Origin of the sequence: Candidatus Arsenophonus lipoptenae, assembly GCF_001534665.1 — a bacterium.
In the GTDB taxonomy this organism is placed as follows: Bacteria; Pseudomonadota; Gammaproteobacteria; order Enterobacterales; family Enterobacteriaceae; genus Arsenophonus; species Arsenophonus lipoptenae.
Window position 1 is genome coordinate 57,672 of the sequence record NZ_CP013920.1, and the last position, 57,671, is coordinate 115,342.

The following is a 57,671-nucleotide window of genomic DNA, read 5'->3' on the forward strand; positions in this document are numbered from 1 at the left end:
CTTTAATTATTAATGCAGTAGAGTATGTAAAAAATGTAATTGCTAATGATCAATTAATACAAGAATATACTGATGAAATAATTGATGGTATTTTAATATTAAAATATATAACAAAACCAAAAAGGATATTAATTGTAATTGCAGACAGTAATATAGCATCAATTTTATCATTAAAAAAAGCAATTTATTCTTATAAATATTATATAAAATTAATAGTAATAAAATCTAAATATCCTGTATTTGAAAATAAGGTATTAATAAAAATCTTAACAGGAAAAAAAATATTAAGTGGCATCAATCATTCTGCATCAAATATCATGATACAGGATATCAGCACAGTAGTTGCTATTAAACAAGCAATTATTGATGGAAAACCATTAATTGAGCGAGTAGTAACATTAATTAGAGGAGATATAGCAAAAAATTCAATTAATTATTTAATTCGTTTTGGTACTCCTATAAATTTTTTTTTAAAATATATTAATTATATACCACAATCAAATCAAATGATTATTATTGGAGGACCATTAATAGGTTTTACTTTATCTAATTTTAATATACCTTTTGTTAAACTAAATAATTATATTACTGTAATTAATTCAACAAAAATAGAACAACATTCTATTGAATATCCTTGTATTAAATGTGATCGCTGCACCCAAGTTTGTCCAGTTAATTTATCCCCGCAACAATTATATCGGTTTATTAAAGGACAAGAATATGAAAAAGCACAAAAAATTAATTTATTACATTGTATAGAATGTGGTGCTTGTGATTATGTATGTCCAAGTAATATTACACTTGTAAAATACTATCGGCAAGCAAAATTTAAAATTCAAATTTTTAATAAAGAAAAGCAAAGTGCTGCTGATGCAAAAAATAGATTTGAAGCTAAAAATTTACGCATTGAACAAAATAAAATTTTGCAACAAAAATATAAACAACAAATTGAAATAACATTAAAAAATGATGAAAAAATAGAAACAACTATATCTACTAATAAAATAAAAAATACTATAAAACAAAAATCTCTGGAATTAAGAAAAGCTATAATAGCAGATGCTGTTGCACGTGTTAAAGAAAAACGCAATAAACTAGATATTTATAATAAATAAAATAATCTTTGATTATTTAAAAGATATATATATTAATATAAAATGATAAAATGAAGATAAATAATTTAAAAATAGCAAGCTTACCATTTATTTATAAAAAACAAAGTATTAGTAATATAATGTTATTAGTAGTCATTGCATCTATTCCAGGTATTTGTTGTCAAATTTATTTTTTTAATAGTGGGACAGTTTACCAAATTTTGGTAGCTATTATAACAGCTTTAATTTGTGAATCTATTGCTTTAAAATTAAGAAAATTTTCGGTTATTAATAATTTAAAAGATAATTCAGCATTAGTAACAGCTATTATATTAGCTATTAGTATACCTCCTTTATCACCATGGTGGTTAATAGTTTTAGGAACTTCTTTTGCAATATTAATTGCGAAGCATGTTTATGGAGGATTAGGACAGAATATATTTAATCCAGCAATGGTAGGTTACGTTGTATTGTTGATCTCATTCCCTATGCATATGAATAATTGGGCATCACAGATAGAATATCAATTCATAAATAAAAATATTATAACTCCATCACAAATAATTTTTAAGGGTAATACTATTACAAAATCAATATCAAATCATTTAACTATAAACGATAAAAATTTAAATCAAAATATGTTATTCAAGAGTTTTAAAAACTCTATATTAAATAACTCAATAAATAAAATATACCAAAAATTAATTTTAAAAGATTCATCAATCAATACCAATATTAATTGGTTATGGATAAATATTGCATATTTATTTGGTGGTATTATAATGATTCATTATAAAATAATTAGTTGGCAAATTCCTTTAGCATTTTTAACCACAGTAGTAATTTGTTCATTATTAAGTTGGTTAATTATGCCATCAGAATACAATTCTCCAATTGTACATCTATTCTTCTCTGGAAGAACTATGCTTAGCTGTTTTTTTATTGCTACAGATCCAGTTACAGCTACAAATACAAAAAATGGACGTATTATTTACGGTTCATTAATTGGTTTATTAGTTTGGATTGCACATATTTTTGGTAGTTATCATGATGCTTTTGCAGTATTACTAGCTAATATTTGCGCTCCTGTAATTGATCATTACAGTAAACATCGTATTTATAGTTATAAATAAGGATAAATAGATGTTAAAATTAATTAAACGTTATGGAATTATATTAGCTATATTCGGGTCTATTACCACTGGAATAACAGAAGTTATTTACATAATAACTAATAATAACATTAATAACAATAAACTCATAATGTCACAAAAAGTATTTGATCAAATCAAAACTTATGATTTATATTATAACAATTTAATAAAAAAATGTTATTTATTTAAGAGAAATAATCTTGAAGATAACTCTTTTAATTTTATACATTTTGGATGTCCTAAAAACATAACGATATATTGTTGTAATCATAAAATATACTAAAAATTGATATTTATTATTATTTTAAATAAATATATTTTTTAATATGTAGTATTTAATATAACTAAGTAAAGTAAACAAAATTATATATTAATATTTTTCTTTATGCTTTACATAAAAAAATTAAAATTTGATTATTATAATTAAACAATAATTATATAGATAAATAGTTCAAATTAAACTAAAATTACTAATAAATTATATAATATTTTTAAAATAATTTACTTTTATTATATCTTTAAATGAATAAAATAAATAAATTTAAAATAATTTTTATCAATAGAGTATGGGAGGATAATTCTCTAATAGTTCAACTATTGGGTTTATGTCCGTTATTAGCTGGTTCTTCAACAATTATTAATTCTTTAATTTTAGGATTAATTACAACATTTATATTATGTTTTAGTAATACTCTAATTTCAATCTTTCATTATTGGATTCCAAGTGAAATACGTATTCCAATTTATATTATAATTATTTCATTTATTGTTTCAACTGTACAAATATTAATTAATACCTATGCTCCTAATTTGTATCAATCTTTAGGCATTTTTATACCTTTAATTGTTACTAACTGTATTATTATTGAGCGAGCTGAAAATTACGCTATTAAAAATAATATATATAAATCAGCAATTGATGGTTTATCCATGGGATTAGGTATTACAATAGCAATGTTTTTTTTAGGAGCAATTAAAGAAATATTAGGCCAAGGAACCCTATTTGATCATGCAGATTTGTTATTAGGAGGATGGGCAAAAATATTACGTATTGAAATATTTAAATTTAATTTTCCTTTTTTATTTGCTGTATTACCTCCTGGATCTTTAATTGGACTAGGTTTAATTTTAGCTATAAATTTTTGTATTGATAAAAGAGTAAAAAAATATTTTAATAAACACTGAACTGCAATAAAAATTTAAATAAATGATAAATTATGGATGCACAAAATAGAATAGCAATTCTAAATCGATTACATGATAAAAACCCCACACCAAAAATAGAATTAATTTTTAATTCATCTTTTGAATTGCTAATTTCTGTATTGCTATCAGCCCAAACGACTGATAAAAGTGTGAATAAGGCAACGGCTAAATTATATCAAGTAGCTAATACAGCTGAAAAAATGTTAAATCTTGGTCTAGATAAAATAAAAAATCATATTAAAACAATAGGATTGTCTAATACTAAAGCTAAAAATATTATAAAAATATGTCAAATATTAATTGATAAATATAATGGTAAAGTACCTGAAAATCGTGAATTCCTAGAATCATTACCTGGAATTGGACGTAAAACTGCAAATGTAGTTTTGAATATTGCTTTTGGTTGGCCAACAATAGCTGTTGATACCCATGTATTTCGTGTATGTAATCGTACAAATTTTGTAACTGGTAAAAATGTTATTGAGGTTGAACAAAAATTAATTGAAATAGTACCAATTAAATTTAAATTTAACTTTAATCTTTGGTTTGTATTACATGGTCGTTATACATGCACTGCTAGAAAACCATTTTGTAATATTTGTATTATTGAAAATTTATGTGAATTTAATAATAAACACAATCACAAAGTCTGTTAATTAATGAATAATATTTAAGTTGTAAACAAATATATTATATTTTTATATGCAATGTTGATTTAAAATTACTTATGTTTTGTGATTCCAATCATTTTTAATTAGAAATGATAATTTTTATTATTATCTTAGTTTGTGTTAACAATTTTTATTGGTTGTAATGTAAATGTAATTATGCGTACTATATAATTGCCATTTAATACAAAACTTTATTATCAACTTTAATAATTTTTTGTATTTTTCATTTATTGTTTGATATTGGTTGATAGATTTATTTAATCCATCCAATTAAACGATTAATATATTCTAAAGTCAACACTGGATTATCACTATAAGTGATAGGACGACCTATAACTATATAATCAACACCAATATTAATAGCTTTTTCAGGAGTCATTATTCTACATTGATCATCTAATTTTGCGCCAATTAAACGAATACCAGGTGTAACTAATAAAAAATCATTATCATTACAAATTGACTTTAATATTAATGCTTCATTAGCTGAACAAACAATTCCATCTAAACCACATTTTTTTACTAATTGTGCTAATTTTAAGACATAATTATTTAATGATTGATTGATACCAATATGATGTAAATCTATTTGTTCTATACTAGTTAATACAGTAATTGCAATTAATAGTGGTGCATTTTTTCCATATTCAGCTAATGCTTTTTTAGCAGCTATCATCATTTTATATCCACCACTAGAATGAAGATTAACCATCCAAACACCCATTTCTGCAGCAGATTTAACAGCTTGGGCAACAATATTTGGAATATCATGAAATTTTAAATCTAAAAAAACTTGAAATCCCCTATCATGTAATATTTTAATAAATTTAGGACCATATAAGGTAAACATATGGATTCCTACCTTTAAACGGCATAATTTAGGACTAATATTATCAACAAATGACAATGCATCTTTCAAATCATGAAAATCTAATGCAACAATAATAGGTGATATAGCAGAAGATAAAAAAGTATTTCGTATATTAACTATCATATTTATAGCCTTTACAAAATTATTTATTGACCATTAAGTCCTTTTATTGGTTTTATTGTATCCCAAGATCGGCATGATGGACAAGACCAATATAAGGAATGTGCGTTAAACCCACATTTACGACAACAATAAGCAGGTTTTAAACGAATTTGTTCACTAACCATATTACGTATTAATTTTAAAATTTCTTTTGTATTACCTTCTTCAATATCAGCTAAATGATAATCAATTAGTTTACAAAACAATCTCATTGTTGGATATATCTCTATTTGTTGTTTAATAAATATTTGTGCTTTTTCTGGACCATTTCTTTTTTCAATTATTTCAGCTAAATAAAGTTGGGCAGTTGCTCCACAATTAGCAGTGACACATTGCCGTATATAAGATTCCCAATCATTCCAAACTGATAAATGATCATAACATTCATATAACATAGATAAAGTATCATTAGCTAAATCTTTATCTTGATTAAAAACTTGTTTAAGTACTGAAATAGCTTTATCATATTCCCCACGAGCTATATGAATACGACCTTTCATTATGGAAACTCTTGCACCATTTTTATCGGATTTAGAAGCCTGATTTAATAAAAAAAATGCTCCATCTAAATCATTAGCGGTAAGTTTTAATAATGCTAGTTCACAATAAAAATGGGCTATTTCTTCTTTTAATTGAGGATTTCCCATTTTAACTAATTTTTTAGCAATATTGATTGCCTTATGCCAATCACTAGTTGCCTGATAAATGGTAAGCAATGATTGTAATGCACTGAAGCGAAAATTTTGTTTATCAACTAATTGCAAAAAAATATTTCTTGCACGATCATAAACCCCTGCAGATAAATAATCTCGCCCTAATTGTTGTGTTGCTAATAGTTTTTGATTAAATGATAATGAATTATTTTCAAACAATGATTGATGGATACGAATAGCTCTCTCAATTTCTCCAATTGAACGAAAAAGATTACCTAATGTTAAATGAGCTTCAAAAACTGAACTATCTTTTTTTAAGATATCTAAAAATAAATTAACTTCTTTATCTTCTTGATTAGATAATATAAAATTTATACCAGCTACATATTCGCGAGACAACCGTTCAATATTTTTCCGTTTATCTTGTTGAACACTTCTACGTCCTTTATACCAACCATAAGCAGCTGAAATGGGTAATAGTATAAACAGCAGCTCTAACATAAAAATTATACCTTTTCATTAAATATTTGTTTACGTGCATGCTTTTTATTAATCTTTTTAACCTAATTCAGCTAATTTGTTTTCTAATCGTTTGATTTTACGTTTTGCATGAGATAATACAATTAATGTTTTAATATAAAATATCCCGCAAATAAGACAACCAAGTATAAATCCTATTGTAAATAGAATTGCAAGTAACGTAGATATTGGATAATCACCTTTAGCAATTAAAAAATTAAATGTTATTATTTGATTATTGCTTGAACCAAATATCATTGAGATAATAAAAACTGCTATGATAAATAATAAAATTAAAAAATATTTCATATTTTCCTACTATGGTTTAAATTTGTTAAATTATTTTTATCAACTTAACATTTGATAACTACATAAAGAAACTGAATTATTTATATCAATAACTCAATCTTTGATTTGCATAAATATTCTAATAATAAATAAGTTATTGAAAATTTCATATCATATTAATGATATGAAATTATTTATGAATAAAAATATATTTATTTAAATTTTAATCTAAAAATAGAATAACAATTCTATTGAATATTTTTTAATAAAAAAATAAAAATATATTTAAATTTATATTATGTACTAAAAGATCAAATAATATTGATTAATAAAATATACTTATAATAAAAAAATTTTTTATGATTATATTGTAATAATATTATGAATATAATCTTATATGCTGAATGATATAATGAACCTAGCAAAAATATGATAAAATAATTTTATTATTATTTTTAATAAATTTTTATTAATTTTAAATCTAGAGTTTTATTTACTATGTATAATACTATGCAATTAAAACGTATAGCTGAAGCTAAGCTTCCTACACTTTTTGGTGATTTTTTATTGGTTGGTTTTGAGGAAATTATTAATGGTAATAATCATATAGCACTTATTTATGGTGATATTAATGATGGAAAAGCTGTTCTTTCTCGTATTCATTCAGAATGTCTTACTGGCGATGCTTTGTTTAGTTTACGTTGTGATTGTGGGTTTCAATTAGAAGCAGCACTTAAACAAATTACCCAAGAAGGTCGTGGAGTGATTCTCTATCATCGCCAAGAAGGACGTAATATAGGATTATTAAATAAAATACGAGCATATTCTTTACAAGATCAAGGTTTAGATACTGTTGAAGCAAACCTAAAACTAGGTTTTAAACCTGATGAAAGAGATTTTGTGGTGTGTGCTGATATGTATAAATTACTTTCTATAAGTAAAGTTAAATTATTAACTAATAACCCAAAAAAATTAGAAATAATGAAAGAAGCTGGCATTAATGTTATAGAAAGAGTTCCACTTATTGTAGGTCGTAACCCCAAAAATGATGACTATCTCAATGTTAAAGCTAATAAATTAGGACATATTTTATATGAAAATAATAAAATTGATTAATTATGATCAAAAGTTATTCATTTTATCATATTTTAATTATATAAAAATATTTTAACATTATACTATATATAATATAGTATAACCAAAATAATAATTAAGATTATAAAATGCTTTAGTTAAATTTAATTTATCAATTTAGATATAAATTGATAATGTAATTATATAAAATTTTTGTTATAAACATTATGGTCAATATTCTAAAACAAAATGCTAAATTAATTGTAAAAATTTAATCTTAAGATTTTTTAGTAATTTATAAATACCATAGATATTATTAATATTTTTAGTTGTTAAAATAAATTTATGAATAATAATATTATTTTTTATTACAAATAATTAACACTAATTATCGTTATTTCAATTATAAAATTAAAAATACTTAAATGATAATTAAACTAGATTTTTTAATATAATTATTTAATTAATAAAATACTATATTAAATATTAGGTCATTTTTTTGTATTTTCTATCCATTTATTATCAATATAAAAAGCACTCCATCCAGTAGATTTGCCATTTTTTGCTGAAGAAATATATTGTTGTTTAGTTTTACGACTAAATCTAACAACTGTTTTATTCCCATAAGGATCTATAGTTGGAGCTAATGTTAAATAGATAAATTTATCTGGAAGACGATCCTTAAATCTCACTAGTTCTTCAACTAGTGGAGCACGAGTTTCTTTTGATTTTGGAAAAGTATTTGCAGCTAAAAAAATTCCTACTGCACCTTCTCTTAAGACAAAATAAGCATCAGATTTTTCACAAACTAGTTCTGATAGATGTATAGGATTTTCTTTAGGAAGCGATAATTCACCATTCTTTAAAATAGTACGAGTACTTTTACATAATTCATTATTGCATACCATATATTTTCCATACCTTCCAATTTTGAAATTCATTTCTGAATCACATTTATCACATTTTATAATAGGTCCATTATAAAATTTAATAGAAAATTTCCTTTCTTCAATTTCATAACCATCGCATATAGGATTATTACCACATACATATATTTTACATTTATTATCTATAAAATAACTATCCATAGCAGTAGCACATTTAGGACATCTATTACGTGATATTAAAGCATGTGTTTCTAAATCATCTTTTGGTCTTACTAAAAAATTAGATAATTCATTCTCAGGAATTAAATTAATTGTTTTTCTGCAATAATTTTCTGCTTGCAAAGAGTAGCCAATACATCCAAGAAAAACACCAGTAGCAGCAGTTTTTATCCCCATCTTTTTATGGCAATTAGGACATTTAATTGATGTTAATACCATAGGATTAGATTGCATACCACCTTTTTCTGGAGATTTATTTGCTATTTCCAGTCTTTTACTAAAATTAACAAAAAATTCATCTAATACATTTTTCCACTCAATACGATTTTCCGCTATTAAATCAAGTTGATTTTCCATACGAGCAGTAAAATCATAATCCATTAATTCACTAAAATTTTCATATAAACGATCATTAACTATTTCACCTATTTTTTCAGCATAAAATCGGTTATCTGCAATTTTAACATAACCACGATTTTGGATCTTAGATAAAATAACAGGATAAGTAGATGGTCTACCTATCCCAAGTTTTTCAAGTTCTCTAACTAAAGATGCTTCACTAAATCTTATAGGTGGCTTAGTAAAATGTCTGCTGGGAAATAATTCATTTAACTGTAATTGACTACCAATTGTAAACATTGAAAAAATTTTATTTTCTTCTGTTTTATTTAACCAAGGTATTACTTTTGTCCAACCATCAAAACAAACAATGCGTTTTTTAGACTGTAGTTTAAACCTACCAGCCATTACAGTTAATGTAATTATATCAAATTCTGCTGATACCATCTGACAAGCGATAAATTGACTCCAAATTAACTCATATAATTTTTTAGTATCAATATCAACATCTTTTAGATCATTTATATTAATTCCAATATCAATATTAGTAGGACGAATAGCTTCATGTGCTTCTTGCGAACTTTTTCGATTAATATAAATATTAGCATCTTTAGGTAAATATTTTTTACCAAATGTATGCTTAATATAATTTCGTACCATATTTAAAGCATCTTGACTTAAATTAGTGGAATCAGTACGCATATAGGTAATATAACCTGTTTCATAAAGTCGTTGTGCTATCATCATAGTTTTTTTAATACTAAAACCAAGATGGGTACTTGCTGCTTGTTGCAAAGTAGAAGTAATAAAAGGTGCATTAGGTTTAGTGATTAAAGATCGATTATTACAATTTGATACAAAATAATTTGTATTTTTTAAAAACATAATAGTCGCATCAATTTCTTGTTTAGTAATAGGTTTAAATAACTTATTATTTTCATGTGTAACTTCCATTTTAATTAATTCCATATCAACTGTTAATAATGATACATGAATTCTCCAATATTCTTGTGGGATAAATTTTTTAATTTTTCTTTCTCGTTCAACAATTAAACGTACAGCTACTGATTGAACACGTCCAACTGAAAGCCCATGAGCAATTTTTTTCCATAATAATGGTGAAATCATATAACCTACAATTCTATCCAAAAAACGTCTCGCCTGTTGGGCATTAACACGATTAATATTTAATTTACTAGGATTATCAAAGGCTTTTTTAATTGAATTTTTTGTTATTTCATTAAAAACAACTCTACTAAAACGTTGAATATCGCCCCCAATTACTTCTTGTAAATGCCAAGCGATGGCTTCTCCTTCACGATCAAGATCAGTTGCTAAATAGATATGGTCAGCATTAGAAGCTAATAATCTTAGTTCAGAAATAATTTTTTCCTTCCCTGGTAAAATTTGATATTTAGCTTTCCAACCATTATATGGATCAATACCCATTCGATTAATAAAAACATCATCAGTATTTGTCTTTATTTTTTTTATTTTTTGTTTTTTTTTATAAAATCCTTTTTTTGGCAAATCACGTATATGACCTATACTACTTTTAACAATATAGTTATCACCAAGATATTTATTTATTGTCTCAGCTTTTGCCGGGGACTCCACAATAACAAGAGTTTTACCCATAATTATATATTTTACCTAAAATATTGATTAAACAAATGTATACTTGACTTTTTATAATTAATTAAAGATAAAATTTTTTTATTTTATCTACCTTAATTACAACATTTTATTTATTAATTAAATAATTTGCTATTAAAAATATAAAACTATTACTAATATAAAATATATTTTTTTTGAAAAAATATATTTTTCAGCACACTTTTTGAAAAATAATTCAAAAATCAAATTATTGAAATAACTTAATTTAACTGATTTAGTTAAAAAAATTTAAAACAAAATATAAAAATTTTTACTTACCTTTTAAGTATAAATAATTAAATATATTATCTACTTAGTTTTTTGTTTTTTATTTAAGAATGCTATTTCAAAATTTGAAACAATCTTTATAAGAATAATTATTTATTTTAAAATACTATAATTAACTTTATATTTAATAATAAAAATGTTTAACTTAATAAATTATATATTAATATTCTATTATTTAATTTAATTAAAATATAAAAATATCAAAAATAATTATTATAATTTTTGCTTATTGTTCTAAATTTTAGATAATTAATTATTAATACAATGTAAGTATATATTTGATACTGTATTTTTTTAATTTTGTAATATATATGCATTAAATATATAATGAGAAACTTAAAATTTCATATAACTATCATCAATAAACTTTAATATTTTAAAATAGGTATATATAATGATCAATTACCAAGCTAAGCCTGATTTATTAAATAAAAAAACTATTTTAATTACAGGTGCTAGTGATGGAATAGGACGTGAAGTTGCGTTAACTTATTCACGTTATTCAGCTAATTTAATTTTGATAGGTAAAACAAAATCAAAGCTAAAAAAAATAAAACAAGAAATTCTTTCTACAAGCAAAAATTGTACTCCATTAATTCATACTTATGCTATAGATTTATTAACTATAAATCAATCTAAATGTTACGAATTAGTAACTAAAATCAACCAATATTGCCCATATCTTGATGGTTTGTTACACAATGCAAGTATATTAGGTAAAATTGCACCAATTCTAGAACAACCAATAAAATTATGGCTTGATGTAATCCAAATTAACGTTAATGCAACTTTTATGCTAACAAAATCATTACTACCTTTACTTTTAAAAGCACCAAATAGTTCATTAATATTTACTACTTCAAGTGTAGGTAAAAAAGGACGTGCTAATTGGGGGGCTTATTCAGTTTCTAAATTTGCAACAGAGGGATTAATGCAAGTATTATTTGATGAATATAAAGATAGTCATTTGCGTATTAACTGCATTAATCCAGGGGCAACGAGAACACAAATGAGAGCTAATGCATTTCCTATGGAAAATCCTAAAAATATAAAAGAACCAAAAGAAATTATGAATATATATCTTTATTTAATGGGTAAAGATAGTATTAAAGAATCAGGAATGTATTTTAATGCACAAGATGGAAGTAATTATAATATATTTATTTAATATTTAATTATAAATTAGTAATTGTAAAATCTTATTTATTTTGTAGAAAATGAATTAGTGATAATTAACATAATAATAATTATTATACATAATATTTATAAATATTATATAAATTTAAAAACTAGTAAGAATATTATATTAAAAATATAGCAATTATGTACTATAATATGATAATTTTTAAATTTAAAAAAGATATATAAATTAAATCTATATCATATTTGTAATCAATTAATAAAAATATTTCAATATTTAAAAAAGTAAGAGAATAAATAAACGTTAAATATCTTTAATAGTTTAATTTTAGTAACTAAAAAATAGGATTTTACTATATAATTTTTAAAATTTATTGTAATAACAATAAATTTAGCAGTGATATAGCTATACAGCAGTGATATAGCTATACTCTATTTTTATTATTAGTTACAACAATATATATTGAATATATAGTTATAAAAAAATAGTTATAGGAGAGAGTAATTTTTATGTCTATTACTACTATATCTCTTTTAAGAGATAGTTTTAATTTTTTTAAAAATCAACTTAGTGATTTTTTTATTTTATCATTAATTTCAGCCACTATAAGTTTAATACTTTATTACATACTAATACCCACTGATACAATAATAACTATTATTAAGTTACTTAATAACCAAAATTACTCAATTTCATTATTATCTTGGATAAATCAATTATCTAATGAAGAAAAAAAGATAATAATAAAAGTATCAATACTTACATTAACTGCTATTTTTATTAGATTAATATTATTAATTTCATCTGTAGTTACTTATTTATCAGAAATAAATAATGGAAATAATATAAGTTCATTACAATCTTTTATACTTTCATTACGCATATTGCCTAATTTATTAATTTTATTAGTTATATGTACTATAACAATATATATAGGTTTTATATTATTTATCTTGCCAGGTATTATTTTAACTATTGGTCTTTCTTTATCACCAATTATTTTAATAACAACTAAGAATATTATGCCATTACTAGCAATTCGTAAAAGTTGGGAAATAGCATTTAAGTATTGGCGATTAATTTTATCAATGTTGTTATTTTGGTCAATATTACAAATAATACTTAATGTATTATTAGGACAATTTCATTTTTTACCTGGTATTGCAAATAATATGATATGTTTTACACTAAATAATTTACTTACATCATTTACTTTAATTTATTTTTTTAGGTTAAATATGTTAACAACATTAATTAAATAATATAAGTGTAATATATATTAGAGTATTTTAATTATTTTTTTTAAAGTAGCATTTTTATTAAAATTAATATATTAAAGATTTTTGCATTTTATAAATAGTTTAATATTTTTATATATCTTTAGACAAGATGTAATTTGCATCGATTATTTTTATTGGTTACTATTTTATATTAATTAATATTTTAAAATATATTAATATGAATTAATATAAAAATTATTTATCACTATATTTTAATTAAAATTAATTTATTTTAATTAAGTTTTAACTAATATATAATTTATACTCAATATTATATTATTTAAAAAATAAAATTTTCTATAAAAACACTCAAAATTTTAATATTAAATTACTATATAAGATATACTGATTTATAAAAAATAATGAATTCTTTTTTAATTTTGATATTTATTAAAAGTAGTAACTAATTGATAAAATAATTACTAATAATACTAGACAATAATTGTTATTTAAATATTAAAGTATATAAAATAAAGGCATATATATTTAAAATACTCTATACATAAGTTATCAAATTATCTACTACTATAAGTATAAGTATAAAATTGTAAATCAAGAATAAATTTAACTAAAATAAAATTAATTTTTTGATACTTTATATTTTAAATTTGAATATTTTAAATAAAACAGTCTTATATAATAATAAGACAATCAAAAATAAATAAATCTTTTTCAACAAATAATAACTTTTCTTATAGAATTATTCTTCTATCAAATATACTTAATATACAACATTTATTAGTTATAAAGAATATATCAATAACTAAAAATAATTAATTTAGTAATATTAATATATTAATTTATATAATTTATAATATAGAATGATCAAATTGTATTTAATTAATATAAAGCATAGTTTTATATATTCATTATAAATAATGTTTATTATATAGTGGATATATAAAATATCAGAAATAATTAAATTAACTTAAAGAGAGATATTTTATCTATGGCAATAGTTTATATTTTATTAAACTTAATTTTATTTCTTATATATTGGCCAATGATTACTATAATTACCATACGTATTTTATTAAAACGAAGACCAGTTACTTCAACATTAACCTGGTTATTAATTATTTATATTATTCCTTTATTAGGTGCTATTGCATATATTGCTTTTGGTGAATTATATTTAGGAAAAAAACGAATTATGAAAGCAAAAAGTGTATGGCCTTCTACTGTAATATGGTTAAAAAAAATAAAATGTTACAAATATATCTTTTGTAAAGATAATAGTAATGTAGCTAGACCTTTATTTAAATTATGTGAAAAAAGACAAGGAATAAGTGGTATCAAGGGGAATAAAATTCAATTATTAACTAATTATCAAGAAGCATTAACTAATATTATACAAGATATTAATTCTGCTAATTATAATATTGAGATGGTATTTTATATTTGGCAAGAAGGAGGATTAGTTGATAAAGTTACGGAAGCATTAATAAATGCTGCAAATCGTGGTATAAAATGTAGAATTATGATTGATTCTGCTGGTAGTTGGGCCTTTTTTCATAGCCGTCAACCTGAAAAAATGCGAAAGGCTGGTATAGAATTAATAGAATCATTAAAAGTAAATTTTTTCCGTTTTTTTTTGCGAAGAATGGATTTGAGACAACATAGAAAAATAATTATTATTGATAATCATATTTCTTATGTAGGTAGCATGAATATGGTTGATCCTAGATTTTTTAAACAAAATGCTGGTGTTGGGCAATGGATAGATATTGTAGTTAGGATGGAAGGACCAGTTTCAACAATACTTGGAGTTATTTATGCTTTTGATTGGGAAATGGAAACAGGACAACTAATTCTTCCTACACATCCAAATAGCAAAATTATTCAATTTGAACAAACTAAGGGGAACACAACTCAAATAATTGCTTCAGGTCCTGGATTTCCAGAAGAATTAATTCAACAATCTTTAATAACAGCTATTTTTTCTGCCCGTAATAAATTAATTTTAACTACACCTTATTTTGTTCCAAGTGATACTTTAATGTATGCTATTTGTACTGCTGCAATGAGGGGGGTAGAAGTATTAATAGTTATTCCTAATAAAAATAACTTTTTTTTAGTTCGTTGGGCAAGTAGGGCTTTTTACTCTCAATTATTAGAATCTGGAGTTAAAATTTATCAATTTAATGATGGACTTTTACATACTAAAAGTTTATCAGTTGATGGTGAATTAAGTTTACTTGGTTCTGTTAATTTAGATATGAGAAGCCTCTGGCTTAATTTCGAAATTACTGTTGTGATTGATGATAAAAATTTTGGTAATGATCTAATATTTGTTCAATACGATTACATTTCTCGTTCTATTCCCTTAACTCAAAAAACTTGGAATAAAAGGCCATTATGGAATCGTATTATTGAACGTATTTGTTATTTCTTTAGTCCGTTTTTATAAATATTATAAAAAATTTTAAAAACTTTAATATCATAATTAATAAATATTATTAATAATAATACTTTTATTATATATAAATTCATAATAAAGTGTATTACTTTTAAATTAAAAATTAATACAAATAAACAAAAATTATATTATTTAATTGCATAAATATTATAGATAAAAATAATATCGCTAATTCATTAAAAATTATTTTTTATTTTCTACAATAGTTTAAGTTTAACATTTAGTTATGCTAAATAATTAATTATTATAAAATTAAAAAAATTCATATAATTATAAATATTTAATAATATAATAATTATTATAATTTAATTTTTTAATTACATTATAATTTAGAATAAAAATAATTTTATTTATATAAAGTTAAAAATTTATTTTAAGTTGAAATAATCATGTAATTATTTTGTTTTTAAATCAATCATAGATTTATAATTAAATATCTAATGATTACATTTGTATTTATATTAAATAAATATCTTATATAAAATTATTCTATCAAAATTTACAGAATTAATATATTTTACACATAAATTAATCATTTATTTTAATTAATAAAAATTATTTATATATAATTTTTATTAATTAAAATAAATGATTAAAAAAATCTAAATATTATTATATATTAATTTATCTCTAATTAAGTTGATAAAATAATATAGCTACGGATATTTTAAGTAATTACTAATTATATACAATAATAATATACTTACATATAGTATTATATGAATTGCAAATATTATTTTTATAAATAATATTATTTAAATAAATAAAACTAAATATATATTAATATAACTTTATATGTTGATCTGTTTTCAACAAAAAATATATAATTGGAATTTTAATTATAATTTTTAAAAGTTTAATTATTAAAAATAATAAATTAATTTTATTTTATCACTTACTATTGCAGAAAATAAAATAGCATTCTATTATTATAAAACATTAGCAATAGTAATAAATTGAGACCATGAAAATGAGTGATTCGTTAAAATATTTTAAATCATTAAATAATATTCGCACTTTACGTGCCATAGCAAGAGAAATGCCATTAGAGTCATTACAAGAAATACATGATAAATTTAATACAGTAGTAGATGAACGTCGAGAAGATGAAAATCAAGCTAGAGCACAATTAGAAGCTCATAGTCAAAAAATTGCAAAATACATTAAATTACTAGAAGGAGAAGGACTTAGTTTAGATGATTTAGTAACGGCAAAAATTCCATCTAAAACACAAAATAGAGTTAAACGAACTATAAAACCTGCTAAATATCACTACCAAGATAAAAACGGGGAAATCAAAACTTGGACTGGACAAGGGCGTATACCAGATGCAATAAAAAAAGCAATGCAACAAAAAGGTAAAAAATTAGATGATTTTTTAATTTAAATTATTTTAAAAATCTAAAATACCCTTTTAAATAAGGGTATTTTAGATTCATATTTGATTCATAGTTATGATGTCAAGTTCATCATTTACTAATATTTTATGTATTCAATTAAATTAAATATGAAGTATTTAAGCTGTATTTTTTATCCAAGCAGAAAATTCATCACCTAAAGATTCATGCTTTTTACTATATTCAACAAATGCTTTCATATAACCTAATTTATCCCCACAATCATAACTTTTACCATATAAATGGTAAGCTTCTACTGGTTCTATATTTATTAATATTTTAATTGCATCAGTTAACTGAATTTCATCACCAATACCTATAGGTGTATTTTCTAATAAAGACCAAATGTTTTCAGATAATACATAACGACCAACGATAGATAAATTAGATGGTGCTTCATTAATTTTGGGTTTTTCAACAACACCCTTAATAATTTTACTTTCACCTGGTTTTAATCTATAACTACCACAATCAACAATACCATAATTACATAAAAAATTTTTTGATATTGGTTTAACCAGAATTTGGCTAGCTGATATTTCATCATATCGTTTTAGCATTGCAATTAAATTATACTGTTTCAAATCAGATGAATACTGATCAATAATTACATCTGGTAAAACGACAGCAAACGGTTGATTGCCTACTAAAGGTTTAGCACATAAAATTGCATGTCCAAGACCTTTTGCAATACCCTGCCTTATGTGCATAATTGTGACATAATGTGGACATATTGATTGTAAATCATTTAATAATTGACGTTTAACCCGGTTTTCTAGAATTGCTTCTAGTTCAAAACTTGTATCAAAGTGGTTTTCTATTGAATTTTTTGAAGAATGAGTAACTAATATAATTTCATGAATGCCAGCAGATATACATTCATTCACTACATACTGAATTAGGGGTTTATCAACTAAAGGTAACATTTCTTTAGGAATTGCTTTTGTAGCAGGTAACATACGAGTACCTAATCCCGCTACAGGAATAACTACCTTGCTAATTTTTTTTTTCACTTTTTTAAATTGCATTATTTAAAATTACCTATATATGTTATACTTTTTAAAAAGTATAACAATAAAGTGCGCTAAAAAATATATAGTAAATAGAGAAAAATTTTGCTTTTCAAATAATTAAAAAAACAAATATTATTAATACTTATTAAGAGTAAACCATAAAATTTATTAAAAATTATATTTTAATATTTAATACATATTTTATATGAAACTTTCATTGGTTATTAATTATTTTATATTTTTATTTGCAAAAATATTTTGTATAAAAACATTTTATTAAACATACATATAATTTAATTCTTCTATATAATTTATAAATCAGTATACTACAAAGTAAAAAATCAAAATGAAATTTATCTCATTTAATATTAATAGCATTAGAGCTCATATACATCAGTTAAAGGCTATTATCAAAAAACACAATCCTGATCTAATTGGATTGCAAGAAACTAAAGTTGATGATAGTGTATTCCCTTTAGATGAAGTAGATCAATTAGGCTATAATATGGTTTATTATGGACAAAAGGCACATTATGGTGTTGCAATTTTTTGCAAACAAAAAATAATTAATATTCAAAAAGGATTTCCTAATGATAATAGAAATGCCAAACGCCGTATTATTACGGTTGACATTGAAACAAAAAAAGGATCTATTACCATAATAAATGGTTACTTTCCACAAGGTGAAACCCGTTATCACCCAACAAAATTTGCTGAAAAAAAAGAATTTTTTCAAAATTTACAGAATTATTTAAAAAAAAATATTTTACCACAATCAAATATAATTATTATGGGAGATATGAATATTAGCCCAACAGATCATGATATAGGAATTGGAGAAATTAATAAAAAACGTTGGTTAAATTCAGGCAAATGTTCATTTTTACCTGAAGAAAGAAAATGGATGAATAAATTACAATCGTTGGGATTAATAGACACATATCGTGAAAAAAATCCAAACACTACAAATAGATTTTCTTGGTTTGATTACAGATCTCATGGTTTTATGAAAAATAGAGGACTGCGAATTGATTTTATATTAGTATCTAATTCATTATTTTACTATTGTACTGAAACTGGTATCGATTATGAAATTAGAAGTATGAAAAAACCATCAGATCATGCTCCAATTTGGGCTAAATTTAATTTTGAATAATAAAATTTCTATAATATATTTTACTGAAAATAAAATTTAATTATATAACTATATGCAATTCTTTTAAAATTTTATATAATATTAATTTAATAAATTTTATAAATTAATTTACACAATATTATCATTAAATAAATATAGATATAAATATAAATAGATAAGTAATGATCATAATTTATAGTAATTAGTAATAAATATACTTCAAAATATTAATATATTTTTAATAAACTGTAATTAGAACTATATAAAAAATTAATATCAACTATGTATAAAGATAAACAATCTACATTGTTTATCTTTATACAAAATAAAAATTATCATTTTAATAAAATATTTTAATTATAAGATTGGAGATAATATGCGAAAACCATGGAATGTATTAGTAATTTTTTTTAAATTTATTTGGCAACTGCTTAATTTTATTAAAAATTTCGTCATAAATTTTGTTTATATTTTTTTTATATTTATTATTTTAAATAGTTATTTTTCATATAAAAATGAAAAAAATTTCACTAATAAATATTATGGAGCATTACTTATTAATCTACAAGGTATAATTGTTGATCAAGTATCTATACCTAAATCAATTTATAAAATAATTAGTGAATTATTGAATTCATCAAATAGACAAACACAAGAAAACTCATTATTTGAAATTGTACAAATGATCAGACAGTCAATTTATGATGATAAAATTACGGGTATTGTTCTACAATTAGATAATTTAGTTAGTTCTAATCAATCATCTTTACAATATATTGGTAAAGCGCTTATTGAATTTAAGCAATCTGGAAAACCTATTTACGCAGTAGGTAATGGATACAACCAATCACAATATTATTTAGCTAGTTTCGCTAATAATATTTATATGTCAAAACAAGGTAACGTTGGAATTTATGGTTTTTCGACTAATAAACTCTATTTTAAAACTTTACTAGATAACTTAAAAATTAATAGAAATATTTTTCGTATTGGTAATTATAAATCAGCAATAGAACCATTCACTCGGGATAATATGTCACCTGAAGCACGTAAAATAGATAAAAAATGGATTAATATCTTATGGCAAAATTATTTATCGACTATTGCTTACAATAGAAATACAACACCAGAAAATATTTTTCCAGGAATTAATAAATATATTGAAAAAATGAAAACTGTTAATGGTGATAGTGCTGAATATGCAATTAAACAAAAACTAATTGATTATATTTTTACTCCAAAAATTATAGAAAAAGTATTAAGAAACCAATTTGGTTGGAATGATAAAACACAAAATTTTAATCATATTAGTATCTATGATTATGCCAATAAAACAACACAACAAAGTTTACTTACTATATTAAAGAAGTCTCATGATTTTTCAAAAAATATTGCCGTAATTGTTGCCCAAGGAGCTATCATTGAAGGACTGCAAGAGCCTGGTATGGTTGGCAGTACAACAACTGTGGAGCAAATACGTAAAGCTAGAATTAATCCTAATATAAAAGCAATTATTTTACGTATCAATAGTCCTGGAGGTAGTGTTACAGCTTCAGAAGCAATACGTAATGAACTTGTTGCTGTTAAAGAACATAATAAACCTATAGTAGTTTCAATGGGAGCAATAGCAGCATCAGGTGGTTATTGGATTTCAACACCTGCTAATTATATATTTGCTAGTCCAACAACTCTAACGGGTTCAATTGGTATTTTTGGTATAATCAATACACTTGAAAAAACATTAGGTAGTATTGGAGTGTATAGTGATGGTATTTCTACAACTCCATTAGCAGATATTTCTATAACAAAAGGTATTAATAAATATTACTCTGATATTATGCAAATTAATATAGAAAATGGTTATAATAATTTTATAAAGTATGTTGCTCAAGGACGTAATAAAACAATAGAAGAGATAGAGAAAATAGCACAAGGGAAAATTTGGATAGGTTTATCTGCAGTACAAAATGGATTAGTTGATGCCTTGGGAGATTTTGATGATGCAGTAAATAAGGCGGCAGAATTAGCTAATATTCAAGTACCAGAACTTGATTGGATGCAACCTGAACCTTCTTTTATTAATCAATTAATATTCACCTTAACTTCAAATTCAAAAGAAATAATGTTGAATATATTAGAATCATTTTTTTTTCAAAAAACAGTTCATTATTTTCAACAACAAAATATGATTGATAATCATATGAATGATCCACAAAATCGTTACGCATTTTGTTTGAATTGTGCTGACGTTTATTAACAATAATTTAATAACATATTTGAAAATATAAAATTATCTATATTAATAAATGATAAAAATATAAATTAGAAAAACTATTGACTTTATAACTAAATTAATATTTAGAATTTTTTGCATTTATTATAATCAATTAGTATTAATACTGTTATTTAGACAGTTTCATCATTATTTAATAGATTAAATAATGATATTGAATTAATTATAAAATGATATATAAAGATCAGTTTGTTAAAAACAAAACATATTTTATGATATATATGTTATAATATATATATGAAATTATTTTATACTATAGCTAAATAGTGTATTATCAATTTTTATTTTTTTAATAAAAAATTCTTTTCAATTTATAATAATACTTTAAAAAAATAAATATTCCAGTGCAAATATATTAATATTATATAGTTAAAAATAGATATTAATTTGATGTTTTTAAAAATATTTTGTATATTTTTATGATAGTTAAATATTATTAATGCTTAATAAATTACAATTAAAAAAACAAAAATTTTTTATATTTTTCAATTAAATAAAGTATAAATGGTGGAGTATTATGACTATAAAAATAGGTATTAATGGATTTGGTCGTATTGGGCGCATTATTTTTCGGGCCGCTCAAAAGCGTAAAAACATTGAAATAGTAGCAATTAATGATTTATTAGATGCTAATTATATGGCCTATATGTTGAAATATGATTCAACACATGGACGGTTTAATGGAACCGTAGAAGTTAAAAATGGAAATCTAATAGTAAATAATAAAATAATTTACTGTACGGCAAAAGAAGATCCTATTTCATTACATTGGAATAAATTTAATGTTGATATAGTTGCTGAAGCTACTGGTCTTTTTTTAACTGATCAAAAAGCTCGTAAGCATATTACAGCTGGGGCTAAAAAAGTAGTTTTAACAGCTCCATCTAAAGATGATACCCCAATGTTTGTAATGGGGGTCAATCATAATAATTATAGTGGCCAAGATATCATTTCTAATACCTCTTGCACTACAAACTGTTTAGCGCCATTAGTTAAAGTGGTTCATGATAAATTTGGCATTATAGAAGGTCTTATGACCACCATTCATGCAACAACAGCTACCCAGAAAACTGTTGATGGACCTTCAATTAAGGATTGGCGTGGTGGTAGAAGTGCGTTACAAAATATTATTCCTTCATCTACTGGGGCCGCTAAAGCTGTTGGTCGGGTCATTCCTGAATTAAATGGTAAATTAACTGGGATGGCTTTTCGTATTCCAACCCCAAATGTTTCAGTAATTGATCTTACTGTTCGTTTAAATACAAAAACTACCTATAAAAAAATCTGTCAAACAATACAAAATGCAGCTAATGAAGAATTAAAAGGAATTCTAGGTTATATAGAAGACGATGTTGTTTCTACTGATTTTAACGGTGAAATATTAACATCAATTTTTGATGCAAAAGCAGGCATTGCCTTGAATGATAATTTCATGAAATTAATTGCTTGGTATGATAATGAAACAGGATATTCAAATAAGGTATTAGATTTAATTGAACATATCTCTAAGTAAAATAACAACAATTTACTAAAAGCCAGGCATTCAAAGCTAGCTTTTAGTAAATTGTTGTTATATAAATGCTTTTAATATTAATATATAAAATTTTAAAAACAAAATTAATAGCTTCTAATTTAAATATATTTAATTTATATTCATTTGTTTTTATTAACTACAAAAAATATTTTATCTTGAAATATTAGTTGATGACTTATATCATAAAAATAACAAGTGTTTTATAATAGATATAAACTTTTTATTTATAAAATCTAAATATTGAGAAGATTCTTTATTTTATAATATTTAATATAATAATATATAAAACTTAATATATTGTTATATTAAAATTTCAAATTTTAATAACATATTTATTAATAATGGTAAATTATAATGAATATAAATATCAAATCAGTAATATTTAAAAATTTTCTAGGAGATACCCCAGAATGGTATAAATTCATAATTATAATATTTTTAATAATTAATCCAATATGCTATTTTTTTATTAACAATTTTATTTCCGGTTGGTTATTAATTATTGAATTTCTTTTTACTCTTACCATGGCTCTAAAATGTTACCCATTACAACCTGGTGGATTACTAGCTATTGAAGCAATAATAATTGGTATGACCTCACCTAAACAAGTAAGCAATGAAATTGCTAATAATATAGAAGTAATATTACTATTGATTTTTATGGTTGCAGGTATTTATTTCATGAAACAATTATTATTAAATTTTTTTACGAAATTAATATTATCTATTCATTCAAAACGATTACTTTCACTAACTTTCTTTTTAGTTAGTACTCTTTTATCTGCTTTTTTAGATGCGTTAACTGTAATAGCTGCAGTTATTAGCGTAGCAGTTGGATTTTATTCCATTTACGATAATTATATGAATCAAAAAAAATACATGCAAAACTACGATAGTAAAATCATCACAGATAAACAACAAACATTAAAACAATTTCAAGGATTTTTACGCAATTTAATGATGCATACCTGCATTGGAAGTGCACTAGGTGGGGTAATGACAATGGTAGGTGAACCACAAAACCTAATTATTGCTAAATATGTTGATTGGAATTTTTGTTCTTTTTTCTTGCATATGATACCAATAACATTACCAGTATATATATGTGGAATTATTATTTGTTATTGTGTCGAATATTTTAAATTATTTGGTTATGGTATTGAACTACCTAAAAATATTTATCATATATTACAAATACACTATAAAAATATCAATAAAAAAATAGAACATACAGAAAAATTAAAACTCATTAGTCAAGCTTTAATAGGAATCTGGCTAATTATTTCGCTAGCTTTCCATGTTGCAGAAGCTGGCTTAATTGGTTTATCTGTAATTATTTTAATAACCACATTTTGCGGTATTACTGATGAGCAAGCAATTGGAAAAGCATTTAAAGAATCATTACCATTTACAGCTTTATTAATAGTATTTTTTTCAATTGTCGCAGTAATTATTGATCAAAATCTTTTTACGCCATTTATCAAAATTATTTTACAATCTTCTAAATCATCACAACTTTTTTTATTTTATTTATTCAATGGACTATTATCTGCCATTTCAGATAACGTTTTTGTTGGTACAGTTTATATAAATGAAGCAATAAACGCTTTTAAAAAAGGATTAATATCTCGAGAACAATATGAATATATCGCAGTAGCTATAAACATAGGTACTAACTTGCCTTCAATAGCAACTCCAAACGGGCAAGCAGCTTTTCTTTTTTTATTAACTTCAGTACTTTCACCACTTATTAAACTTTCCTATGGACGTATGGTTATTATGGCAATACCTTATACTATTATTCTTACGGTTATTGGTTTAATAGCTATAGAATTTTGGTTAATTCCAATTACTGAATTGTTTGCTTTATTTAATTGGATACATATATCTAAATAATACATATTAAACTATTTTTTAATAAGATTAAAATATAGTTTAATATATCACTTAAACTAAATTAATAAAAATAATGTGATAAAATAAAATGAAAATACTAAATTTTTTTTTCTTATACTCTCAAAATAGAAAATTTTGGTTAATATTAACTATTAGTGCGTTTATAATAGAAATTATTACTTTTTATTTTCAGTATATTATAAAACTAAAACCATGTTTATTATGTATTTATGAACAAATAACAATATTTGCTATATTAGTAGCAGGGTCTATTGCATTTATATCTCCTAAAAGTAATTTTCGTTTTTTAGGATTAATATTATGGTTATATAGTAGTTGGATAGGATTAAAATTAACTTGGCAACATAATAAACTAAATTTTTACGAATCTAATATATATTACTGTAATTTTATCCTTAACGTACAACCATGGTCATTAATTAAACGATGGATTCCTTCTATTTTTGAAACTTATAATAACTGTATTAAACAACATTGGTTATTTTTAAATATTGAAATCTCAATATGGTTATTAATTATTTTTATAATTTATTTTCTTATAGCAACTATTGTTCTATTTAGTCAAATTTTATTATTAAAAAAGTAACTAAATTATTTAAATTTTAAATAATTTAGTTAAAAATATAAATTAATCTAAAATAATATTTTTTATTGCTTTTAAATAATTTAAAATAAATAAATTACATATTATAATTTAAATCATATTAAATTTAAAAAATATTTTAGATAATAGGAAACTATTTTGATTAATAATCATAAATCATCATTTATTTTTCACGATTATGAAACATTTGGAAAACATCCAGATATTGATCAACCAGCACAATTTGCTAGCATAAGAACTGATTTAAATTTTAATGTTATTGAAGAACCTCAAAAGTTTTTTTGTTCTCCCACAAATGACTATCTTCCACAACCAGAATCTGTTATGATAACTGGTATTACTCCACAATACGCTATCAATAATGGTATTCATGAGGCTAAATTTGCAAAACGTATTCATGATATATTTAGTGTACCTAATAGTTGTATTTTAGGGTATAATAATATTCAATTTGATGATGAAATCACTCGTAATATTTTTTATCGTAATTTTTACGATCCTTATGATTATAGTTGGAAAAAAGGTAACTCAAGATGGGATTTATTAGATGTATTACGCGCTTGTTATGCATTACGACCTGATGGTATTAATTGGCCATGTAACAATGAAACAGGTTTACCTAGTTTTAAACTAGAACATCTAACAATTAAAAATAATATAAAACATAAAATTAAACATGACGCTATGTCAGATGTTTTAGCTACTATAGAAATAGCAAAATTAATTAAACAAGCACAACCAAAAATATTTAATTATTTTTTTCAATTAAGAAAGAAAAATAATATTAACCAATTAATTGATATTATTTCAATGAAACCATTAGTTCATATTTCTGGAATATTTGGAACAAAAAGATTTAATACTAGTCTAATTGCCCCTTTAGCTAGGCATCCAAAAAACCGAAATGCAATTATTGTTTGTGATCTAGCAATAAATATTAATCCACTATTACTATTAGATAGTAATACATTAAGAAATATTCTATTTGATCCTAAATATAAATGCATTAATAATATAACAATTCCAATTAAATTAATACATACTAACAAATGCCCAATATTAGCACCACCTAATATACTTAGTTCATCAGATGCAGGACGTCTAAAATTAGATATTGATACTTGCTTAAGTAATCTAACAATTTTAAAAAAACATCAAGAAGTACGCGAAAAAGTAGTGCAAATTTTTATGAAATCAAAATATTCACTTACATCTACAGATGTAGAATCTACAGATGTAGATACTATGTTATATCATGGTTTTTTTAATGATAGAGACCGTAAAAAAATAGCTATTATACGTAAAACTTTACCAAAAAATTTACCATCATTAAATTTAAAATTTGAAGATCCACGTATAACGAAATTATTATTCCGTTATCGTGCCAGAAACTATTTTGATACACTGACAAAACAAGAAAAAAGTGCTTGGCTATGTCATAGACGCACTAAATTAAACAATAAAAAAATTACCGAATATATAGAAGCTATTAATAAATTATTTATAAAATATAAAGATAATAAAGAAAAGTGTAATCAATTAAAAGAGTTAATCAATTATGCTAATCAAATAACTTGTTAAAGTTAATTAAAATTTTTTATATTTTCAATTATTGAAGGAAAAATAAGAAATGTCAATATTTTTATTTGATATCTACAGTATAGTTGTGTCTTGTAACCTGTAATTATTATTTCTTTTTGTAATTAATTACATTTTTCTATTTAAACTATATATAATTCATAATTATTATATTGTTTTTTTGAAGAAAACACTATTTTTTCTTGATTATTTTTCATTAAAAATTTATTCTTTTTAATCCCATAACTAATAAAAATTTTATTAACAATACATTGACTATTTTTGAATTGTTCTTTAACTATATTATTTATTTTATTATTGTTGATATTGTAAATAATATTGATATTGTCAATATTTTCAGATAATTTTGCAGATTCAAAATCTTTTCGATAAAAATTTTCAATAGCTTTAATATTTACTTTTGCTGTATTATTTAGTTTATTATTATTTAATAAATAATTTTTTAATATTAGCTGTGTATTATTATTTTGATAAATCTCATTTAGTTGAATATTTTTATTAAGTAATAATTTAGTTTCAATTTTATTTATATTATTATTTTTATTATACAAAATAGTTGCCATTCTTTTTTCTTGATTTATTATAAAAAGTTTCTTATTACCTGATGGTATTTTATTGAATTTATGTAATTTCATTGGATATTGAATCCATACTTTACATAAAGTTATTTCAAGTGAAATAACAGCCATTTTTAGCGTTACTAGCGACTTTTTTTGACTTTCATTACGAAATCGTCTACGCCTCTGTCCACTAACTCTTAAATGTCTAGGAGATCTCCTTGAACGCCTAGGTATTATTATGTCTTGTCTATCCTTAACATAATTTTTAGATATTTCTAAAAATTTAATTTGTTCTTTAATATTTTTAATATTCAGTGTTTTTTCTTTTGTTATCTGAGTAGTAGACATAACAATAGATGCAGTAGATGTTAATAATGAATTATTTAAGTTTATCTTATTTTTATTAATTAATTTAGTATCAGCATATTCATTAATTGATACAGTTTTATGATCTGTTATATTGTCATGTATTATAGAATTGACTAATTGATGTTTCTGATGTTTTTGAACAATAACAAATTGTTTTTCAGTACAATCTTTATTATTGATTTTAGTTTTTAGGTTAAATTTTTCTTGTTCCTTTTTTTCTTTAATATCACTCTTATTAGAGTGAATATCGCGTGTTTTGCAATCTTCGATATCATAACACAACTCTTTTTTATAAAATCTGCTATTTAAATTAACTTCATCACATGTATCAATCTTCTGATTATCTATTTTATTCTTGTCTTCTTTCCTTTGTTGAATTAAATAATTATGATTTCGTTTATTATTATGTTGTTTTTTATAATTATTTAATATTTTTTCATAAAATTGATTAAATTTGATAAACAATTTTTTAAAAAAAATAAAAAAAATTTTTAAAAAAATCAGTGAATTTTGTATATAGTTTAATTTTCTATTTTTATTAGATTCTACTTTACTAATCACTACATTTTTTGTTCTTCTTTGAGAAGATTCTAAAACAACAGTAGATATAGCAGGCTGTTCAGGTTTTTTCTCACTAATACCATCATCCACGGTATTATTATTTATTCCAAAATTATGATATTGTGCAAGATAATAACTTAATGTTGAAATTTCTTCACCCTTACGAATACGAATTACATTAAAATTAGGTGATTGCATTTGATCATTGGGAACAATAATAATACGAATATTATGTTGTCTGCGTTCAATTTCATTAACAGAATAACGTTTTTCATTCAATAAGTAAGATGCTATTGGTACTGGTACAATAGCATGTATTTCATGTGTATTTTCTTTTAATGCTTCTTCTTCAATTAAACGTAAAATAGATAGTGAAAGGGATTCATGATCACGTATTGTACCTGTTCCGCTGCAACGAGGACAAACATAATGACTAGATTCACCAAGTGATGGACTTAACCTTTGTCGAGACATTTCAAGCAAACCAAATCTTGAAATACGAGCAATTTGAATTCGTGCTCGATCTTGTCTTACAACATCACGAAGACGATTCTCAACTTCTCTTTGATGACGCATTAAAATCATGTCAATAAAATCAATAACAATTAATCCGCCTAAATCCCTTAACCTTAATTGTCTAGCAATTTCATCAGTAGCTTCTAAATTAGTATTAAATGCTGTTTCTTCAATATCACCTCCACGTGTGGAACGAGAGGAATTGATGTCTATAGCAGTTAATGCTTCGGTCGTATCTATAACTAAAGAACCTCCAGAAGGTAACCTAACTTCACGTTGAAAAGCTGATTCAATCTGTGACTCTATTTGATAATGGCTAAATAATGGGATATCTCCATTATAATATTTTATTTTACTAGCAAAATCACTACGTCCAATAGCTGTAACATGATACTTAGCCGTTTTTACAATTTTTTCATTATCAATTAAAATTTCTCCAATATCAGAGCGAAGATAATCACGAAAAGCACGTACAATAATATTACTTTCTTGATGAATAAGAAATGGTGCTTCTCTATTTGCTGCTGCTTGTTTTATTGCTTCCCAGTGCTTAACACGATATTGCAAATCTTGCTGTAAAACTTCTGCTGATTTACCAACACCAGCAGTACGGATAATTATTCCCATACCATTTGGTATATCTAATGAGGATAATGCCTCTTTTAATTCAATACGATCTTCTCCTTCAATACGACGAGATATTCCACCAGCTCTAGGGTTATTTGGCATTAAAACAAGATAACTGCCAGCTAAACTGATAAAAGTAGTTAGTGCAGCACCTTTATTTCCCCTTTCTTCTTTATCAATTTGAATAATAACTTCTTGTCCTTCTTTTAAAATATCTTTGATATTATAGCGACCATTAATTTGATAATAATCAGGTAAATATTCACGTGCAATTTCTTTGATTGGAAGAAAACCGTGTCTTTCTGATCCATAGTCAACAAATGCTGCTTCTAGACTAGGTTCTAATCTAGTAATTTTTCCTTTATAAATATTTGATTTTTTTTGTTCGTGTCCACAATTCTCAATATCTAAATCATAAAGACGTTGTCCATCAACAAGAGCAACGCGGAACTCTTCTTGTTGAGTTGCGTTAATTAACATTCTTTTCATTATAAATACTCATTATGCTACTAATCCAAAAAATTGCAACTAAACTAATAATGGATACTATTGACTAATAATTTGTTAATTTATAAGATTTTTACTTAGAATTTATAATTCATCATTTATATAAAATTAGTTTTGATAATTATTTCTAATAAAACACTATACTCAAAACTAATAATTTTATTGAATATATTAGTTTGTACTTAGTTTTATTTTATTTATCCAATAAATAAACTTAACAAAATAATATTTTAAAAAGTTATAATCATTTATATGATATTTCAATTCTATATTTATATAAATTATATTGATTTTTCATGATTATTAAAACCAAAAACCAATAAATAACTAATAAATATTAATTGAATCATTACTATTATTAATAATATATTGTAATATTCCATTATAGTTATATTGTAATATAAATAAATTAATTATATATTATTTCATTACTTATGAATAGTTATCAAGATAACTTTTGATTTTCTTTTTTCTTAGTAAAAATAAAAATATTTTTAATAAAAATCATATTAAAACTAAATGAAAATTTAGTATTTAGTTTTATTGAATTATGTCTTAAAAACATAAACAAAACATTTTATTCTGATATAATGACAACAAAAAATCAAGTGCAATTTATTATTATCAATAATGAAGAATCAGGACAACGTATTGATAATTTTTTATTAGCACGTTTAAAAGGCATTCCTCGGAGCAGAATTTACCGTATAATTAGAAAAGGAGAAATAAGAATAAATAGTTGTAGAACTAAACCTGAATATAAAATAAAAATAAAAGATATAATTAGGATCCCACCAATTATTTTTTTTAAAAAACCACATAATATTGTGCATACTACATATGATAAAGTATCTAAAATTAATAATTGTATTCTTTATGAAGATGAATATATACTGGTTTTAAATAAACCATCTAGTATTGCTACTCATGGTGGTAGTGGAATAAATTTTGGTATTATTGAAGCATTGCGTACTTTACGTCCTAAAGAACATTTTTTACATCTTGTACATAGATTAGATCGTGAAACATCTGGAGTTTTACTCACAGCTAAAAAATATTCTTCATTAAAATTATTGCATCAACAATTACGTTTAAGAAATATACAAAAAACATATATTGCTCTTGTAAAAGGACAATGGCCAGAAAAAATTAAAGTTATAAAAGCTCCTTTATTAAAAAAAAATTTAAAAAATAATAATAAAAAAATAGTAACAGTCAGCGATAATGGTAAATATTCAGAAACTCATTTTAAAATTAAAGAATGTTTTTCTAATGCTACTTTAGTACAAATTAATCCAATAACAGGTAGAACACATCAGATTAGAGTACATGCAAAATATGCACAACATCCTATTGCATTTGATAATCGTTATGGCGATCTAAATTTTAATAAACAGTTAATTTTTACTGGATTAAACAGACTTTTTTTACATGCCAGTTCACTAATGTTTTTTCATCCAGTTAGTGGGGAAAAATTAACTTTCAATGCTCCTTTAGATAAACAACTTAATACATGCTTAAAATTATTACGAAAGTATAATATTTGATAATACAAAAAAATTTACTAAAATAAACTATAGAATAAATTATAGTAAAATGATATTGACCTTAAAATATTTTATTTTATATATTTATAAAATATTTATTACCTAAAATAATAATTTAAAAAAATAAAAATTTAACAACAAAATAGAAAATAAATAATAATTTTTAATAAAAATTATTATTATATATTAAAAAAATTAAATATTGATTTATTATGAATATTTTGTAATAAAGTAATGTAGTTCAATAAAACAAAAATATAAATAACATTAAAATAATTTAATATTATATGTAATAATATAACAAATACTAAATATTCTATTTTAGAAATAGAAATTTATGATGGTGATATTTCTATTTTAGATATCATAATAAAAAGTATGATAATAGTTAATTTTTATGCGTATTTTGTAAAAAATGAATTTATTTAAAAATAAAAATCTATTTTCATTGATAATTTATATAAAATATTTTTTTATCAGAAAAACATCAAATCTCATTTGATAATTATTATTATCTTTATTTTTATTATAAAAATCAAATTTCTTAGATTAGTTAACAAAAAGATATATAAATTTAATATTAATAATAAAATACAGGAGTTATTATAAATGGCGGTACAACAAAATAAATCTACTCGTTCTAAACGTGGTATGCGTCGTGCACATGATTCATTAACTAATACTGAACTATCTGTAGATAAAACTTCTGGTGAAATACATTTGCGTTATCATATAACTAATGATGGATACTACCGTGGTAAAAAAGTTATTGATAAATAAAGTTATTAACAAATAATGTTGTTTAATTATTAAACGATTAATGTAATATTTTGGGTAATTTAATCTTAGCATTAGATGTTATGTCTGGGGATAATGGACCTAATGTTATTTTACCTGCTGCATTGCAAGCATTAGCATCTAACTCACAATTAAAATTATTACTGGTAGGGTCGCCAGAAATTTTATACCCCCTGCTTGCTGATAAAGGGGCAAAAAAAAATAATCGTTTTAAAATTATACCTGCTCAATATACTATTACTAATTATCTTAATTTATTACAAGCAATTAGACAAAGTAAAGGTTCGTCGATGCGGATTGCTTTAGAATTAGTAAAATCTGGTCAGGCACAAGCCTGTATCAGTGCTGGAAATACTAGTATACTTATAGCATTATCAAAAATCATATTAAAAACGATAGATGGTATAGAAAGACCTGCACTAGTAACTATTTTACCAAATAAAAAACATGGTAAAACAGTTATATTAGATTTAGGCGCTAATATTAAGTGTAATAGTAAAATGTTAGTACAATTTGCCGGAATGGGAGTTATAATAGCTGAAAATATCGCTGATATAAATAATCCACGAGTAGCATTATTAAATATTAAAACAGAAGAAAACTTTGGTTTAGATAATATCTATGAAGCCGCTTTAATGTTAAAGAAAATACCTTTTATAAATTATATCGGTTATTTAGAAAGTGATGAGTTATTAACTGGTAAAACTGATGTATTTGTTTGTGATGGGTTTACCGGTAATATGATCTTAAAAACTATGGAAGGTGTGATAAAAGTTATTTTATCTTTAGTAAAATATTCAACTACAAAAAATAAAATTTCGTCTCACCTTATACAATTGATTCAAACTTGGTTACAAAAACGTATTATCAAATATTTTAGTCATATAGATCCTGATCAATATAATGGAGCTGTGCTGTTAGGATTACATGGTATTGTAATTAAAAGTCATGGAGCAGCAAACCAAAAAGCATTCCAAGCTGCAATTGAACAAGCAATTAAGGCAGTAGAAAAACAAATTCCTGATGTAATTGCCAATCGATTGAATACCTTATTACCCAAGAGTGATTAAAATAAAATGTATACAAAAATCTTAGGTACTGGTAGTTATTTGCCTGTACAGGTTCGTACGAATGCTGATTTAGAAAAAATGGTTGATACATCTGATGAGTGGATAACAACACGTACAGGCATTAAAGAACGTCGTATCATAACAGAAGGTGAGGGTAATGTATCAACAATGGGTGCTAAAGCAGCACAAAAAGCACTAGAAATGGCAAATATTACAGCTCATGAAATTGATTTAATTATTGTAGCAACTACTTCTTCTACACATGCTTTTCCTAGTGCGGCGTGCCAAATACAGCAAATATTAGGCATTGATCACTGTGCAGCATTTGATGTAGCTGCTGCATGTGCTGGATTTACTTATGCATTAAGTATTAGTGATCAATTTATTAGAACAGGAATGACCAAAAAAGCATTAGTGATAGGTTCTGATATGTTATCTACAGTATTAGATCCACATGATCGTAGCACATTAATTTTATTTGGAGATGCAGCAGGTGCTATAGTTGCTGGCTGTTCACAAGAACCAGGTATTTTATCAACTCATTTATACGCAAATGGAAATTATGGTGATTTATTAACCTTACGACGACAAGAACATAGTAAACATTCAAAGCCAACTTATGTCACAATGGCAGGCAACGAAGTTTTTAAAATAGCTGTTAATGAATTATCTAACATTGTAGATGAAACATTAGAAAAAAATGAATTAGATAAATCAGAATTAGATTGGTTAGTTCCTCATCAAGCTAATTTAAGAATTATTCAAGCAACAGCAAAAAAACTTGCTATACCTTTTGATAAAGTTGTTATTACTCTGGATAAACATGGAAATACTTCAGCAGCCTCAGTACCTACAGCATTTGATGAAGCTGTTAGAGATGGTCGTATACAAAGAGGTCAAATGATATTATTAGAAGCATTTGGTGGTGGTTTTACATGGGGATCAGCATTAATTCGTTTTTAGGTTATATAGGGAACAAAAATGTCTAATTTCGCAATGATCTTTCCTGGACAAGGTTCTCAATACTTAGGTATGTTATCAGACCTAGCAAAAGAATTTAAAGTAGTTAAAGAAACTTTTGCTGAAGCTTCTGGTATCTTAGGATATGATTTATGGGATTTAATTCAGAATGGTTCTAAAAAAGAATTAAATAAAACCTGGAAAACACAGCCAGCAATTCTATCATCATCTGTAGCAATTTTTCGAGTATGGCAAGAAAAAAAAGGAGATAGTCCTAAATTAATGGCAGGACATAGCTTAGGAGAATATTCGGCATTAGTTTGTGCTAATGTTATTGATTTTAAATCTGCTGTTAAATTAGTGGAACTACGTGGTAAATTAATGCAAGAATCTGTACCAGAAGGTATGGGGGCTATGTATGTAATTATTGGTCTAGATAATAAATCAATATTAGAATCATGCAAACAAACTTCAAAAAATCAATCAGTTTGGGCAGTTAATTTTAACGCACCCGGGCAAGTAGTAATTGCTGGTGAAAAATATGCTGTTGAAAAAACAGTAATGTTATGTAGAGCTGCTGGAGCAAAACGTACATTGCTGTTACCTATCAGTATACCTTCACATTGTGCATTAATGCATCCAGCTGCAAAAAAATTAGCTGAATCATTAAAAAAAATAATATTTAATAAACCTAATATTTCTATTGTAAATAATGTCGATGTTAAAATTGAGCATTCAATAGATAATATTCAAAATGCTTTAATCAGACAACTATATAATCCTGTACGTTGGGTTGAAATTATAGAATTTATGGCTAAACAAGGAATTAATCAGTTATTTGAAATCGGGCCAAATAAAATACTAACTGGTTTAACGAAGCATATTGTTAAATCTATTCATTCGATAGCTATTAATGATTCTAAATCATTAAAAAATGCATTGATAAATAATTGAGGAAAATATGAATTTTGATGGAAAAATAGCCTTAGTAACTGGAGCAAGTAGGGGTATTGGGAGATCAATAGCTGAACTATTAAATAAACGTGGTTCGAAAGTAATTGGTACTTCTACAAGTGAAGAAGGTGCAAAAATAATTAGTTCCTATCTTGGAGATAGGAAGCAAAGTTATGTTTTAAATATAACCGATACTAAATCTATTAATACTACTCTATATAAAATTCAAGAACAATTTGGTGCAATTGATATATTAGTGAATAATGCCGGTATTACTAGTGACAATATATTATTACGCATGAAACAAGAAGAATGGAATAAAGTTATTAATACAAACTTAAATTCAATTTTTGATTTATCAAAATTTATAATACGTTCAATGATAAAAAAACATTATGGTCGTATTATCTCTATTGGTTCAGTAATTGGTACATTAGGAAATATCGGCCAAGCAAATTATGCAGCTGCTAAAGCTGGTATTATAGCTTTTAGTAAATCACTAGCTCGTGAAGTAGCTAAACGTGGCATCACAGTAAATGTTGTTTCACCTGGTTTTATAAAAACAGATATGACTAGAGCATTGACAGATGAACAACAAGCAGGCATTTTAACTCATGTTCCTATAGGAAGATTTGGGGATACAAGAGAAATTGCTAGTGCTGTAGCATTCTTAGCTTCTGATGAAGCATCATATATAACTGGTGAAACATTACATGTCAATGGGGGCATGTATATGAGTTAAAAACTCATGAATCATTTGCATGGTTAATACAAACATAGCATATTAAATGCTGCAAATTAAGATTTGCATATCCAGGATTAGAGTTATACTTTTCCTGTATTTTACACTAAAAAATCATCGTGAAAACTAATTTTAATAGGGATTAAAATAGTATGAGCACTAAAGACGAACAACGTGTTAATAACAATATTGAAAAACGTGTTAAAAAAATAATTGCCGAACAATTAGGTGTTAAAGAAGATGAAGTTGCTAATGAATCTTCATTTGTTGATGATTTAGGTGCTGACTCTCTTGATACTGTTGAATTAGTCATGGCATTAGAAGAAGAGTTTGATACTGAAATTCCTGATGAAGAAGCGGAAAAAATAACAACAGTACAAGCAGCTATTGATTATATTCATTGTCATGGCTCATAATGTATAAATTTTATATATATAATATCATTTTATTATAAATGTAGGCGGTAAAAATCCGTCTACATTTTTGTAAAAAAATGTACTTTGAAATATTAAATAAAGAAAAAATTTTTTAATATAATGTTATGCTGGATTAATGGTAAACCAAAAAAGAATATTTCTGTAATGGATAGAGTGGTTCAATTTGGTGATGGTTGTTTTACAACTATAAGGTTGATTCGATATCAGCCAGATTTATTAAGTTATCATATTGATAGATTACGAAAAGGAGTTAAACAACTTTTTTTACCTTCACCAAATTGGAAAAAATTAATTAATAATATACATGATATAGCAAAACTAAATCAAAAAGAGTTAGCCGTCATTAAGGTTATTATTAGTAGAGGTAAAGGTGGCCGTGGGTATAGTATAGTAGGTTGTAATAAAGCAACAGTGATTATTTTATTAACTGACTATCCAGATATTTACTTAGATAAACAACAAACTGGTATTGATATTGCATTAAGTACTATACCAGTAAATAATAATCGTTACTTAGCTGGTATTAAACATCTTAATCGTCTAGAACAAATATTAATCAAAAGACAAATTGAATCGCTAAATGTTGATGAAGCTATAGTTATTGATAATGATGGTATATTAATTGGATGTTGTGCAGCAAATATTTTTTTACGCAGAGGGAAAAAAATTTATACACCAAAATTACATAATGCAGGTGTTGAAGGGGTAATGCGTAAAAAGATTATTACATACTTATCTAATACTAATTATGAACTATTTTATGTAAATGATTATCCTAAAATACTAATTAATAGTGATGAAATATTCATTACCAATGCATTGATGCCAATATTATCGGTTAATCGTATTTTAATTAAATCACATAATTATATATCGCATTATTGTTCTCGAGAATTATTTAATTTACTTTTGCCATATTGTTTGAAATTAAATTAATTACATAATTATTTTAATTTTATAAATCCAATTTAAATAAATAAAATTTTATAGTTCACAATTTTTGTATTAATAGTTTATTCTTATATAAATAATGAATAGTTATTTTATATAATATATCTTTACATATAAATTATTTTAAATATATTATTAATATATAAAATAATTTTTTTTAGTTTTAATCAATTAATTTAATTTACTATATAACCATATAAACATGAAAACAAATATTAGATATATATGCATAATGAATAAGTTTAAGAAGATTAATTAGTTAAATAAATAAGTTTGATTGTATAATTCATAATAATTTTAAAAAATATTAAAAAGAATCAAATTATAAAAAAATAGTTATTTTTAGAAGTTATTGATGAGCATACATATTCTTGTATTAACATCAAATATTAATGATTATAATTAAATAGTATGTTTATTAAACAAGTATTATTTTTAATAAAAGATAAAAAATGAATGGTCGTTATATAGTTATTGAAGGTCTTGAGGGTTCAGGAAAAACTACAGCAGTAAAAACTGTTGCAAAAATACTTAATAATTTTGGAATAACTAAAATTAATTTTACAAGAGAACCAGGAGGAACAGCATTAGCAGAACAATTGCGTCAATTAATTAAGCATAGCATTAGCAAAGAAAAAATTACTAGTAAAGCAGAACTATTAATGCTTTATGCTGCACGTATTCAATTGATTGAAAATTTCATTAAACCAAATCTTACAAAAGGAAAATGGATTATTAGTGATCGGAATGATTTATCATCGCATGCCTATCAAGGTGGAGGACGTAAAATTTGCCAGAAATTAATAAAAATATTACAAAATAATATAATCAATAATTTTAAACCTGATTTAATCATATATCTTGATATAGAACCCGAATTGGGATTAAATCGGATAAAAAATCGGAGTAAATTAGATCAAATAGAAAAAGAATCTTTAGATTTTTTTAAGCGAACTCGTAAACGTTATATTGAATTATCAAATAAAGATGATACAATTATTACAATTGATGCTTCTAATTCTTTAATAAATGTACAAGAAAATGTTAACTGTGTAATATCAAACTGGCTAATACTTCAGGGGTATCAGAGGCAAGAAAATGAATTGGTATCCATGGCTAAATCTTCCATATAAACAAATAATTACTTTCTATCAAAAACGAAAACATCATGCATTACTTTTACATTCTAATCCTGGAATGGCTAGTGATGTATTAGTTTGTGCTATTACTAAATGGCTAATCTGCCTAAATCCTATAAATATAAAAAATTGTGGTAGTTGTCATAATTGTCAACTAATGTTAACACACAATCATCCAGATTTGCATAAAATCATTAATGAAAATAATAGCAATAAAATAAGCATTGAAAATATCCGTTCTTTAACTGAAAATTTAGTTAATTATGCACAACAAGGTGGGGCTAAAGTAATTTGGTTTCCTAATGTTGCATTATTAACAGAATCTGCTATCACTGCATTATTAAAAACTTTAGAAGAACCTACAAATAATACCTATTTTTTATTAGAGTGTCGTGATCCAATACATTTGTTGACTACTTTACGTAGTAGATGTTTTTATTATTATCTCTCTGCACCAGATCCACAAACTATAATTAATTGGCTAAAGAAACAAAATATTAATTTAACATTACTTGAAATTGAAACTGCCATAAAACTTAATTTATATGCACCACTTGCTACTTTAAATTTATTAAAACCAAAAAATTGGTTAAAAAGAAAAAATTTTTGTAAGTCATTAATGCAATCCTTAGTAAATAAAAATTTTTTAATATTACTAATTGAATTAGATCAATCAAATGTTCTTGAACGAATTTATTGGTTGATAAGTTTTTTACTTGATGCCTTAAAACATAAACTAGATGCAACTAGCTATTGTATTAATCAAGATGAATTACCATTAATAAAAAAATTAGCTAATATTAATTCATCTGATATTTTACTAAAAAGTATTACTAGATGGATGACTTGTCGTTATCAATTAATATCAATAACAGGTTTAAATCAAAAATTACATTTGTCTGCTCAGTTAATTAAATGGCAAAATACACTTTATCTTGACAAGTAAAGGAGTTTATTATGTTTTTAATTGATTCACATTGTCATATAGATTGTTTAAATTACAAAGATAAACACAAAAATATAAATGATGTTATAAATAAAGCAATAAATAACGATGTCAAATATATTTTAGCTATATCTACAACATTATCAAATTTTGTGAATATGAAAAAGAGAATTCTTCAAAAGAAGAACATAGCATTTTCATGTGGCATACATCCACTAGAAATCAACAACGATTATGATAGTAACGAACTTATAAATTTAGCATCAGATGATTCAGTTATCGCTTTAGGAGAAACAGGTCTAGATTATTATTATCGAACTGACAACATTAAATTACAACAAATATCTTTTCGTCAACATATTCGTATAGGTTCTCAATTAAAAAAACCTGTAATTATACATACTAGAAAATCCACAAAAGACACTTTAAAAATATTAAAAGAAGAACAAGTAGGTGAATGCGGAGGTATTTTGCATTCTTTCACAGAAGATGAACAAACAGCTAAAGCATTATTAGATTTAGGTCTTTATATATCATTTTCCGGCATATTAACATTTCATAACTCTGAAAATATTAGAAAAGTAGCACGTATGATACCATTAGATCGTATTTTAATTGAAACTGATTCACCTTATTTAACTCCAGTTCCCTATAGAGGGCAAGAAAATCAGCCAGCTTATGTCAAAAATATCGCATTATTTTTAGCTAAAATAAGAAATATAGATATTGAAGAAGTTGCTAGAGCTACTACAAAAAATTTCTGTAATCTTTTTAATTTAAAAATTAAACATGATTAAAATAATTATATTTTAAAAATTAAAGGATAAATTATGAAAACAGAAACAATTTTTAGTAAAATTATACGTAGAGAAATTTATTCTGATATAGTTTATCAAGATGATTTAGTGACAGCATTTAGAGATATAAAACCAAAAGCACCAGTGCATATTTTAATTGTTCCGAATATTTTAATTGCTAGTATTAATCATGTAAAACATGAGCATAAACAAATATTAGGTCATATGATTACTACAGCAGCAAAAATAGCTAAACATGAAGGCATTGCTAATAATGGATATCGTTTGATTATAAATTGTAATCAACATGCTGGTCAAGAAATTTTTCATCTTCATATACATTTAGTAGGTGGGCATAATTTAGGCCCAATTTTAATTGAATAAAAATAATATATATTAAATAAATATATTATCTACTATATACTAGATATAGTAGGACTAAAATAACTAACTATATTCAATCATTATTAATATATATTAATTGGCTATTAAATTAATATATATTAATAGTATTAAAATAGTTTTATTAAACTAATAAATTTTTGTTTTTTTGGAAGAAAGAGGTATTATTAATTAATAACTATTAGATAATATTTTTATGTTTTGCAATCATAATTATGAATTATATGATACTTATAAATGTAGCAATTTAAAAATAATTAATACGATAAGTAAATTAAGAATTGAATTCTATTCAGATTTTTTAAATTGAGAAGCAATAAAGAAAATATTAAAGAATTTAAAGAAATACATAAAATTTTATTATTAATATAATATTATCCCTATATTTTAAACACATAATAAAATATGTATCACTAATAAAATAATGCTAATTATTTATTAAAAATTTTATGAATATCATTAATTTTGATATTCTAATTATACAAGAGAAAGTTAAATGAGATGTATTGTTCAAGTTATTATCATATCATATATGTTAATCAGTTGCTCACTAATAACAAAAAAACAATTAATTCCAATAACTAAGACAGTTAATAGAGAAAATAAAGCAATAATGTCTATGCCAGAAACTGTACCTAAAATACCAGAATTAAAAACAATAGATTGGATAAAAGTATTAATTCCTTTAAGTAATCAATTAATAAAATCTCAAATTGTTCAATCAAATAAAGTTTTATTAATTGATTCAATTCAAAATAATACTAATACATCAATTCAATCAATGAAAATAATTGATGCGATTATTGAAATATTCAATAAAAAAAATATATTTAAATTAGTACCACAAAATATGGTAGCAAATGCACGCCAATCTTTAGGATTATCTCAAGAAGATAATTTAATTATGCGAAGCAAAATAATTGGATTAGCTCGTTATATGCATGCTGATTATGTACTTTATTTAATTATTTCAGATAATAAAAAATATAAAGAAATTAAAATGCAATTAATAGAAACTCAAACAGGTGAAATTTTTTGGTCTGGAATTAACAAGATTGAATAAAAATATAATTTAATTGTAATAAATTACAAATAACATAATAAAAAATAATAATAAAATATTTGTAATAATTTTTATATTTAGTGTATACTAAGCTAGTTAATATAAATATATTTTTTTAAATAAAAGAATATATTAATTTGATTTCATAATTATCGCGTTAATATAATACAATATTTATTGATATATGAAATAAAAGCATTATAATTTTTTATAAAATATTTATTTACTCAATCTATAAAATATGGGTATATAAATCTAAAGTTAAATTATATAAACTATTAATATAAATATTAATATTTATATTACAAATACAAAATTTGTATCTAATAAAGATTATTTTTCTATATTTAAAGTTAATATTGTTACTATTTATTCTATTAGAAGTAAAATTGTTAATTAAATTTATATCAAACTTATTTTAAATAATAGTAATTTTATTTTAATCTAATTATTATTCACTGTAATGATTTAATATCAAGTATAAATATATATAAAATAATACTTATCATGATCATGATAAGTATTTAGATTAATATGATTACATTAGTTAATTAATGAAAATGATTATTACTAAAATTAAATAATAACAATTAATAAAATAATTATTTCGAAAATAAAAACTAATACATAATATAATTAAATGTTATTATAAAAATATTTAGATTATTAAATTACTTTAATTATCAATAAATTATTATGGTTAATAACTGTTAATAACTAATGTAATCAGTAATTAATAAAAATATGATAAGAAAAATAAATTAATTAAAAACATTTTTAAGTAAAAATGTTTTTATATAAATAATATGGTATAATAATAATATTCAATTTAATAAGGTCAACAATGATAAATCATATCAATATTTTTTCTTTAAGTGAAGCAACCTGGGATGGCCTTACAATGACTAATACAGCTGTATCTCAAATTTGTAAATTAATGAAAAAAAATCCCAATAGTCAAGGTATATCTCTGACTATAAAACAATCAGGTTGTGCTGGATTTAGTTATGTTATTACATTGATAGATAAGCTTACTAAAGAATATATGCTATTTGAGAATAGTGGTGCTAAATTATTTGTACCTCTAAAAGTTATGCCATTTATTGATGGGACTGAGGTTGATTATGTTCGAGAAGGAATTAATCAAATTTTCAAATTTAATAATCCTAAAGCTCAATATGCCTGTGGTTGTGGCGAAAGCTTTGGTATTTAAAAGCTTTGGTATTTAAGTGAATTAAATTATGTCACAAAATAATATAGAAAATACTAATAAAGAAGTACAAAAATGGTTAACTGAGCATCGTTATAAGGAGGGGTTTTTTACTAATGTTGCCACAGATAAATTAGCTAAGGGTATTAATGAAGAAGTTATTAGAGCTATATCAAGTAAACGTAATGAACCAGATTGGATGTTGCAGTTTCGCTTAGAAGCTTATCATCATTGGCTGAATATGGAAGAGCCACACTGGATAAAAGGATTCTACCCCAACTTAAACTATCAAGAATTCAGTTATTATGCTGCTCCAGCATGTAATGTTTGTCAAGATAAAAATACTTCTAAAATTAATTTAACTATAGATGAAAAAAATTCTCATAATAATATTTATCTAACAGAAGAAGTTGAAGAAACATTTAATAAATTAGGTATCCCAGTACATGAAGATCAATCAATTGCAGTGGATGCAATTTTTGATTCTGTTTCTGTTTCAACAACTTACAGTAAAAAATTAGCAAAAATGGGCATTATTTTCTGTTCTTTTAGTGAAGCAATTCAAAAATATTCTAATTTAGTAAAAAAATATATTGGTACTGTAGTACCTAATAAAGATAATTTTTTTGCTGCATTAAATTCTGCAGTAGCTTCTGATGGCACTTTTGTTTATATACCTAAAGGTATTCATTGTCCTATGGAATTATCAACATATTTTCGCATTAATACTCCTAAAATAGGTCAATTTGAGAGAACTATTTTAATTGCTGATGAAAGTAGCTATGTTAGTTATATTGAAGGTTGTTCAGCTCCAATTAGAGATAGTTATCAATTACACGCGGCTGTGGTTGAAGTCATTGTTCATAAAAATGCTGAAGTAAAATACTCTACTATACAAAATTGGTTTTCAGGAAAAAATAAATCTAGTGGAATTTTAAATTTTGTCACTAAACGTGCATTATGTGAAGGTAAAAATGCAAAAATGTCCTGGACTCAATCAGAAACTGGATCAGCTATTACTTGGAAATATCCCAGTGTTATTCTAAAAGGTGATAATTCTATAGGAGAATTTTTTTCAGTAGCTTTAACTAATAGTTATCAACAAGCTGATACAGGTACAAAAATGATTCATATTGGTAAAAATACACATTCTACTATTATTTCTAAAGGTATTGCAGCAGGATATAGTCAAAATAGTTACCGTGGTTTAGTAAAAATTTTACCTACTGCAGAAAATGCTAGAAATTATACACAATGTGATTCTATGTTAATTGGAACAAAATGCGGTGCACATACATATCCTTATATAGAAGTAAAAAATAATAACGCAAAGTTAGAATATGAAGCTAGTACATCTCGTATTGGTGAAGATCAGCTTTTTTATTGTTTACAACGTGGAATTAGTAAAGATGATGCTATTTCTATGATCGTAAATGGTTTTTGTAAAGATGTCTTTTCTAAATTACCATTAGAATTTACTATTGAAGCCCAAAAATTATTAGCCATTAGTATAGAAAACAGTGTTGGATGATTAATTGTTATTAAAATATTCAACCATTCAAAAGGCCAATACAATGTTAAGCATAAAAAATTTGCATGTTAGTATTGAAGATAATCAAATTATCAAAGGATTAAATTTAGAAATAAAGCCAGGCGAAGTGCATGCAATAATGGGACCTAATGGATCAGGAAAAAGTACATTATCAGTAATATTAGCTGGACGCGAAGAATACAAAATAGAAAAAGGTGAAATTTTATTTAAAAATAAAAATTTACTTGAATTATCCCCTGAAGAACGTGCAGGTGAGGGTATATTTTTAGCATTTCAATATCCTATAGAAATTCCTGGTGTGAGTAATAATTTTTTCTTACAAACTTCAGTTAATGCAGTAAGAGCATATCGTAAACAACCAATACTTGATACTTTTGAATTTCAGGATTTTGTTGAAAATAAAATTAAATTACTTAATATGCCTAAAGATTTACTTACTAGATCAGTTAATGTTGGTTTTTCTGGTGGGGAAAAAAAACGTAATGATATATTACAGATGACTGTATTAGAACCTGAATTATGTATTTTAGATGAGACTGACTCAGGTCTAGATATTGATTCACTTAAAATAGTATCAAATAGTATTAACTCATTACGAAATAATAAACGCGCTTTTATAATAGTTACTCATTATCAAAGAATTCTAAATTATATATCGCCTAATTTTGTTCATATTTTCCATCAAGGAAAAATTATTCAATCAGGTGATTTTGCGTTAGTAAAAAAATTAGAGGCACATGGATATGGATGGGCTATTGACCTATAGTGATAAAGCTAAAAAAAAGCGTATAATAAAAAAATTAAATCAACAAGCAATAAAAAAATTTTCTTCGCTATTTTATAATAGTGAAAGGGCTAATGAAAAAAAAGCTCAAGAATATTGGAAAAAAGCAGAAAAAATAGGATTTCCAGAATTTACAAATGAAGAATGGCAATATACACCTTTAAATAAAGTACTTAAATCTAATTATATATTAGAAGATAGCAATGAATTTCATACAATTACTGCAGATCAATTAAATCAATTAACTATATCAATTGATTGTTGGAAAATTATTTTTTTTAATGGATATTTTATTTCTAATCTAAGTAGTGATAACTTTGGACCTTATCAAATACAAATTATGGATACTTTAGCACAAGTCCCAGAACCAATAATAGATAATGAAATATTTCTATACTTAACTAAAAGTCTAGCTGCCCAACCACTATTTATTAGATTAAAGTCTCATAATCATGTGAAACAACCACTTTATATATTAAATATTACATCTGGATCAAAATATAGTAATTATATTAATACAAGTCACTATTACTACCATATAGAAATAGGATCTGATTGTAAATCACAAGTTATTGAACATTTTGTTTCTATTGATGAAAAACCACATCTAACAGGAAGTCGATTAACTGTTAATATTGGTGATAATAGTAATTTTACTCATATAAAATTCAACGTTGAAAACAATAGAAGTAATCATTTTTCTCATAATGACATTTTATCAGGAAAAAATAATCAAATAAAAAGTAATAATATTTTTATAGGATCATCATTACTTAGACATCATACTAGTGTAAAATTAAATGGAATTAATAGTAGAATAGAACTAAATAGTTTATTATTACCAAAGAATAAGGAAATTTTTGATACTAGGACTTATCTTGAACATAACCAACCTTTTTGTAAAAGTCGCCAGTTACATAAAACTATAGCAATAGATGAAAGTAAAGCCATTTTTAATGGTATGATTAAAGTTTCACCAATAGCACTTAAAACAGATGGTAAAATGACAAATAACAATTTATTATTTGGTAAAAAAGCAGAAATTAACACTAAGCCACAGTTAGAAATTTATGCTGATGATGTTCAGTGTAGTCATGGTGCTATAGTAGGAAATATTGATGATGCGCAGTTATTTTATTTACGTTCACGTGGAATTAATGTTAATTATGCAAAACATATAATCATGGTTTCTTTTACCTCTGAAATAATTAAATCTATTGATAATAAAATAGTTAGTAATCAGATTATGTATTTTATTCATAAACGATTATCAGGGATTTAATATGACATATTCAGTTACAGCTATAAGAAAAGATTTTCCTATGCTATCAGAAAAAATCAAAGATCAACCTTTAATTTATTTAGATAGCGCAGCTAGTGCACAAAAACCAATACAAGTAATAGAAAAAGAAAAAGAATTTCTTTATCATCATTATTCTACAGTACATAGAGGTATCCATAGCTTAAGTATAGAAGCAACTACTATGGTAGAAAATGTTCGACAGCAAGTTGCTAACTTTATTCATGCTTCTAGTGCTGAGGAAATTATTTTTGTTAAAGGAACTACTGAAGGTATAAATTTAATTGCTAATAGTTATAGCAAATATTTTCTAAAATCTGGTGATAATATTATTATCACTCAAATGGAACATCACGCTAATATAGTTCCTTGGTATTTACTAGCTAATCAGATTGGTTTTGATATTCGTGTATTACCAATTAGTGATGACGGAAAGCTAATTGTTGAATATTTAGATAAATTAATTGATAATAGGACTAAATTATTTGCTTTTACTCACATGTCTAATATTTTAGGTACTGTTAATCCAGTAAAAAAAATTATTGCATATGCTCGTAAATGTGTAGAAAAAAAAACAAAAAAACTTCATATTATGTTAGATGGAGCTCAAAGTATTATACATCAAATAATTGATGTACAGGATTTAGATTGTGATTTTTACGTCTTTTCTGGACATAAACTATATGGACCTACTGGCATTGGTGTTTTATATGGTAAAAAAGCATTATTAGATATTTTACCACCTTGGCAAGGTGGTGGAGCAATGATAAATACAGTTAACATGACTTTATCTAATCCATCAATTATTGATATTACTTATGAAAAATCACCGTGGAGATTTGAAGCAGGTACACCTAATATCAGTGGCATTATTGGTTTAGGAGAAGCATTACGTTATATTAATAATATTGGATATAAACAAATATATAATCATGAAACCACATTAATGCAATATGCTATCAAACGTTTAAGTACAGTCAATACATTACGACTCTATGGTCCCAATGAACGTCAGGGTGTTATTGCCTTTAATTTAGGTAATCATCACGCCTACGACATAGGTAGTTTTTTAGATAATTATGCTATTGCAATACGTACAGGACACCATTGTGCATTACCATTGATGAAATTCTATCAAGTAAAAGCTATGTGTAGAATCTCTTTGGCTCTTTATACTACTAAAGAAGAAATTGATTTTCTAGTAGAAAAACTTCAATATATTGAAAACTTACTAAGTTAATCTGTAATAATACAGAATATAAGATAAAATTATGTCAATTTTACCTGATGAAAATAAATTATTGAATAATTTTTCACGGTGCTTAAACTGGGAACAAAAATACTTGTATTTAATTGAATTAGGAGAAAAATTATTACCATTAACTGACATGCAAAAACAGAAAAAAAATCAAGTTTTAGGATGTCAAAGTTTAGTATGGATTGTTATGGAACCAAATAATGAAGAAAAAATGATATTTTTTGGTGATAGTGATTCTTCTATAGTAAAAGGTTTAATAGCATTAGTAATAATTATTTTTCAAAATAAAACAGTACAACAAATTTTAACTACGGATAGTAAAATATTTTTTCAAAAGTTATCATTAGAACAACATTTGACTCCATCAAGAAATCATGGTTTGCATTCTATAATTAAAACAATTTATCAGCGAGCTGAAATTTATAAAATAAATAAACTAAACAATGAATAAGCTTTTAATCTATTAAATATTCAAAGTTATATTTTCTCATATGAGAAGCTTTATAAATTTTTAGGAAAAATTGATGAATATGGTTTTATTTTTTATTAGTTTATTATTTTCAAGTAGTATAATTTTTAATTTTGGTATTGCTGAATATTCTTTGCCGTCTACGAAGTCACGTTTAATTGGAAAAAACAAACAATATGTAGTACCAAATGATCGCCCTCCATTAGAAGAAATAGCACGTAAATTCAAAATAGGGTTACTTGGGATGTTAGAAGCTAATCCAGGTATAGATCCTTATTTACCTAAAGCTGGTATAAAATTAATAATTCCATCACAAATGTTACTACCAGCAACCAAACGTAATGGCATAATTATTAATTTAGCTGAATTAAGATTATATTTTTTTCCAAAAGGAAGTAATAAGGTTATTGTTTACCCTATTGGCATTGGTCAATTAGGAACTAATAATACACCTATAATGATAACAAATGTTAGTCAATTAATTAAAAATCCAACTTGGACACCAACTTCTAATATACGTAAACGTTACGCTGAAGATGGTATTATTTTACCCCAAGTATTACCTGCTGGGCCTGATAACCCTATGGGTTTATATGCATTAAGATTATCTTACGATCAAGGTCAATATCTAATTCATGGTACTAATACTAATTTTGGAATTGGATTACGTATTACTGCTGGTTGCATTCGTTTAAGACCAGATGATATGGAGAAATTATTTTATTCTATACCAATAGGAACTAGGGTACAAATAATTAATGAACCAATAAAATATTCTAAAGAGCAAGATGGTAGTTATTATATAGAAGTACATCAACCTTTATCTACAAGAGAATCTGATGATCCACAGATCATGCCATTAATATATAGCAAAGAATTTAAAAAATTCTTACAACAAGCAGAAATTGATAAAGAATTAGTCGACAAAACTATAGCTAGACGTTCAGGAATGCCTGTAAAGATAAATAAGATTAAATTGAATCCTAAAAATAATAATAGAAAAAATATAATAAAAAAAGTAACCATATATAATTAACAAGGCACCTATTTTTGGCGCCTTGTTAATTATATATGGTAATCAAAAAGAAAAAACTATTGGATTACTTTTTATATTTACGTACTTGATTATCTAACCGTTGATTAGCCCGGATAGCTTCATCATTAGTCATTTGTATATCAGTACGTAATGATTGAACATCATTAGATAGTTGCTCAACCTTACCGTTCAAAGTTTGAACATCTGAAAATAGTTTGTTAATTTGGCTACTTGTTGAACAACCTGCCAAAAGACTGGAGGCTAGAACAATAGAGCTAAATACAACTTTAGTACGATTCATTATATTACCCTCTAAATTTAGTTAATCGCTAAGTAATAAAGTAAGTATTAGAGGTTTTCCTGACAAAATACAAAACCAATTTCTGTTTTTAAATTTGAATAATTATAATATTTCAAATTTAGGAAAAATACTTACTTATCATTATGCTAGTACTTAATCAAAATATTTTCTATAAAAATGTACTAAGTTATTTAATAAAAAACAAATTTTTTATTCTTATTATATAATATATATAATTAATTATTACATATTAAATATAAGATATATAATAAAATGTTATGATAACAGAATAGTTATAGAAAAGTAATATATAAATCACAATATTAATTAATACTATTAATATTACTATTATAAAATATGAACAGATGATGTATTTGTTGTACCAGTTGATACTAATGCACCGGACACCATAACTACAACATCATTAGTTGTAGCCATATTATTTCTTAAAGCAATTTGTTTACCAATACGATAAAAATCATCAGTAGAGGCAATTTCTTTAACTAATTGAGGGATAACACCTTTAACTAATAACAATTGACGCGCAGTTTCTTCATTGGTTGTTAAAGCTAAAATCGGTGCTGTTGGAAAATATTTACGTACTGATTTTGCTGATTTACCACCATAAGTAGCAACTATAATTAATTTAGAGTTTAATTTTTCAGCCATTTCAATGGCACCACGACAAACTGCCTCAGTAATACGTAACTTTTGATTTATTTTACTATTATCAATACGACTTGCCATAACACGATCAGTACGATCACAAATCGTAGCCATAATTTTTACTGCTTCAATAGGATATTTTCCTTTGGCACTTTCACCAGATAACATAACGGCATCAGTACCATCTAAAATAGCATTAGCTACGTCACCTGCTTCGGCACGAGTTGGGCGAGGATTTTTAATCATAGAATCTAATAATTGAGTGGCAGTAATAACTATTTTTCTAGCAGCGACACATTTTTCAATCATCATTTTTTGTGCAAAAATAACTTCTTCAACAGGAATCTCTACCCCAAGATCACCACGTGCTACCATAATTCCATCTGAAGCTTCTAAAATTTCATCAAAATTATTCAACCCTTCTTGATTTTCAATTTTAGAAATTATTTGAATATTCTTATCACTATGTTGTATTAGATGATTACGAATTTCTTCTACATCAGCCCGTTTGCGTATAAATGAAGCTGCAATAAAATCAATACCTTGTTGATAACCAAAAATTAAATCTTGTTTATCTTTTTCCGATAACGCAGGTAAACTAATGAAAACTCCTGGTAAATTAACCCCTTTATTTTCACCTAAATCACCATTATTAAGCACTTTACAATATATATTATTACTTTTAATAAATAAAACTTCCATACTAATTAAGCCATCATCAATCAAGATAATATTACCTGGATGAAGATCATTAGTTAATCCTGAATAAGTAACTGCAACTCGATCATGATTACCAATAACTGAAGTATCAGTAGTTAAAATAAAATTCTGACCAGTAATTAAGGATACTTCCTTACCTTTTTTAAGATACATTGTACGAATTTCAGGCCCTTTTGTATCTAATAATATAGCTGCTTGTTTATTTTGCTCTATACAAACACTACGAAGATTTTTAATACGTTGACCATGTTCCTCATGATTACCATGAGAAAAATTTAATCTCATGACATCCATACCAGCATCTAACAATTGTGATAATATTTCTTTAGATTCAGTTCTTGGGCCAATAGTACAAACAATTTTAGTTTTTTTCATAAAAGTTATTCTGTAATTAGCTAATATATATTATATCACTAATTTTTTATTTTTAATAAACTTATATATTATAATAATAACTACAATAATACTGATTATAAATAATAAGCAAAAAAACAATTATTAATTTTAATTTAAATATTAATATTCTGTGATATTATATCATCATATGATATAAGTAAATATTGTTTTTTTATTAAATGTATTAAAAAATAGTTTACTGTAAAAATTTTTAAATTAATTTTTTTAAATAATACAATAAAAACACTAAATAAATAAATAGAAAATATTTTTTTTAAAACAGTTTTTATCAATTTTATTTACAACATACGATAAAAATATTTGTAATGTAATATTAAATATATAAATCTTATTTATTAAGATATCAATACAATATAGTCATATAATGACATAATTTTTGTTATTAATTATTTTAAAATTTAAATATTTTTATTTAAATAATTTACAGATTAAAATTATATTATATATTAATATATTATAAAATATATAATTTTAAAATTTAATTTTTAAAAGGAAATATAATGAATATAATTGAAAAAATTAAACATCAAATAGAAAAAAATCCAATTATTATATATATGAAAGGTTCACCTAAATTTCCAAATTGTGGTTTTTCAGCTCAGGCAGTAAAAGCGCTTTCTGCCTGTGGTGAACGATTTGCCTATGTAGATATTTTATTAAATCATGACATACGTACTGAATTACCTAAGTATGCAAATTGGCCAACATTTCCACAGTTATGGATTGATGGAAAATTAATTGGCGGATGTGATATTATCACTGAAATGTACCAAAAAGGTGAATTACAAAAATTAATAATAGAAACAGCTAATAAATATCGTAATTTAAAAGAAAATGCCAATAAATTAAATAATTGATTTTTAGATCATAAACACTTAGAACAATAACAAATAGTTGTTATTGTTTATCTTTTGTTTACTTATAACTATATCTTCATTTATAACTATTAATCATTTACTAATGGCCAACCACCTAATTTTTTCCATCTATTCACAATCTCACAAAATAATAATGCAGTTCTATCAGTATCATAAAGTGCGCAATGTGCCTGTTTCCCATCAAAGGGAATTCTGGCTATATAACAAGCTTTAGCTAAAATAGTTTGTCCAAAAACTAGTCCACTAAGTGTCGCGGTATCAAAAGTAGCAAATGGATGAAATGGATTATGTTTTAAATTTGTTCTTTGAGCAGCAGCCATGAGAAAACTATGATCGAAATTAGCATTATGAGCGACAATAATAGCTCTATTGCAATCATTATTTTTAATTCCTTGTCTAACTATTTTAAAAATTTCATGTAGAGCAGTGTATTCATCTACAGCATTACGCAAAGGATTAGTTGGATCTATACCTGTAAATGCTAATGCAGATGCCTCTATATTTGCACCAGCAAATGGTAAAATATGAAAATGAAGATTATCATCAATTTGCAACCAACCATCTTGATCCATTTTTAATGTCACAGCTGCAACTTCCAATAAAGCGTCTTGTTGTGCATTAAATCCACCAGTTTCTACATCTATAACAACAGGATAATAACCTCTAAATCGAGTTGCTAGTTCATTAATACTATTTTTTTGATTAGACATTTATTTTAAAGCTCTATATTGTAAAATGAAATAAGATTAGATATGAATATTACTTTTACAATTAATTATATTTAATATTCATTATTTTGATAAATTTGTGGATTAAATATTGAAATTAAAAATATATATTTACTGGCATATAATCATAATTAATTTTGTATAAAATTATTTAATGATCATTAACAGATGATAGGTAAATTATAAAAAAATCAATATCGTATACTTATTTATAAAAATATTTAATTAATAATTAAAAGTATTGATTAAAATTTTTGAATAATATTAAATTTTAATTTATATAATTTAAATTAATAAACCACAATCATACTAAACCAAATATTTATATTATATATATTTTTTAAAATAACACATGTTAAAAAATACTATTAGAAATATAAATAATCATATTAATCAATTTTAAAAATAATAAAGTACAACATACAATATTGTATTATGTTATTCAATTAACTAATAATTAAAATTAAATATGATTACATAAAATTATCATAATACTAAATATCAATTCATAAAAAGTAATAATTTTATTATTAATATAATACATAATTAAAATAACAAATGAATCATTATTAATTTAATTATGAGTAAATAATCAACTATGTTATTTTATATTATAATATGTGTAAAAATTATTTTTTTAAAAGTTAAAATAATTATCAATTTTTATTTTAATAACAAAATTATTTTAGGATAAAATAGTTATGAAACAAAAAATTAAGATTATAATTGTAGGTGGGGGAGCTGGAGGATTAGAACTTGTAACTAAATTAGGCAATACTTTAGGACGCAAGAACCAAGCTGAAATTATATTAGTTGATCATAATAAAAGTCATTTATGGAAACCTTTATTACATGAAATTGCATCTGGCTCTTTAGATGATAGAACTGATACTTTAAGTTATTTGGCTCATGCATATGATCATTACTTTCATTTTCATTTAGGCAAATTAATAGATATTGATCGTAAAAACAAAACTATTAGGCTTGCAGAAATACATAATAAAGAAGGAAAATTATTAGTTCCAGAACGACAATTAAAATTTGATATTTTAGTTATAGCATTAGGTAGTGTATCAAATGACTTTAATACACAAGGTGTAAAAGAAAATTGTGTTTTCTTAGATAATCCCAAACAGGCATATTATTTTCATAATACTATATCAAACCTATTTCTAAGTTACTCAGTAAACCATCAACTAAATAATAAAATCAATATTGCGATTATTGGTGGTGGAGCCACAGGAGTAGAATTATCTGCTGAACTTTATAACACCATAAATCAATTAATTAATTATGGTTTTAATGGATTAAACAAAAAATCACTTAATGTCATTTTAATTGAAACAGGAGAACGTATATTACCTGCCTTGCCAATACGAATATCTATAGCTGCTCATAATGAATTAGCTAAATTAGGTGTTAGTATTTTAACTAATACTATGGTAACTAGTGTGGATGCTAATGGTATTAATACAAAATCTGGAGTAAAAATTAATGCAGATCTTATAGTTTGGGTTGCTGGCATAAAAGCACCTAATTTCATGAAACAAATTGGCGGGCTAGAAACAAATAAAATTAATCAATTAATAGTCAAATCAACACTACAAACCACACTTGATAATTCTATTTTTGCTATTGGAGATTGTGCCTCTTGCAGTAAAAAAGATGGTGGATTTGTGCCACCAAGAGCACAAGCAGCTCATCAAATGGCTGCATTATGTTACAATAACATTGTAGCATTAATTAAACAACAAGAGTTAAAACCATATAAATATAAAGATCATGGATCTTTAATATCATTGTCAAGTTTTAATACCTTAGGTAATTTAATGGGCAATTTAGTATGTGGGGATATGATGATTAAGGGCAAATTAGCTCGTATGATTTATATTTTATTATATCGATTTCATCAAATAGCGTTACATGGCTATATTAAAACTGGTTTAATGATATTAGCAGGTAGCATAAATCGTATTATTAAACCTAAAATAAAATTTTACTAAATCATATAAAATAAAAATAAGTAAATAGATTTTTAATAAGATTTTTACTATTATTTTATATTTATAAAGATTCACTTAAAGATACCATTAAATACTATTAAACATAATTATGTTAACTTAATTGTTTAAATGAATATTAATAGTTAATAATTAGAGAACATAAAACAATAATAATTTTAGTATTACTGAATATTAATTTTTACAATAAATTTAAATTAACTAAATAATAAAAGAATTTTCCTATATATTTTGCATGATATTAATCATTACTTAAAAATTAAAATTAAATGATACTTTAAATGAATTAATTAATATATAAATATAAATTTATATGATAATAGTTGTTTTAAGTGTTATTTAAATTATTAATAAGTTATTTTTTAATTTAATAATTTTTAATTAGATAGGAGTAAATATTTTGATAAAAATACTTGATTATTTTAATCATATTATTTGGGGATATATATTGATTTATTTACTACTTGGTGCAGGTATTTATTTTACTATAAGCATGGGTATTATTCAATTTCGTCATTTTATGCATATGTTTGCTGTTCTAAAAAATAGTAATAAATCAGATAATTCAGGTATATCTTCTTTTCAAGCTTTATGTACAACTTTAGCCGCTAGAGTTGGAACAGGAAATCTTACTGGTGTTGCTATTGCATTAACTACTGGTGGTCCTGGTGCTATTTTTTGGATGTGGCTTGTAGCTTTAATTGGTATGGCTACTTCATTTGCAGAAAATACATTAGCACAATTGTATAAAATAAAAGATGATAAAGGAAATTATCGTGGAGGGCCAGCTTACTATATGGCTAATGGTTTAAAAATGAGATGGATGGGGATACTTTTTTCTATTTTTCTTATAATTGCTTTTGGTTTAATATTTAATTCAGTTCAAGCTAATTCAATTGCTCAGGCAACATTAGTTGCTTTTGGTTTTAATCCATGTTATGTGGGAATTGTTCTTGCTATAATTTGTGGAATTATCATTTTTGGCGGACTACGTTTTATTGCGCGAATAGCAGAATTAATTGTTCCTATAATGGCAATAGCATATTTAATATTAACATGTTGTATAATGATAAATAATATTGATCGGTTACCTGGTGTTTTTTTATTAATTATAAAACATGCTTTTGGATTACAAGAAGCAGTAAGTGGGATAGTTAGTTATAGTATTACACAATCTATGATACAAGGAATACAACGAGGTTTATTTTCAAATGAAGCAGGTATGGGTTCAGCACCAAATATAGCAGCAACAGCATCACCTTATCCTCCACATCCTGCATCACAGGGATATGTACAAATGTTAGGTGTATTTATGGATACCTTGATAATTTGTAGTGCGACGGCAATTATTATTATTTTTTCTGGTATTTTAAATAACACTGGGGAAACTAATAGTATTAGTGGTATCGAATTAACACAGAGAGCTCTTTCTTCAGCTGTTGGTGATTGGGGGGCAATATTTATTGCAATAGCTATTTTTTTCTTTGCTTTTACTTCCATTATTGCCAATTATGCTTATGCGGAAAATAATATGATTTTTTTATATAAAAATCATACAGCTGGATTATATATTCTTAGAATAGCTACTTTAAGTATGGTAATTTTTGGTTCAATAGCAGAAATGCCACTAGTATGGAAATTAGCGGATGCTTCTATGGGATTAATGGCATTAATAAATCTTATTGCAATACTAATGCTCTCAAGTATTATCTTAAAACTTACTAAGGATTATAATTCCCAACGAAAAACTGGGAAATTGCCAATATTTAATATAAATTCTTATCCTGATATAAGAAAACAAATAAAAAATAATATTTGGAAAATATAAGTTATATTTACATTAATAATAATTAATGCTTAATTAAAAATTAATAATATAGCTTATAATATTTCAATTCAATTTTTTAAAAAATTTAAATTAGATAAAATATCCAATTACAATAAAATTTTTATAAACAAGACTATTAGAACA

Annotated in this window: 48 protein-coding genes (1 of these 48 only partly in view); 39 read left to right on the forward strand and 9 right to left on the reverse strand. The window is 24.3% G+C overall.

What is annotated here, in order from left to right; genetic code table 11:
- The 5 genes from rsxC to nth all read left to right on the forward strand — a co-directional run.
- On the forward strand, window positions 1-1,115 hold the 3' portion of the coding sequence (gene rsxC / locus AUT07_RS00235; RefSeq protein ID WP_066282590.1) for an electron transport complex subunit RsxC. The gene continues 505 nt to the left of window position 1, outside the view; only the last 1,115 of its 1,620 coding nucleotides appear in the window; its start codon lies off the left edge, out of view; the stop codon is at window positions 1,113-1,115.
- A 50-nt stretch (window positions 1,116-1,165) separates the two neighbouring features.
- Window positions 1,166-2,227, forward strand: a complete 1,062-nt coding sequence (locus AUT07_RS00240) for an RnfABCDGE type electron transport complex subunit D (protein WP_066282592.1) — start codon at window positions 1,166-1,168, stop codon at window positions 2,225-2,227.
- A gap of 10 nt (window positions 2,228-2,237) precedes the next feature.
- Window positions 2,238-2,531, forward strand: coding sequence for a hypothetical protein (locus AUT07_RS00245; RefSeq protein ID WP_066282594.1), 294 nt, complete (start codon window positions 2,238-2,240; stop codon window positions 2,529-2,531).
- Window positions 2,532-2,779: 248 nt separating this feature from the next.
- Window positions 2,780-3,433, forward strand: a complete 654-nt coding sequence (locus tag AUT07_RS00250) for an electron transport complex subunit E (RefSeq protein ID WP_083495554.1) — start codon at window positions 2,780-2,782, stop codon at window positions 3,431-3,433.
- Between the two features lie 32 nt (window positions 3,434-3,465).
- Complete coding sequence (gene nth / locus AUT07_RS00255) at window positions 3,466-4,110, forward strand: endonuclease III (protein ID WP_066282600.1); 645 nt, start codon at window positions 3,466-3,468, stop codon at window positions 4,108-4,110.
- 268 nt (window positions 4,111-4,378) lie between these two features.
- Here nth and pyrF read toward each other — a convergent pair whose 3' ends face one another.
- Genes pyrF through AUT07_RS00270 form a run of 3 tightly spaced genes read right to left on the reverse strand, consistent with a single transcriptional unit; the run spans window position 4,379 to window position 6,639 of the window.
- Window positions 4,379-5,119: an orotidine-5'-phosphate decarboxylase gene (gene pyrF, locus AUT07_RS00260; RefSeq protein WP_066282602.1), complete on the reverse strand. Its 741-nt coding sequence runs from the start codon at window positions 5,117-5,119 to the stop codon at window positions 4,379-4,381.
- A 23-nt stretch (window positions 5,120-5,142) separates the two neighbouring features.
- Window positions 5,143-6,312 carry a lipopolysaccharide assembly protein LapB gene (gene lapB, locus AUT07_RS00265; protein ID WP_066282604.1) on the reverse strand — a complete coding sequence of 390 codons (1,170 nt, stop codon included), beginning with the start codon at window positions 6,310-6,312 and terminating at the stop codon, window positions 5,143-5,145.
- 57 nt (window positions 6,313-6,369) lie between these two features.
- On the reverse strand, window positions 6,370-6,639 hold the full coding sequence (locus AUT07_RS00270; RefSeq protein ID WP_066282606.1) for a LapA family protein: 270 nt from the start codon (window positions 6,637-6,639) through the stop codon (window positions 6,370-6,372).
- Window positions 6,640-7,128: 489 nt separating this feature from the next.
- Between AUT07_RS00270 and ribA the strand changes: the two genes are divergently transcribed.
- Window positions 7,129-7,734: a GTP cyclohydrolase II gene (ribA, locus tag AUT07_RS00275; RefSeq protein ID WP_066284134.1), complete on the forward strand. Its 606-nt coding sequence runs from the start codon at window positions 7,129-7,131 to the stop codon at window positions 7,732-7,734.
- Window positions 7,735-8,183: 449 nt separating this feature from the next.
- On the opposite strand, the gene topA is transcribed toward ribA, so the two are convergent.
- On the reverse strand, window positions 8,184-10,775 hold the full coding sequence (gene topA, locus AUT07_RS00280; RefSeq protein WP_066282608.1) for a type I DNA topoisomerase: 2,592 nt from the start codon (window positions 10,773-10,775) through the stop codon (window positions 8,184-8,186).
- Between the two features lie 700 nt (window positions 10,776-11,475).
- Between topA and AUT07_RS00285 the strand changes: the two genes are divergently transcribed.
- The 4 genes from AUT07_RS00285 (at window position 11,476) to AUT07_RS00300 (ending at window position 17,308) form a co-directional block, all read left to right on the forward strand.
- Window positions 11,476-12,249, forward strand: a complete 774-nt coding sequence (locus AUT07_RS00285) for a YciK family oxidoreductase (protein ID WP_066282611.1) — start codon at window positions 11,476-11,478, stop codon at window positions 12,247-12,249.
- A 482-nt stretch (window positions 12,250-12,731) separates the two neighbouring features.
- Window positions 12,732-13,484, forward strand: a complete 753-nt coding sequence (locus tag AUT07_RS00290) for a YciC family protein (RefSeq protein ID WP_066282614.1) — start codon at window positions 12,732-12,734, stop codon at window positions 13,482-13,484.
- Between the two features lie 967 nt (window positions 13,485-14,451).
- Complete coding sequence (cls, locus tag AUT07_RS00295) at window positions 14,452-15,912, forward strand: cardiolipin synthase (protein ID WP_066282616.1); 1,461 nt, start codon at window positions 14,452-14,454, stop codon at window positions 15,910-15,912.
- A 979-nt stretch (window positions 15,913-16,891) separates the two neighbouring features.
- On the forward strand, window positions 16,892-17,308 hold the full coding sequence (locus AUT07_RS00300) for an H-NS family histone-like protein (protein WP_066282618.1): 417 nt from the start codon (window positions 16,892-16,894) through the stop codon (window positions 17,306-17,308).
- A 129-nt stretch (window positions 17,309-17,437) separates the two neighbouring features.
- On the opposite strand, the gene galU is transcribed toward AUT07_RS00300, so the two are convergent.
- Entirely contained in the window at window positions 17,438-18,346 is a 909-nt protein-coding gene (galU, locus tag AUT07_RS00305) for a UTP--glucose-1-phosphate uridylyltransferase GalU (protein WP_066282620.1), read from the reverse strand.
- Window positions 18,347-18,677: 331 nt separating this feature from the next.
- Between galU and xthA the strand changes: the two genes are divergently transcribed.
- From xthA to sbcB, 6 genes are all read left to right on the forward strand, one after another.
- A complete protein-coding gene (gene xthA / locus AUT07_RS00310; RefSeq protein WP_066282623.1) occupies window positions 18,678-19,487 on the forward strand; it encodes an exodeoxyribonuclease III in 810 nt (269 codons plus the stop codon).
- A gap of 355 nt (window positions 19,488-19,842) precedes the next feature.
- The gene (sppA, locus tag AUT07_RS00315; RefSeq protein WP_066282626.1) at window positions 19,843-21,723 is read left to right on the forward strand and encodes a signal peptide peptidase SppA; all 1,881 of its coding nucleotides are present in this window, start codon (window positions 19,843-19,845) and stop codon (window positions 21,721-21,723) included.
- A gap of 553 nt (window positions 21,724-22,276) precedes the next feature.
- Window positions 22,277-23,272 carry a type I glyceraldehyde-3-phosphate dehydrogenase gene (gap, locus tag AUT07_RS00320; RefSeq protein WP_066282629.1) on the forward strand — a complete coding sequence of 332 codons (996 nt, stop codon included), beginning with the start codon at window positions 22,277-22,279 and terminating at the stop codon, window positions 23,270-23,272.
- 375 nt (window positions 23,273-23,647) lie between these two features.
- The gene (nhaB, locus tag AUT07_RS00325; RefSeq protein ID WP_066282631.1) at window positions 23,648-25,189 is read left to right on the forward strand and encodes a sodium/proton antiporter NhaB; all 1,542 of its coding nucleotides are present in this window, start codon (window positions 23,648-23,650) and stop codon (window positions 25,187-25,189) included.
- Window positions 25,190-25,277: 88 nt separating this feature from the next.
- The gene (gene dsbB, locus AUT07_RS00330) at window positions 25,278-25,796 is read left to right on the forward strand and encodes a disulfide bond formation protein DsbB (RefSeq protein ID WP_066282633.1); all 519 of its coding nucleotides are present in this window, start codon (window positions 25,278-25,280) and stop codon (window positions 25,794-25,796) included.
- Window positions 25,797-25,952: 156 nt separating this feature from the next.
- Entirely contained in the window at window positions 25,953-27,395 is a 1,443-nt protein-coding gene (sbcB, locus tag AUT07_RS00335) for an exodeoxyribonuclease I (protein ID WP_066282638.1), read from the forward strand.
- A gap of 140 nt (window positions 27,396-27,535) precedes the next feature.
- On the opposite strand, the gene rne is transcribed toward sbcB, so the two are convergent.
- Window positions 27,536-30,535: a ribonuclease E gene (gene rne / locus AUT07_RS00340; protein WP_066282644.1), complete on the reverse strand. Its 3,000-nt coding sequence runs from the start codon at window positions 30,533-30,535 to the stop codon at window positions 27,536-27,538.
- Between the two features lie 608 nt (window positions 30,536-31,143).
- Here rne and rluC point away from each other — a divergent pair.
- The 20 genes from rluC to AUT07_RS00440 all read left to right on the forward strand — a co-directional run bounded on the left by rluC (window position 31,144) and on the right by AUT07_RS00440 (window position 49,968).
- On the forward strand, window positions 31,144-32,100 hold the full coding sequence (rluC, locus tag AUT07_RS00345) for a 23S rRNA pseudouridine(955/2504/2580) synthase RluC (protein ID WP_066282646.1): 957 nt from the start codon (window positions 31,144-31,146) through the stop codon (window positions 32,098-32,100).
- 609 nt (window positions 32,101-32,709) lie between these two features.
- Window positions 32,710-32,880 carry a 50S ribosomal protein L32 gene (gene rpmF, locus AUT07_RS00350; protein ID WP_066282648.1) on the forward strand — a complete coding sequence of 57 codons (171 nt, stop codon included), beginning with the start codon at window positions 32,710-32,712 and terminating at the stop codon, window positions 32,878-32,880.
- A 50-nt stretch (window positions 32,881-32,930) separates the two neighbouring features.
- Window positions 32,931-33,968 (forward strand): phosphate acyltransferase PlsX, encoded by a 1,038-nt coding sequence (gene plsX / locus AUT07_RS00355; protein WP_066282649.1) that lies wholly within the window; start codon window positions 32,931-32,933, stop codon window positions 33,966-33,968.
- A 6-nt stretch (window positions 33,969-33,974) separates the two neighbouring features.
- The gene (locus AUT07_RS00360) at window positions 33,975-34,931 is read left to right on the forward strand and encodes a beta-ketoacyl-ACP synthase III (protein WP_066282656.1); all 957 of its coding nucleotides are present in this window, start codon (window positions 33,975-33,977) and stop codon (window positions 34,929-34,931) included.
- A gap of 18 nt (window positions 34,932-34,949) precedes the next feature.
- Complete coding sequence (fabD, locus tag AUT07_RS00365) at window positions 34,950-35,882, forward strand: ACP S-malonyltransferase (protein WP_066282659.1); 933 nt, start codon at window positions 34,950-34,952, stop codon at window positions 35,880-35,882.
- A 7-nt stretch (window positions 35,883-35,889) separates the two neighbouring features.
- Window positions 35,890-36,624: a 3-oxoacyl-ACP reductase FabG gene (gene fabG, locus AUT07_RS00370; protein WP_066282662.1), complete on the forward strand. Its 735-nt coding sequence runs from the start codon at window positions 35,890-35,892 to the stop codon at window positions 36,622-36,624.
- 152 nt (window positions 36,625-36,776) lie between these two features.
- Window positions 36,777-37,040, forward strand: coding sequence for an acyl carrier protein (gene acpP / locus AUT07_RS00375; RefSeq protein ID WP_066282665.1), 264 nt, complete (start codon window positions 36,777-36,779; stop codon window positions 37,038-37,040).
- 120 nt (window positions 37,041-37,160) lie between these two features.
- Window positions 37,161-37,997 carry an aminodeoxychorismate lyase gene (gene pabC / locus AUT07_RS00380; protein WP_066282667.1) on the forward strand — a complete coding sequence of 279 codons (837 nt, stop codon included), beginning with the start codon at window positions 37,161-37,163 and terminating at the stop codon, window positions 37,995-37,997.
- A gap of 467 nt (window positions 37,998-38,464) precedes the next feature.
- The gene (gene tmk, locus AUT07_RS00385) at window positions 38,465-39,145 is read left to right on the forward strand and encodes a dTMP kinase (RefSeq protein WP_066282674.1); all 681 of its coding nucleotides are present in this window, start codon (window positions 38,465-38,467) and stop codon (window positions 39,143-39,145) included.
- A complete protein-coding gene (locus tag AUT07_RS00390; protein ID WP_066282682.1) occupies window positions 39,111-40,097 on the forward strand; it encodes a DNA polymerase III subunit delta' C-terminal domain-containing protein in 987 nt (328 codons plus the stop codon). Before tmk ends, AUT07_RS00390 begins: the two co-directional genes overlap by 35 nt.
- 11 nt (window positions 40,098-40,108) lie before the next feature.
- Window positions 40,109-40,894 (forward strand): YchF/TatD family DNA exonuclease, encoded by a 786-nt coding sequence (locus AUT07_RS00395; protein WP_066282684.1) that lies wholly within the window; start codon window positions 40,109-40,111, stop codon window positions 40,892-40,894.
- Between the two features lie 33 nt (window positions 40,895-40,927).
- Window positions 40,928-41,278, forward strand: a complete 351-nt coding sequence (locus tag AUT07_RS00400; RefSeq protein WP_066282686.1) for an HIT domain-containing protein — start codon at window positions 40,928-40,930, stop codon at window positions 41,276-41,278.
- A gap of 514 nt (window positions 41,279-41,792) precedes the next feature.
- Complete coding sequence (locus AUT07_RS00405; RefSeq protein ID WP_066282688.1) at window positions 41,793-42,359, forward strand: penicillin-binding protein activator LpoB; 567 nt, start codon at window positions 41,793-41,795, stop codon at window positions 42,357-42,359.
- Between the two features lie 844 nt (window positions 42,360-43,203).
- The gene (gene sufA / locus AUT07_RS00410) at window positions 43,204-43,572 is read left to right on the forward strand and encodes a Fe-S cluster assembly scaffold SufA (protein WP_066282689.1); all 369 of its coding nucleotides are present in this window, start codon (window positions 43,204-43,206) and stop codon (window positions 43,570-43,572) included.
- 28 nt (window positions 43,573-43,600) lie between these two features.
- A complete protein-coding gene (gene sufB, locus AUT07_RS00415) occupies window positions 43,601-45,100 on the forward strand; it encodes a Fe-S cluster assembly protein SufB (protein WP_066282690.1) in 1,500 nt (499 codons plus the stop codon).
- Window positions 45,101-45,143: 43 nt separating this feature from the next.
- A complete protein-coding gene (gene sufC, locus AUT07_RS00420; protein WP_066284137.1) occupies window positions 45,144-45,887 on the forward strand; it encodes a Fe-S cluster assembly ATPase SufC in 744 nt (247 codons plus the stop codon).
- Window positions 45,859-47,187, forward strand: coding sequence for a Fe-S cluster assembly protein SufD (gene sufD, locus AUT07_RS00425; RefSeq protein WP_236860973.1), 1,329 nt, complete (start codon window positions 45,859-45,861; stop codon window positions 47,185-47,187). Before sufC ends, sufD begins: the two co-directional genes overlap by 29 nt.
- Before the next feature lies 1 nt (window position 47,188).
- Window positions 47,189-48,445, forward strand: a complete 1,257-nt coding sequence (sufS, locus tag AUT07_RS00430; protein WP_066282695.1) for a cysteine desulfurase SufS — start codon at window positions 47,189-47,191, stop codon at window positions 48,443-48,445.
- A 31-nt stretch (window positions 48,446-48,476) separates the two neighbouring features.
- Window positions 48,477-48,914, forward strand: a complete 438-nt coding sequence (gene sufE, locus AUT07_RS00435; protein WP_066282698.1) for a cysteine desulfuration protein SufE — start codon at window positions 48,477-48,479, stop codon at window positions 48,912-48,914.
- Between the two features lie 73 nt (window positions 48,915-48,987).
- On the forward strand, window positions 48,988-49,968 hold the full coding sequence (locus tag AUT07_RS00440) for a L,D-transpeptidase family protein (RefSeq protein ID WP_083495536.1): 981 nt from the start codon (window positions 48,988-48,990) through the stop codon (window positions 49,966-49,968).
- A 64-nt stretch (window positions 49,969-50,032) separates the two neighbouring features.
- Here AUT07_RS00440 and AUT07_RS00445 read toward each other — a convergent pair whose 3' ends face one another.
- Complete coding sequence (locus AUT07_RS00445) at window positions 50,033-50,269, reverse strand: major outer membrane lipoprotein (RefSeq protein ID WP_066282699.1); 237 nt, start codon at window positions 50,267-50,269, stop codon at window positions 50,033-50,035.
- 348 nt (window positions 50,270-50,617) lie between these two features.
- Complete coding sequence (gene pykF / locus AUT07_RS00450; RefSeq protein WP_066282702.1) at window positions 50,618-52,030, reverse strand: pyruvate kinase PykF; 1,413 nt, start codon at window positions 52,028-52,030, stop codon at window positions 50,618-50,620.
- A gap of 542 nt (window positions 52,031-52,572) precedes the next feature.
- Here pykF and AUT07_RS00460 point away from each other — a divergent pair.
- Window positions 52,573-52,929: a Grx4 family monothiol glutaredoxin gene (locus AUT07_RS00460; RefSeq protein WP_066282707.1), complete on the forward strand. Its 357-nt coding sequence runs from the start codon at window positions 52,573-52,575 to the stop codon at window positions 52,927-52,929.
- Between the two features lie 89 nt (window positions 52,930-53,018).
- Here AUT07_RS00460 and rnt read toward each other — a convergent pair whose 3' ends face one another.
- Window positions 53,019-53,660, reverse strand: coding sequence for a ribonuclease T (gene rnt / locus AUT07_RS00465; RefSeq protein ID WP_066282710.1), 642 nt, complete (start codon window positions 53,658-53,660; stop codon window positions 53,019-53,021).
- A gap of 719 nt (window positions 53,661-54,379) precedes the next feature.
- Here rnt and AUT07_RS00470 point away from each other — a divergent pair.
- Both AUT07_RS00470 and AUT07_RS00475 read left to right on the forward strand, forming a co-directional pair.
- Complete coding sequence (locus AUT07_RS00470; RefSeq protein ID WP_066282712.1) at window positions 54,380-55,681, forward strand: NAD(P)/FAD-dependent oxidoreductase; 1,302 nt, start codon at window positions 54,380-54,382, stop codon at window positions 55,679-55,681.
- Window positions 55,682-56,099: 418 nt separating this feature from the next.
- Window positions 56,100-57,527 (forward strand): alanine/glycine:cation symporter family protein, encoded by a 1,428-nt coding sequence (locus AUT07_RS00475; protein ID WP_066282714.1) that lies wholly within the window; start codon window positions 56,100-56,102, stop codon window positions 57,525-57,527.
- The last annotated feature ends 144 nt before the right edge of the window (window positions 57,528-57,671 follow it).

Coding starts and splice junctions, on each gene's coding strand:
- AUT07_RS00285 (WP_066282611.1), top strand. CDS start 11,476: ATGATCAATTACCAAGCTAAGCCTGATTTATTAAATAAAAAAACTATT.
- AUT07_RS00395 (WP_066282684.1), top strand. CDS start 40,109: ATGTTTTTAATTGATTCACATTGTCATATAGATTGTTTAAATTACAAA.
- rnt (WP_066282710.1), bottom strand. CDS start 53,660: ATGTCTAATCAAAAAAATAGTATTAATGAACTAGCAACTCGATTTAGA.
- AUT07_RS00360 (WP_066282656.1), top strand. CDS start 33,975: ATGTATACAAAAATCTTAGGTACTGGTAGTTATTTGCCTGTACAGGTT.
- pyrF (WP_066282602.1), bottom strand. CDS start 5,119: ATGATAGTTAATATACGAAATACTTTTTTATCTTCTGCTATATCACCT.
- nhaB (WP_066282631.1), top strand. CDS start 23,648: ATGAATATAAATATCAAATCAGTAATATTTAAAAATTTTCTAGGAGAT.
- dsbB (WP_066282633.1), top strand. CDS start 25,278: ATGAAAATACTAAATTTTTTTTTCTTATACTCTCAAAATAGAAAATTT.
- AUT07_RS00240 (WP_066282592.1), top strand. CDS start 1,166: ATGAAGATAAATAATTTAAAAATAGCAAGCTTACCATTTATTTATAAA.
- rpmF (WP_066282648.1), top strand. CDS start 32,710: ATGGCGGTACAACAAAATAAATCTACTCGTTCTAAACGTGGTATGCGT.
- sufA (WP_066282689.1), top strand. CDS start 43,204: ATGATAAATCATATCAATATTTTTTCTTTAAGTGAAGCAACCTGGGAT.
- sppA (WP_066282626.1), top strand. CDS start 19,843: ATGCGAAAACCATGGAATGTATTAGTAATTTTTTTTAAATTTATTTGG.
- fabG (WP_066282662.1), top strand. CDS start 35,890: ATGAATTTTGATGGAAAAATAGCCTTAGTAACTGGAGCAAGTAGGGGT.
- AUT07_RS00470 (WP_066282712.1), top strand. CDS start 54,380: ATGAAACAAAAAATTAAGATTATAATTGTAGGTGGGGGAGCTGGAGGA.
- AUT07_RS00405 (WP_066282688.1), top strand. CDS start 41,793: ATGAGATGTATTGTTCAAGTTATTATCATATCATATATGTTAATCAGT.
- pabC (WP_066282667.1), top strand. CDS start 37,161: ATGTTATGCTGGATTAATGGTAAACCAAAAAAGAATATTTCTGTAATG.
- AUT07_RS00440 (WP_083495536.1), top strand. CDS start 48,988: ATGAATATGGTTTTATTTTTTATTAGTTTATTATTTTCAAGTAGTATA.
- tmk (WP_066282674.1), top strand. CDS start 38,465: ATGAATGGTCGTTATATAGTTATTGAAGGTCTTGAGGGTTCAGGAAAA.
- AUT07_RS00290 (WP_066282614.1), top strand. CDS start 12,732: ATGTCTATTACTACTATATCTCTTTTAAGAGATAGTTTTAATTTTTTT.
- rne (WP_066282644.1), bottom strand. CDS start 30,535: ATGAAAAGAATGTTAATTAACGCAACTCAACAAGAAGAGTTCCGCGTT.
- sufD (WP_236860973.1), top strand. CDS start 45,859: ATGGATATGGATGGGCTATTGACCTATAGTGATAAAGCTAAAAAAAAG.
- AUT07_RS00245 (WP_066282594.1), top strand. CDS start 2,238: ATGTTAAAATTAATTAAACGTTATGGAATTATATTAGCTATATTCGGG.
- rluC (WP_066282646.1), top strand. CDS start 31,144: ATGACAACAAAAAATCAAGTGCAATTTATTATTATCAATAATGAAGAA.
- sufS (WP_066282695.1), top strand. CDS start 47,189: ATGACATATTCAGTTACAGCTATAAGAAAAGATTTTCCTATGCTATCA.
- cls (WP_066282616.1), top strand. CDS start 14,452: ATGGCAATAGTTTATATTTTATTAAACTTAATTTTATTTCTTATATAT.
- AUT07_RS00400 (WP_066282686.1), top strand. CDS start 40,928: ATGAAAACAGAAACAATTTTTAGTAAAATTATACGTAGAGAAATTTAT.
- fabD (WP_066282659.1), top strand. CDS start 34,950: ATGTCTAATTTCGCAATGATCTTTCCTGGACAAGGTTCTCAATACTTA.
- nth (WP_066282600.1), top strand. CDS start 3,466: ATGGATGCACAAAATAGAATAGCAATTCTAAATCGATTACATGATAAA.
- AUT07_RS00460 (WP_066282707.1), top strand. CDS start 52,573: ATGAATATAATTGAAAAAATTAAACATCAAATAGAAAAAAATCCAATT.
- ribA (WP_066284134.1), top strand. CDS start 7,129: ATGCAATTAAAACGTATAGCTGAAGCTAAGCTTCCTACACTTTTTGGT.
- xthA (WP_066282623.1), top strand. CDS start 18,678: ATGAAATTTATCTCATTTAATATTAATAGCATTAGAGCTCATATACAT.
- AUT07_RS00270 (WP_066282606.1), bottom strand. CDS start 6,639: ATGAAATATTTTTTAATTTTATTATTTATCATAGCAGTTTTTATTATC.
- sufB (WP_066282690.1), top strand. CDS start 43,601: ATGTCACAAAATAATATAGAAAATACTAATAAAGAAGTACAAAAATGG.
- topA (WP_066282608.1), bottom strand. CDS start 10,775: ATGGGTAAAACTCTTGTTATTGTGGAGTCCCCGGCAAAAGCTGAGACA.
- gap (WP_066282629.1), top strand. CDS start 22,277: ATGACTATAAAAATAGGTATTAATGGATTTGGTCGTATTGGGCGCATT.
- lapB (WP_066282604.1), bottom strand. CDS start 6,312: ATGTTAGAGCTGCTGTTTATACTATTACCCATTTCAGCTGCTTATGGT.
- sufC (WP_066284137.1), top strand. CDS start 45,144: ATGTTAAGCATAAAAAATTTGCATGTTAGTATTGAAGATAATCAAATT.
- galU (WP_066282620.1), bottom strand. CDS start 18,346: ATGCAATTTAAAAAAGTGAAAAAAAAAATTAGCAAGGTAGTTATTCCT.
- AUT07_RS00445 (WP_066282699.1), bottom strand. CDS start 50,269: ATGAATCGTACTAAAGTTGTATTTAGCTCTATTGTTCTAGCCTCCAGT.
- AUT07_RS00300 (WP_066282618.1), top strand. CDS start 16,892: ATGAGTGATTCGTTAAAATATTTTAAATCATTAAATAATATTCGCACT.
- acpP (WP_066282665.1), top strand. CDS start 36,777: ATGAGCACTAAAGACGAACAACGTGTTAATAACAATATTGAAAAACGT.
- sufE (WP_066282698.1), top strand. CDS start 48,477: ATGTCAATTTTACCTGATGAAAATAAATTATTGAATAATTTTTCACGG.
- AUT07_RS00390 (WP_066282682.1), top strand. CDS start 39,111: ATGAATTGGTATCCATGGCTAAATCTTCCATATAAACAAATAATTACT.
- pykF (WP_066282702.1), bottom strand. CDS start 52,030: ATGAAAAAAACTAAAATTGTTTGTACTATTGGCCCAAGAACTGAATCT.